Source organism: Caulobacter sp. LjRoot300 (assembly GCF_964253875.1).
In the GTDB taxonomy this organism is placed as follows: domain Bacteria; phylum Pseudomonadota; class Alphaproteobacteria; order Caulobacterales; family Caulobacteraceae; genus Caulobacter.
Genome location: NZ_CAXUSA020000003.1, coordinates 739,762 through 795,975 on the forward strand (window position 1 = coordinate 739,762; position 56,214 = coordinate 795,975).

A 56,214-nucleotide genomic window follows, 5' to 3' on the forward strand; every position below is an offset into this window, starting at 1 on the left:
CAAGGCGGGTGTGGAAGCTGCAGTCCCACAACTCGTCCAGCAGATGGATTGACAGGCGATGGCACCACCACTGGGGCACTAGATTAAATTCCCCGGCGCCCTCAAGGCCCACCCTCAACTGGTCTAGCGCGGAGTCGAGCAAGGCCCGCTCGCCGCGCTCGAAGGCTAGCAGCGCCGTGGCCAGGGCCGACAGATAGGCGTCGTCTAACGCCAAGACCAGGACCTCCAGCGCGGGGTCCTGGTCGCCAATGTCGTCCGTCTCCGGATCGGTGCTCGCCTGCAGCGCCGTTGCCCCGCGTAGCCGCTCGACCAGCGCCGCGTCGCGGGCGTGGCCTTCGGCCTTTTTGCCGGCCACCAGGTCCTGCAACTGATCCAAGTTGCGCAACATCAAGTGCGCCAGACACTGCTCGGGTGTCGATAGATTGGCCGCCTCGGCGCTGGCGTGCAGCAACGAGTAGGCCCGCGCCGAATATCGGCCCAGATGATAGGCGGCCGCGGCCACCAGGGTGTGGAAGTCCCGCGCGGCTCCCGCGCGGCCATTGGTCAGCACCGCCTCGATGGCACTGGCGGCGTGTTCGAAGGCCGTGCGCGCCAGTCCGCGATCGCCGTCCAACTCCAGCAGCCGCAAGCCGTGGCTGAGCAGCGAATATCCATAGGACAGCAGATCATAGCTCAGAAGCGGCGAGAACGGCGGCGGCCCGACCGGCAGAACCCCCTCGCGCCACATCATCGCGCGCGCCTGTCCGCGCGCCAACAGTCGCCCACGAAATCCCGCCTCGGTCGCCGCCTCGATATTGGCGGCAATGGCCTCAACCGTCGATGCCATCGGCGACCACCTTGTCAAAAACGCTGGCGATGAAGGTCTGGTGGTCCTTGATGCGCAGGGCCACGCTGTGCTGACCGATCGGACCGGAGCAAGTTGTCAAGTCGGTGCGCAGGAAACCGCGCGCGTCATTGCCGGTCATCACGAACAGCATGTTGGTGACCTTGGCGGCGGGCACGCCCTTTTTCAGCTGGGCGTCGTCGATTAGGTCGGCCAGTGCCGTCTGGCCCGTTTCCATCAGGCGGTCGGCCAGGAACGACAGGGCGTGGGCCGAGGGCCGCCCGTTGTTGGACTTCAGCGCCTTACGGGCCTCCACGACAGTGGCGGTCTTCAGCGAAACGCTGCTCTTGACCTCCCCCTTGAGGAAGGCAGTTGCACCGTCGGCGTCTTGCCGCACGCCGATGACATCATCGCCGCGCATGGCCATGGCCCGGTGATCCTTCCAGCGCAGGCGGCACACGGTGGAGTATCCGGCATAATCGTTCACGTAGCTGGCGGCGATGATCTCTCCCAGGTCGCCCGATCGCATCTGGCGGGTCTGTGGCAGCTTTTCACGCACGAAGTCCGAGGCCGCCGGCTTGCCCAACCGCTTCAAAAGCCCCGCGATGCGCTCACGCGAGGCGTAGTGTTCAGGGATCGCCTTGGCGATCGACGCCACCGCCGCAGGGGTCTTGGTCGCATCGGCTTCGTAATAATGTAGGGCGTGAGCCCCGACCGTTTCCGACGACGCCACGCACCATGTCTTCAGCTTTGCCATACGATGAAACTACGCTGCAACCTCCACCATAGGTAGGAATTCTCTGATCTTCGCGAAAAGTTCTTGTCGAGACGCACCGCCGTCGCGAGGGGGCGGCAGCCTTTCGCTCGGCGGAACATCCTGCAAGCGGACCTTTCTAGTGTCTGACAAGAGTTCAGAACCGGCTCAAAATCAGTCGCGCAGTTTGGAGTCAGATCGTACGATTTTGGAGTCAGTCGCAGAATTTGGAGTCAGCTATCCCAGGTGTTTTCTAAGCGCGTCGGTCGCAACTTAAAGAGTCAGTGACACCATCGCCAGCGTTCTCGCCGATGGTCGCCCTAATGAATGATAGCTTTAGGCGCTTACTCTCATCTGAACTCAGACCTACAAACGCGGGCTGCTCGATGAATTCGAGTGCACGATCGGAGGCGAGTGTGCCAGCGAGGAAATCCGACAAACCTTGAGACGAGAAAAATCCGGCCTGCACTACAGTGTTCGCCCTTTGTGCCTCAAAGCGTGTTCTGGAGAACAAACCTTGAGGTGAGCCCTTAAAGAGTCAGTGACACCGGCTGGCCGCTGCCCTGATCGTCCTGGCCTTCGCCGCCCTGGCTTCGGGCTGGGCGACTGACCTGACGATCTGGCGCCAGACCGGGCTGGCGCCCCAGCTCGGCGCCCAGGGCGCCATCGTCTACGCCCTGCTCTCCTGGCACAGCGTCTTCATCGCTGTCGCCGCGCTCATGGCGTTCTATCTGAATCCCAACATTGGTCATCGCCAGCGGCGCTCGGCTCGCAGGCGCGCGAAATATTCTCCGAAGGCGTGGAAATCCCAGCCTTCTCAACCGTTATCGCCTCGATCGCCAACGATTGGCATGTCGAACAGACAGGAGGGCGCTCATTCTGGCGATCCTGCAGTTTCTCGCGATCCTTCTGACGGCGCTGGCGCTCGTGCCCGGCGGCGCCCACGCCATGGCCGCGCCCAACAAGATGAGGCTGCCGCAGGAGCGCTATCTGGCCGTGCAGCAGATCTACCGAGGCTGGGCCTTGGCCGGGATCGCCCCGGTCGCGGCGATGGTGGCCGATTTCAGCCTGGCCTTCAGTCTGCGCGGCGCGCCAGCGGCGTTTTGGCCGATCCTGGTCGGCGGCCTGTGCGTGGCCGCCACCCTGGTGTTGTTCTTCATCCGGATCTGGCCGGCCAACCAGGCGACCGACAACTGGATCAGCACGCCGCCCGACTGGGCGGCGCTGCGCACGCGCTGGGAGTACGGCCACATCGCCAACGCGGCCTTGACCTTGATCGGTCTTGGCCTCGTCGTCGCCGGCGTCCTGGCCGTCTGACGAACGAGGGCGTCGAGACGGAACGACGCCAAGGCGCAGGGGTTGAATCGTACGGACAAAGGAGACCCATCATGAAGGCTCTCAATCTCGCCACCCTCATCCTGACCATCGTCGCCGGTCTCGACGCCGGATTGGTCGGCTTGGTCCAGACGGACTTCGTCGCCTATCTGTTCGGAGAAGGCTCGGCCGTGGCGCGTGGCGTCTACATCATCTTCGGCCTGTCGGCCCTCTACCAGATCTACCCGCTGGTGAAGGCTTGGTCGGTCGGCGAAATCCACGCCGAAGCCGCGCACACCTAAGGCGTGACGCCCGAAGGCGCCGGCGTACAACATTATCGCCGGCGCCGAAGCCAAGCTGACGACCGCGGGCTTGGCGCTGGCGGCTGCCTGCCCGGCGATGGTGGAACGGCGCGCCTGGCGGCTGATCGGCCGGCCCGGCCATCGATCAAGACCGCCTGACGATCCTTCGTGGCCAACACCTTCTCGAGCTTGGCGGGTTTTGGCCCGGCCAGCGGCGCTCGCGCAGGGGGGCAAGCCAACCCGCGGTTGCCCCGCGCTCTCTCAATGGCGGGTTTGCGAATGCTCCCCGCCCGGCCGCGCGATGTGGCCCAGGGCCTGGCCGGCCGTCGCACTGGCGCCGTTCATCGCCAGGTCGCTGAGCGAGACGATGCCGACCAGTCGCTTGTCCCGGCTCAGCACCGGCAGCCTGCGCACCTGCAGGTCGCCCATGTTGCGCAACACCTCGTTGACGTCGTCATCCTCGTAGCAATATCGGACCTCGGCGCTCATCACCTCGCTTACCTTCGCGTTCGGCCCCTTGCCTTCGGCCACGGCGCGGATCGCGATATCGCGATCCGTGATCACCCCAACCAGCCGATCATTCTCGCCCACCGGCAAGGCGCCAGCGTCGCAATCGGCCATCATCTTGGCCGCGTCGCAGATTGTCTCCTGGGGACTGGTGATCTCGACGCTGCGCGTCATGCAGTCGCTCACTCGCATTGGAACCTCCGTCTTTGGAAGAAGCGCGGCCCAGGGACACCGTCCGCCGCATCAAAAAAACGGCCGGCGCCAACGGCTGTTCCCTCGTCCATGCGGGAACGAACTGGTGCGGCGGCCGCTGTCCAAGCGGAAAGGAGAAGGTCGATGAAAACGCATCTTCTGATCCTGTCGCTCGCCGGCGTGATCGCCGGCCCGGCCTGCGGCCAGAACGCGCCGGCGCCCGCTCCACCGATCCGTCAACCCGCCGACACGCCCGCCCTTCCCGCCTTCAAGACGGGCATGACGGTGATTGATCGCGCCGGCGCGGCCGTCGGCAAGATCGCGGGCCTGGCCGAAGACCAGCGCGAGCCGATCGTGATCGTCGAGATCGACGGCAAGATGGTGGGCCTGCTTCAACGCACCCTGGCCCTGGAGAACGACCACGCCCGCAGCACTCAGACCAAGGCGCAGATGCTGACCACAGCGCAAGCCCCACGCTGATCGTGGATCAAAGGGTTCAGGGCGTCGGTTGAACCGCCGCCGGCAAACGCTCCCGCGCTCGGAACGACCTCGCGCCGAGGCCGGCGTGGTTGAACACGGGCGTGTCGGCGACTCGATTGCCCCATGATCAGATCGTGGGAGAAACAGCGTCCGTGGGGACTTCCACTACCGGTTGGACGTCAATCGGTCGCCGCGGGATAGACATCGCGACAGGCCTGGGCGCAGGCTTGGCAACTCCTGGCGCAGGCCAGGCAGTGGACGTGGCGCGTGGCGTGTGGCGTGTTGCTGGCACTCGTCGGCGCAGAGGTGGCAAGCTTCGGCGCAAGCGATCAGCAGCGGCGGCAAGGCGGTCGCGCCCATCTTCGTGAATCGGGAGACGACGCAGCCGGTGGCGAAGCAGATGTCGGCGCAGTCCTGGTTGAGACGGATGCACCGGCGCAACAGCTCGACCATGTCTTCGCCCAGACAGGCGTCGGCTCAGGCCGCGCAGGCCTGGGCGCAATCGAAACAGGCCTGGGCGCAGCGGCCCATCAGGTCCCCGACCAGATCCGGCTTGCGAGGATGATCCTCCAGGATCGGGTTCAACATCGGCGCCTCCGTCCTCAACGGGTGAAAACCACTTGAACGCGCCGAGGTTCACAGCTGGACCGACAAGGCCCGAGCTCGACCATGGCCGAGCATCAGATAAGAGGACAAAGGCTTGCCAGGTCCGCCCGCCTGCATTCCGCGTCGACTGATAGATAGAAACCCCGCGTCTCGCTACCAAAGGATCAATTGGAGGCTTCCCGCACATGGAGCGCGTTCCGTTCAGCCGGGAGCGCTTCCACGAGTTTATCATCGTCGGTTCATGACGGGCTCGCGCGTGCATCCGGTGCTAGCGGATGCGCCGGCTGCGACATCGGCATGGCCGCCGATCAAGCGCTGGCGCCCATACTGAGGGTCGCGATTATCCGGGCCGCCGGATCAAAACGACGGTCGTCGACGACGGCTTTCATGAAACCACTTTCGGTGTCGGCCGCCCGAAGCGCCAAGGCCGCCTCGCTTGACCGGGCGGGCCTGGCGCAAACGGCCACCAGAATGGCGCACCGGGTCATCTCCGCAGGAGCGCCTTCGGCGTAAGCTGAGCGTCAAGCCCGCCTCGAGACGGGCGACCGGGAGAAAGACCGTGACGCCTAGCAACCACGTCGCCCCGCCGTTGAGCGACGCTCCCGAATCCAGTCCGCCGACACCTCCTGTCGGCATGGGTAGCCGCCTACTGATGGCGTTGCTCCACGGCATGCCATCGATTTTCGGAATCGGCTTCGTCGCACCGCTGATCGCGCAACTTCTCGCGCGCGTCGTTCCGGGAGCGGCGCAGGCCCAATGGCCTCTGGTCGCGGGCCTGGCCATCGGCGGATCGTGGGGTGCGATCGCCAACTTGAGGGGGCGATGGCTGTGAGCGTCTCCGCGACGATGCCTGAGCGCGATCACGGCGAACTCTCGTCCCAAGAGTTGCTGCGCCTGGAGCGTTCGATCGCCGAGCGCTTCATGGGTGGTCTTCCGTGGGGCTCCATCGCCTGGGCGTTCGCGAACCTGGCGGCCTGGCTGGCGCTTTGGCCCCTGACGATGTCGGGCGTTTTGCCTCTGTGGGCGGCGGCTCCGGTCGCGACCGTGACCGTGATCCTTTCCTACCTGCCCTCTCACGAGGCCCAGCACAGGATCATCGCTCGCGAAGGCGAGCGATTGTTCTGGCTGAACGAACTGGTGGGCCACCTCTCGCCCGTCCCGTTGGGCCTGCCCTACCAAGCGGCTCGTCTCACGCACTATGAGCACCACAGCCACACCAACGATCTGGACCTCGACCCGGACATCAACACCAGGTCCGACAGCGGCTGGCACATGGTCGTCAAGGACATCGGCAGCCAACTTCAGACGGTTCCGAAGATCAATATCGCCTACGCCAAGGCCCTGGAGCGGATTGGATCGGACGACGCCCGGCGGGCCGGCGCCGTGCTCCTGGCCTATGGGCTCGCCACCAACGCCCTGCTCTTCGGGTTCGCCTGGGCGGGTTACGCGCTGGAGGTGGCCACGATCGTGTGGCTGCCGCGCATCGTCGGCGGGGCCTACATCCGGTTTTTCCTGAGCTGGGCCCCTCACCATCCGGGCGTGGACCAGGGTCGCTACCGCAACACCCGCGGGTTTCGAAGCCGCCTTGGCAACATCCTGACGATGGGGATGCAGTATCACATCATCCACCATCTCTATCCCCGCATGCCTCTCTTGCGTCATCCGGCGGCCTTCCGCGCGCTCAGACCCATCCTGGTAGCGCGCGGGTGCCGGCTGGACGGGATCTAACGGTCGGACGGCGGTGGATTCGGGGGCGCCAAACAGCTCCGCTTCAGCATGAAAACCAAGCCTGTCACGCCTGCCTAAAGGGGCTGGCGTGACGGGCCTCCTTCTGGGCATTTTGCGCGTAGATGGTCGAGGCTCCACAACAGCTGCCGATGTCCCTCGGCTATTTCCGCCTGATCTTGCGCTGCTTTGGCGACAGCCCGGAGCGTCGAGCCGCCATCCTGGCCGGCACGGGCGTCACCGACGACATGCTGCGCGACCCCTCCGCCGACATCAGCCTCTTTCAGCAGGCCCGTCAGGTGGAGAACCTCGTCGCCCTATTCGGAGAGGGTTGGGCGTTACGTACGCCCGAGCTCTGGAATCTCTCTTCCCATGGACCGCTGGGCGTCGCGGGGGTCGCGGCGCCGGACCTCGCAGCGATGATGGATGTGATCACCCGGTTCGGCTTTGTTCGAGCACCGTTCTACAGGACCTCGCTGCGGCGCGGCCGGCAGTGGAGCCAAATGGACTACGACCTGACGGTCGATCTCGCCGAGACCCTATGGCGCCCGATGATGGAAGTGTCTTTCATCGGGTTCCGGGCGGGCGTTGCGTCGATGCTGGCCGCGCCGCCGACCGAAGCCCTCTTCTTCTTCGCTTGCGCCGAACCCGAGCATGCGCCTCAGGTTCGCGCCATACTTGGCGGGAACGTCGTCTACGGCGCGGCGCGCAACGCGATCCGTTTCCCCTCCGCATGGCTCGCGCTGCAGTCCCCCATGGCCGACGCCACCTTGTATGGCGTCGCGCTGCAGGAGCTGCAGGCCGCGAGGGCGCGGCTCGTCGCGCCGGACGGATTGCGGGATAGGGTTGAGCGGCTGTTGAGATCCCTGCCCGCCGGCCGCCCGACCGCCGACGAGGTCGCGCGCCTGACTGGCGTCTCGCGAAGAACCCTGGTTCGCCGGCTCTCGGAGGCCGGGACTGGCTATCGCGAACTTGTGGACGCCGAACTGCGCATCCGCGCCGAGCGACTCCTGCGAGCCGGCCACCTTTCCCACGCCCAGATCGCCGAGGCGCTAGGCTATACGGATGCGTCGAGCTTCAGCCGTGCCTGCCGCCGATGGTTCCGCGACCCACTGGCGCCGAGTCGCCGGCTAGGCCGAGATCGAAGGGGCGCCAATGGGCAGTGACGAGCGCCTGTCTTGAGCCGGATCGTCACACCGCCGACTTCGGGAGGCGCGGGTCGCTTTTCCAGTAATCCAGAAATCCTTCTCGGAAGAGGAAGGGACTCGACGCGGTGCGATTGAGTTCAGCGATCCGGCCTTCGACTTCCCTGGGGTCTGATCGAAACCAGATCCACAAGCTCGCGGCGACATTATAGATCGAAGAACGGTAGCCCCAGTCCTTGAACAACCGCTCCATCGCGCTGTTCGTGAAGAAGGCGCAGTGCGGGGGCTGTAGATAGAACCAGCCAGGGTCCTTCGGCACGGTCTCGGCCACCAACGTATGAAGCCCAAAGGCTCCGCCAGGCGATACGAGCGCTTCGACGCCATCCCACTGTTCGCGCCGGGTCAGGTGTTCGAAGACCGAGGTCGAAATGACAAAGTCAAATGCGCCTTCGACCATGTCCTCGGCCGCGAGATAGTCATTCCCCGCGGCCATATGTTCATCGTATTTCAGAAGCTTCAAGCCGTGTTCGCGAGCGCACGTGTTCGACAGCACGCCGTCGCCGCATCCGAAGTCGACCCATCGCCCTCCGGGATCAAGCAAACCTGCCGCCGCCAGTTCGGACAAGGCCAGGGCCTGGGCGGCGATGCGCGCCTTCCAGCGGGGATCCAGAACGTTCTCGTCGCCCCCCTGATAGGTTTCATGGCAGAGCAAGTTCAGTTCATTCCAGGCCTCCTGTGACATCTCCAGATGCGTTCGTGAGAACACGAAGCCGCACGTATCACATCGCCAATATTCCACCTCGCCCAGGTTGAAGGCGTCGAATGTCTTGGAAAAATAGTAGGATGTCGCGCCCTCGCAAATTTCACAGCGCATCTCGGGATCCCAACGGAAAAATCACCGGCCTAACCTATGGCACCAACGGTATCCTACAATGCAAGCCAGAGCTTCAACGCGCCTCGCCCGCGCCAAGCCGCGGCCAGTCGGTGCGATCACTGTCGGCGCGTCGGCGTGGCGGCGATCATGATCGTCAAGGTCGAGTTCGCGTCGTTTTCTTAGTGGCGCATTAACCGTAATGCCGGCGTTATCGGGCGCGATTTTCAGACCATGCGAGCTCTCCATGTCCGGCCTGCCGACCCCTCTGAACGCCAGCCAGGACCTGACCGCGGCCAAGGCCCTGCTGATGGCCGGCGACGCCGCCGGAGCGCTGGCGCTGATGCGAGCGCTGGTCGCGGCCGAGCCGTCCAAGCACGAGCTGCGCTACTGGCTGGCCTCGGCCGCCCTCGGCGCCGGCCAGGCCGACGAGGCCGACGGAGCGCTGAACGACGCGCGACTGCTGCACGCCTTTGCTCTGATCCGCGGCTTCGGGGGCGACGTCCAGCGCCTGACCAAGGATCCGCAATACGCCGTCGCCGTGGCGGACATGCTCTATGACGCCAACGCGATCGCCACCGCCGGCGTGGCGCTGAGCCTGGCCATCAGCGCCGGCCACCCGGACATGCAGGCGTTGTTCACCTACGGCCTGTGCCTGCATCACCAGGGCCGAGCCGAGGAAGCCGCGCTGGTCTTCCGCGCGGTGACCGAGAGCGACCGCACCACCGCCCAGGCCCACGAATTCCTGCTGTTTTCGCTCTTCTTCGTGAAGGACGGAGTCCGGCGTCACGCCGCCGAGGCGCGCGAATGGGCCCGGCTTTACGAAGACAAGAGCCCGGCGCCGGCGTTGAAGAACAGCCGCGAGCCGGGGCGCAAGCTGCGGATCGGCTATGTCGCGCCCAGTTTCGTCCGACAGCAGGCGCGCCAATTCGTCGTGCCGCTGATCGAGCGCCACGACCGCGAGCAGATCGAGGTCTTCCTCTACCCGACCGAGGCGGCGGGCGAGACCGACTGGGTCCAGCCGGTGACCGTGCGCGCCATCGGAGCGCTGTCGGACCAGGACGCCGCCGCCCTGATCCGCAAGGATCGCATCGACGTACTGATCGACGTCTGGGGACACAACCCGGGCAATCGCCTGCCGGTGTTCGGCCGCCGCGCCGCGCCGGTCCAGGTCACCTGGCTGAACTACCAACAGACCACCGGCCTGACCAACATGGACTATGCGCTGCACGCCGATTCCGTGCCGACGCCCGGGATGGCCGAGCTGTTCACCGAGACGGTCTGGACTGTCCCGCGGATCTCCGCGCCGTTCCGACCGGATCCGCAGGCCCGCGTCTCGCCCGCCCCGTCCCTGGCCAGCGGCCAGGTCACGTTTGGCAGCTTCACCAATCCGGCCAAGGTCAGCGACGAGACCGTGGCCGCCTGGGCGCGGATCCTGCAGGGCCGGCCCGGATCGCGGCTGCTGCTCAAGTACAGCTATTATGAGGATCACATCCTGGCCCGGGTCACGGCCGCGCGCTTCGCCGCCCATGGCGTCGAAGCGGACCGGCTGGTCTTCGACGGCCACAGCAAGGGCGAAGCCTATGAGAACGCCTTCGGCCTGGTCGACCTGGCGCTCGACACCTCGCCCTGCCCCGGCGGCACCACCTCGCTGGAGGCCCTGTCGCGCGGCGTGCCCGTGCTGGCCCTTCGCGGCGAGACCTTCTACAGCCGCGCGGGCCTGGCGATTGTCAATGAGGCGGGCCTGCCCGACTTGGTGACCGACAGCTGGGACGACTATGTCGCCAAGGCGATCGAGGTCTCGGCGTCGCCGGCCAGGCTGCAGGCCCTGCGCGACCGCGCCGCCGCCGGCTTCGCCGCCGCGCCGTACCGCGACGAGGCGGGCGTCGCACGGATGATGGAAAAAGCCTATCGCGAGATGTTCGAGCTCTGGCGGGTGAAAGCCTAACCGTTCAGCGCCGTCAGGATGGCGTGCAGCCGCCTGACCCGTTCCTCGGACCGCGCGAACACCCGGCCGGGCCGCATCATGTCGTAAGCGGGGCTGACCCGCGCGCAGATCGCGTGGTCCTCCTCGAAGATGCGGCGGTTGACCTGGGCGCTGGACTCGAAGAACCCCTCGACGGCCGTCTCGGCCCCCGGCTTGACGCGGGAGGTCAGCAGCCGGCTGCAGAAATGCGCCTGGTTGGGGAGCGCCGACGGGAAATAGGTCTGCAGGGCGTAGGAATAGCCGAAGGTCGAGGAGACCATGGCGAACGGGAAGACGTACAGCGACCAATAGCCTTCGTAGGCGTCGTCGACCTCGAAGAACCGCTTCATCACCGACAGGCCCTTGGCGGTGCGGGCCTGACCGATACGGGCCAGGTAGCCGATGTTGCGGCCCTGGTAGTCGATGCGGTCGTCGATCAGGCCCAGCGGGGCCAGGGTCTGCGGATGGATCGGATTGACGTGGTAGCCCTCCAACGCGTTCTCGACCCCAACCCGCCAGTTGGCCTGGAAGGTAAAGGCGTTGAAGTCGCGGCGACCGGTGACGCGCCGCGAGGCGCGCTCCAGGTCGGCGAAGGCGTCGCCCAGCTGGGCGTCGAGGGTTTCCACCGGGGCCAGGCCGACGAACAGGAAGTCGCCGCACCAGGCGGACCGGAACGTGCGCAGCCCGATCCCGGCCAGCTCGGCTTCGTCGAAATTGGCGCGCTGGGCCACCCGCAGCTGGCCGGCCCGATACGCCCAGCCATGATAGGGGCAGACCACGCGGCCGACGCCGTGATCGCCCGTGAAATAGCGGGCGCCGCGGTGCGGGCAGACATTGTCGAAGGCCAGGATCTCGCCCTCGTCGTTGAACAGGGCCAGGTCGCCACCGGGCCAGTCCAGGCGCAGCCAGGCGCCAGGCTCGGCCAGTTCGGCGCGATGGGCGACCAGATGCCAGAAGTCGGTCAGCAGCCGGTCGTCCAGGCGGGGCGGTGCGAGTGTCACAGCCGGCGGGCCGGGGCGGCGTAGAGCGTGGCGCCGTCGGGGGCCTTGCGCACCACCACCGCGCCAGCGCCGATCATGCAGCCGTCGCCGACCGACACGCCCGGCAGGACGCGCGCGCCCGAGCCGAGGAAGGCGGCCCGGCCGACCTTGACCCCGCCCATCAGGTCGACATAGCCGCTGAGCGTCGAGAAGTCGCCGACCTGGGCGTCGTGGCCGATGCTGGCATAGGCGTTGAGGGTGACGTAGTCGCCGCCGCGGGCGTCGGCCGAGACGTCGGCGAACGGCCCCACCACCACGCCCTGGCCGAGCCGGGCCGAGGCCGAGATCCAGGCGCGCGGATGCAGCAGGGTGGCGAAGCGTCCGCCCTGGGCGGTCAAGCGCTGGGCCAGGGCCTGTTTGCCGGCCGGGTCGCCGACCGCCATCACCAGCAGGGTTTCGGGACCGGGCTTGAAGGCGTGGGTGTCGCCCAGCTGGGGCAGGTCGCGGCCGAAGGCCCTGAACGGCTGGTCGCCGTCGTCGAGATAGCCGCTGAAGCGGTCGCCGGCTTCGAGGCCCGGGGCGAACCAGTCGAAGATCTCGCGGGCGAAGGCCCCGCCGCCCACCAGCACATAGTCGGTCATGATGTCCCCCTTCAGCTGGCCAGATAGCCGCCGTCCACCGTCCAGACCGCGCCGGTCACCCACCGACTGGCGGGCGACAATAGGAACGCCGCGACGTTGGCCACGTCGGCCGGCGCGCCGAAGCCCAGCAGGTGCTGGCGTTCATAGTCCGCCATGCCGGCTTCCGACAGCCCCCGGGCCAGGCGGCCGTGCATCTCGGTCTCGACCCCGCCGGCGGCGATGGCGTTGACGCGGACCGACTTGGGGGCCAGCTCGCAGGCCAGGGACCGGGTCAGGCCCTCGACCGCCGCCTTGGCCGCGGAATAGGCCACCATCCCCGGACGGCCGCGCGACGCGGCGGCCGAGGACATGAAGACGATGGAGGCCCCGGCCTTCAGGGTGCCGGTCTTGCCGGCGGCGCGGGCCAGGCCCATGGCGCCGTTGACCGCCGCGCCGAACACCTCGTCGAGATTGCGCGTCTTGGTCAGGCGGACCGGCAGGATCAGCTCGACCCCGGCCGCGTGGAAGGCGCCGTCCAGGCCGCCGGCCTCGGCGGCGGCGGTCGAGATCCGGTCGGCGGTCTCGTCGGCGTCGGACAGCACTGCCGCGAAGGCCCGGTGGCCGTCGCCGGCCAGGTCGGCGATCGTCGCCTCCAGGCGAGCGGCGTCCCGTCCGGTGGCGATGACCCGGCCGCCGCAGCGCGCCACGAGCTGGGCCGTGGCGCGGCCCAGGCCCGACGAGGCGCCGGTGACGAGGATGGTCCGCCCGGCCAGGGCGTCGGGGGCGAAGGTCATGCGACGATGGTCTCCGCGCAGACCAGCGGTTCCAGCGCCATCAGGGCCGAGCCCCAGGACAGGCCGACCCCGAAGCCGACCAGCATCATCCGGCTGGGCGCGCTGGTGACGCGCGGGGCCAGGTCCGTGGTCAGCAGCAGGGGCAAGGTGGCCGAACTGGTGTTGCCGTAGCGGTCGATATTGATCGGGGTCTGGGCCTCGCTGGCGCCGATCTTCTTGGCGATGTGGCGCAGCATGAAGCGGTTGGCCTGGTGCAGCAGATAGGCGTCGACGCTGTCGCCCTCGACGCCGGCGTCGGCAAGGGTGTCCTTGATCAGCTTAGGCACGGCCCGCAGCGTGAAGGTGAACACCTCGCCGCCGTCCATGTGGAGGCGCGTGGGGTCGAGCCCTTCGGCCCGGTCGGGATCGGGGACGGGCGCGCGGAAGCCGCCCTCGGGCACGATCAGGGCGCCCGCCCCCGAGCCGTCGGTGCCCAACCGAAAATGGATCGGCGGCGCGCCAGGCACGGCTTCCAGGCCCGAGGCCGTGCCGGCGTCGCCGAACAGGATGGCGGTGCCGCGGTCGGACGGGTCGACCAGCCGGCTGCTGGTCTCGCCGGCCAGCAGCAGCACGCGCCGGCAGCCGGCGTTGATCATCGCCGCGGCCAGCCACAGGCCGTAGGTGTAGCCCGAGCAGCCCAGGCTCACGTCGAAGGCCTGGCAGCCCGGCGCCAGTCCCAGGCGGCCATGCAGGATGCAGGCGGTGGCGGGCAGGCGGTGGTCGGGGGTCTGAGAGACGAAGACCAGCGCGTCGACGCTGTCGGCCGTCCAGTCCAGCCGCTCCAGCAGCACGCGAGCCGCGTCCAGGCACAGGTCGGCGGTCGTCTGGTCGGGACGGGCCCAATGCCGCGCCTCGACGCCGATCATCTTGACGACGTCGTTCACCGCCTGCTCGCCGAAGCGCTCGACGAAGCGCGCATTGTCGATGGGCTGGCCGGGAACGGCCGAGACCACGCCGCGCAGGGCCACGCCGCCGACGGCGAAGGCCCCCTGCCCGACCGCTGAACCGACCGCCGCGCTCATCACGCCGCCTGAGCGGCGGGGATGAGGGCCTGGATGTCGCTGACCACCACGCATTTGCCCAGGGCCGCGCCGTCGACCAGCTCGCCATAGACCTCGTCGATCAGGGCGATGGTCGAGACGACGGCCAGCGAATCCCAGTTGTAGGCCGCCAGTTCGAGGTTGGGGGTGATCTCGGCCGTGTCGATCTCGAAGATCTCGGCCAGGCCGGCATAGAAGGCGCTCATTGATGGTTCTCCGTCAGAGGACGACGCTGGTCGCCGCCCAGGAATAGCCGACCCCGAAACCGACCAGCAGAGCGCGGCGCGGCGGGGTGGCCGCGTTCAGCAGGGGCTCCAGGGCGATGGGAATGGTGGAGGAAACGGTGTTGCCGCAGGCCTCCATGTGGATCACGAACCGGTCGGCCGGGATCGCCAGTTTCTGGCGCAGGCGTTCCAGCATGAAGGCGTTGGCCTGGTGGAAGACGAAGAGGTCGTGGTCCTCCATCGTCCGCCCGCTGCGCTCCAGGACCTGGGCGATGGCGGCCGGCACCGTCTTCAGCGTGAAGGTCATGATCGCCGGGCCGTTCATGTAGAGGTGCTCGGCCGAGCGGACATTGCCGGAGGCGTCGACCGTCTCGGCCGCGCTGGCCGTGTCGCGCGGGCGGCGGAACCCCCCGGCCGGCACGATCAGGTTCTCGGCCCCTGCCCCGTCGGTGCCGAACACCACCGGGTCGATGGCCGGCGCGTCGGCCTCGACCGCCTCGACCAAGGTGGCCGCGGCGCCGTCGCCGAACAGGGTGCGGACGCTCTTGTCCATCGGATGGATGAGCTTCGAATAGGTGTCGGCGGTCAGCAGCAGCACGCGCCGGGCCTGGCCGCTCTCGATCAGGGCCTTGGCCAGGGACAGGCCGTAGACGAAGCCCGAGCAGCCGAGATTGAAGTCCAGCGCTCCGGCGGTGGTCGGCAGGCCCAGCCTTTGCTGGAGCAAGCAGGCGGTGGTTGGCAGCACATAGTCGGGGGTCTGGGTGCAGAGCAGCAGGAAGTCGAGGCTGGCCGGGTCGACCCCATGGCGGTCGAACAGCGCGCGGGCGGCGGCGAAGGCCAGGTCGCCGGCCGTCTCGCCGGGCGCGGCGATCCGTCGCTCCCTGATGCCGGTCTTTTCGAGGATCTTGCTCGCCGGCCAGTCGGGGTATAGGCGCGCCAGGTCGTCGTTGGAGAGCCGCCCCTCCGGCAGATGACTGGCTATCGCCCTGATTTTGGCCGTCCGCACCCGGTTTCGCCCCGATCCGACCCGTCGAACCAGGTCTGTCGGCGATGGTGGCCAATGATGCTTAAAACCGGATTAACCATGATGCCGACGCCGGGGCGGCATGTTCGAAAACTATCGGCGCACGCCACTTGATGAGGGCGCGACGCAGGACCGGCCGGTCGGCTGCGGTCAGGCCCGATCGATCGGGTCCAGCGGGACACCGCCCTGATCCGCCGTGGCGAAACAGGGCTTCGCGGCCGCCCACGCGACGAAGGTCGGTCACCGCGGAATAGTTCAGACGGCTCGCGTTGCGGGGCGCGGGACAATAGGTCGCAATTTGGCTCAGCACCCTTGTGAGTCAAGGATTCCGCCCCGTCCGGGTCCGGAACGTTAAGGGTTCTGTTAACCGTATTGACGACAGGCTCAACCTTCGTTGGAGGGGGAAGTCCGTTGACTCGCACAAGCGCCATTCGCACGCCCTTGGCGGAAACGCCTGCTTGTCAGAAGGTGGCCGTGGCTCGTCCGCGCCTGCCGGCGGCTGAGGACATCCTGCCCTACCTGCAGCGCATCGACACGGCGCGCTGGTATTCGAACTTCGGCCCGCTGCTGATGGAATTGGAGACCCGTCTGGCGCACCGCTTCGGCGACGGCGCCCAGGTGGTCACCGCCGTCAACGCCACTCAGGCCCTGACCCTCACCCTGAAGGCGATGGAGCTACCCGCCGGTTCGCTGTGCGCGACGCCGTCCTGGACTTTCGTGGCCACCGCCCACGCGGTCCGCCAGGCGGGGCTGACGCCATGGTTCGTCGACGTCGACGCCGAGACCTGGATGCTCGACCCCGCCGTCGTCCGCGAGCGGCTGGCTCACGCGCCGGGACCGGTTTCGGCGGTGATTCCCGTCGCGGCGTTCGGCCATATGCCCGACCTCGCCGCCTGGCGCGCTTTCCAGGACGAGACAGCCGTGCGGGTGCTGATCGACGCAGCCGCCGCCTTCGACGGCGCGGTCGACGCCAGCCTGCCGATGGTGGTCAGTCTGCACGCCACCAAGGTTTTAGGTCTCGGCGAGGGTGGATTCCTGGCTACTGGAGACCCTGAGTTGGCCCGCCGGGTCCGGCGACTCACCAGCTTCGGCTTCGACGGCTCCCGCGAGGCGCTATGCGTGGCCACCAACGCCAAGCTCAGCGAATATGCGGCCGCGGTCGGCCTGGCCGCCCTGGACGGCTGGCCCGCCGATCGCCTGCGCTGGTTCATGGCCGCCCAGGCCCTGCGACGGGCCCTGGCCGCCGTTCCACAGGTGCGATTCCAGTCCGGTTGGGGCTCGCGATGGACGACCAGCGTCTGCGTCGTCGGCCTGCCTGACGGGACGGCCGACATGGTCGAGGCGGTCCTGCAAGCCGAAGGCGTCGACACCCGCCGCTGGTGGGGCGAAGGTTGCCACATCGGTCCGGCGTTCGCCGAATGCCCGCGCGACCGCCTGGTCAACACCGAGAGCCTGGCGCGCTCGACGATCGGCCTGCCCTTCGCGATCGATCTCACGGCCGCCCAGATCGAGCGTATCGCCACGGCGCTGGCGCAAGCCTTGCCACGTTAAACCCCAGACGCCGATTTTCCGCGCGATTGCCCTTAGGGACGCGAGAGCGCCCGGGCGAGCATTGTGCGGAGACTGCGCGCCTGGTCGGGACCGATCGGACCAAGCACCCCCCGGCTCTTGGGCGGCAGATGCTCGCCCGGGTCGCCCTGGGCCTGGAAGACGTAGTGGGAGAACACCGCCTGCCACGCCTGGCGATGGGCGGGCGGAAGCGCCTTGATCGCCAGGATCGCGTGCATCATCGCGTCGCGCGGCGCGCCATAGACGGCCGAGGGCGGCGTCCACCAGTAATTGACCAGCACATTGATCGCCTCAAGCGAGCGGACGTGATGCCACCAGAGATAGGGGATGTAGATCGCATCCCCCGGTTCGAGTTCGGCGGTCATGGACGCGGCCCGGGCGGCGGCGAACCGGGGATGGACCTCGGGGTCGGCCTCGTCGAGCGCCACAAGGCTGATGGTCGCCCCGGCCGGCGTCAGCTCCATGGGGCCGACATAGAGGTTGCTGATCTGGTCGGGCGGGAACAGCGTGAACTCCCGTCGGCCCGCCACCACGCAGGCGATGTTCTCGGCGGGATCGTAGTGAGTCGCGACCGTGACGGCGTTGCCGATCCATAGCCGCGGATCGACGGTGTCGGCCACCAGCCCCAGGCGATTCTCGGCCGAGAATCCCGGCAGGTTGTCGCGCGAGGTGATCGACTGGGCGGCCAAGGCCGGCGGGCGCTCATCGCCGGCGTGCTCGAGCAGGAAATCCAGCACGGTCGACACCCGCGCCGGCTGCTGCTGGAAATTGAAGCCGCTCAAGTCGTCGTTGTAGAAGAACCGCCCGTCGATCCGGGGCGAGCCCGAGAAGGTCTTGACCTGCTGGCCTTGGTCAAACCGCCGCAGATAGTCGCAGACCGCCACGGGCGAAGTCCGACCGGCGGCCACGACCGGCCAATCGCCGACCAGCCCGCGCATCACGACCGGCCGCGCGGCCGGCACGATCTCGTCCCGGAATCGCTCGGGTGTGACGTTGTCCAATTCGGGGATCTGCGCGGCGACGGTCATCAAGGCTTCGGTCTCTGCGGTGAGAGGTCGACGATAGCGCGGCCAAGGGAGGCAGGCCACAGGGGCTGGTCTGGCCCGTTCGGCGCCTGGCAATGCTTTCTGTAATTTGTTTTATTTAATTTCGTTGCGCTTCCATTACGATGTCGTAACGTAGCCGTTGGGATAGCGTCGGTCGGCGAGCGCGTCGAGACAGCGCTGTCCCAGCGAACGGGCTTTGAGGGGCAGTTGAAGTCGCGCAGGGCAAGCGCGTGATTTCGGGGACCAACGGACCTGTCCGACGTCGTCGGCAGCCGCCCAGGCCAGCCCCTTCAAGTCGAGAAGCGACCACCAAAGGTCGCGATGAAGAACAGCCGCGGTCTTGGCCGTCGTAAAAAATAGTCTCTTAGGGAGGAGAGAGGGAATGAAGAAAACAAGTTCCAGACGCGTGTCCGCGCGACAGGCGATGCGCTATGGCGCATCCGCCCTGGCGTTGGGAGCGGTGGCGATCGGGTTGACGCCGACGCTCGCCTTCGCCCAGGCCGCCGCGCCGGGCCAGCAAGCCCAGGCCACGACCGCGGACGATACCGCGGTCACCGAAGTGGTCGTCACCGGCGTCCGCCAGGCGCTGAAATCGGCGCAACAGCTCAAGCGCGACGCCGACACCGTGGTCGACTCGATCACCGCCAGCGACATCGGCGCCTTTCCGGACAAGTCGGTCGCCGAGGCCCTGCAGCGCGTGGCCGGCATCACAGTCAACCGCTTCGCCGCCACCTCCGACACCGCCCACTTCTCGGCCGAGCCCTCGGGCGTTATCGTCCGCGGCCTGCCGCAGGTGCGGTCGGAGTTCAACGGCCGCGACAGCTTCACCGCCAACTCGTCGCGCGGTCTAGGCTGGGGCGACATCTCGCCGGAACTGATGGCCGGCGTCGACGCCTACAAGAACCAGACCGCCGAACTGATCGAGGGCGGCATCGCCGGCACGATCAACCTGCGCACCCGTACGCCGTTCGACTCCAAGGGAAGGCTGTTCGCCCTGTCGGTCGACGCCACCTACGGCGACCTGGCCGACCGCGTCACGCCCAGCGTCTCGGGTATCTGGAGCGACCGCTGGGACACCAAGATCGGCGAGTTCGGCCTGATGGCCAACTACGCCTATTCCAAGGTGGTCACCAATTCGGAAGGCATCCAGTACGGCCGGACCGCGATCTTCGACGAGGGCATCTATCCGGGCAAGGGCTTGAAATACATCCCGTCCAGCGTGTCCTACCGCGACAATACCTATGATCGCACCCGCAACGGCGCGGCCTTCGCGGCGCAGTGGCAGGACAACGACCACAAGTTCCTGGCCACGCTCCAGTACAACCGCTCCAAGTACAAGAACGAGTGGGAAGAGTATGTGATCGGGGCCAGCCCGTTCAGCCTGTTCGCCCTGCCCACCTCGTTCCATGTGACTCCGGGCAGCTTGCTGATCCCGCAACCCGCCCCTGGCACCCCGGACTTCACGTTCGACGACCAGGGCAACTTCCAGACCGGGGTGATGACCTCGGACATCGGCTGGTGGGGCGCGAACGACGCCGAGTCGGCGCAAGTCGCGCACAACAGCTCGGGCCAGCAGATGGTCAACGCCTGCTATGGCTGGAACGGCTGTACGCCGGCCCGTCGCGGCGGCGACTTCACGACCGACACCCGCTACAACGTCGGCACCAACGTCACCGAGGATCTCGGCTTCAATCTGAAATGGAATCCGACCGATCAGTGGCGCTTCAACTTCGACGTCCAGAAGGTCGAGGCCACGGTCGACAACTACGACATCGGTGTGGGCCAGCAGTCGTTCGCCAATATCGGCCTGGACGCCACTGGCGACCACCCGAAGCTGACCCTGCTGCCCGGCACCAACATCAACCTGGCGCCCGGCGGGCTGCTGAACCCGAACGCCTATCGCTACAACTACGTCCAGGACCACATCGAAAAGTCCGAGGGCGATGAGTTCGCGACGCGGCTCGACGCCCAGTACCTGTTCGAGTCGGACTGGCTGGATTCGATCAAGGTGGGCGTGCGCTACGCCGACCGCGACCAGACCGTGCGCTGGGGCAGCTACAACTGGGGTAATATCGCCAACACCTGGAGCAACAACGCCGCCTGGTACAACATCGACAGCTACGCCCCAGCGACCGTGGGCGGAACCACCTTCACCGGCTATCAGCGCGGTCTGAGCGACACGCGCCGGTTCAGCAACGACTTCTTCGGCGGGGGCCTGCTGACGCCCCAGGAGTTCGTGTTCTTCAACATGGACAAGCTGAAGGACCACGCCGGCATGCAGCAAGCGCTGGGTTCGGCCTCGACCGGCGTGGGCGACTGGAACGCGCTATGCTCGGGAAAGGGACGCCGCTCGGCGGAGACCAACTGCTTCCTGCCGTCCGAAATCCTCAACGTTTCCGAGGAAAGCAAGGCCGCCTACGCCATGCTCAAGTTCGGCGGCCGGAACGGCGCGCTGTTCGGCCACACCTATTCGGGCAATATCGGCGTCCGCTATGTCGAGACGACCGTGGAGAGCAAAGGGTCGACGGCCTTCCCCGTGACCCTGAACGCCAGCCAGTTGGTCTGCGAACCGCGGGGCGCGCCCCTTCCCGGACAGCCGACTCCCGAGATCACCCAGACCATCGGCTGCTACATCTCGGCCGAAGATCGGGCGTTCAACTCGGGGGCCACGACCCCAAGCACGATCTCGACCAAGCACGAGAACTGGCTGCCGAGCTTCAACTTCAAGTTCGACATCAACGACAAATGGCTGCTGCGCTTCGCCGCATCGCGTTCGATGGCGCGCCCCGACATGGGCAACCTGAAGAACTACCGATCGATCAGCATCAACTTGCCCAGCGTCGACAATCCCGGCGACCCGCGTTGGGTGCGCAATTCGGCCGGGGTCATCACCGGGCTGGCGCCGCGCTATACGGCCAGCTCTCAGAACCCGCGTCTGAAACCGATCACGGCCGATCAGTTCGACCTGTCGCTGGAGCATTACTTCGCCGACGTCGGATCGTTGTCGGTCGCGGTCTTCCACAAGCAGTTCCACGACTACATTCAGTTCGGAACCTTCAACGAGACCTTCACCAGCAATGGCGTGACCCGCACCGTCGAGGTCAATGAGCCGATCAACGCCAAGGGCGCCAAGATCCAGGGCGTCGAACTGGCCTACCAGCGCTATTTCGACTTCCTGCCCGCGCCGTTCAACGGCCTGGGGATCCAGGCCAACTACACCTACGTCAAGAACAAGGGCATCGTGAACACCAACGTCACCCCCACCTCCAACGATGGCGGTGGCGGCACCAGCGGCGGAGGCCTGCAGGCGGTCGCCGACAGCGTCAAGGTCGACTCTCTGGAGGGCCTGTCGGAGCACGCCTACAACGTGGTCCTGATGTACGAGAAGGGTCCGTGGGCGGCGCGCGCCGCCTACAACTGGCGCTCCAAGTACCTGGTGACGGCGGTGGACTGCTGCGTGGCCTTCCCGGTCTGGCAGGACGCCGCCGGCTTCCTGGACGCCTCGATCCGCTACAAGGTGAACGACAACACCGAGATCAGCCTGCAGGGCAGCAACCTGCTGGCCACCGAGACGGTGCTGCGTCAACAGGTCACCGACTTCGACAAAGGCGGCAAGCTCACGCCCAACGGCTGGTTCAAGAACGACCGCCGCATACAGATGGGCGTGCGCCTGAAGTACTAGCCCCGCCACTGGGTGCGCCGCGAGCGATCGCGGCGCGTTCCCTCCCCTCGGGGCGCCGGTCCAGGCGCCCCGATTTTTTGACATCGCCGACGGCGCGCTCGATCATTCGTCTCGTGCTGGTCGGCGGGCTCTCGAATTAGAGTCCTCCGGCGTCTGGGCAGCGACGCCAAAGGATTGGAGTTTTCTCGATGCCAGCACCTCTGAGGGTGGTGATCGTCGGCGGCGGTACGGCGGGCTGGATGTGCGCGGCGGCCCTGGTCGGCGCGGTCCGCCCCGGCGTCTGCGAGGTCCGGCTGGTGGAGTCCGACGAGATCGGCATCGTCGGCGTGGGCGAAGCCACCCTGCCCCAGATCAAGGAATTCAACGAGTATATCGGCGTCATCGAAGCCGACTTCATGCGCAAGACCAACGCCACGTTCAAACTCGGCATCGAGTTCGTGGATTGGGGCTTCAAGGGCTCGTCCTACATCCATCCCTTCGGGGTGCACGGCAAGCCGATGGGGGGCGTGCCGTTCTACCAGTATTGGACCAAGGGCCTGCAAAACGGCCGCGCTGACGACATCGAGGACTTCTGCCTGCCGATCGTCGCCAGCCGCCTCAACCGGTTCGACTTTCCCACCACCGACGAAGGCGGGATCAACTCGACCTTCGCCTACGCCTATCATTTCGACGCCAACCTCTACGCCGGCTTCCTGCGCGAGTTCTCCGAAGCCCGGGGGCTGCGCCGCACCGAAGGCAAGCTCGTGGACGTGACCCTGCGCGCCCAGGACGGCCACATCGCCGCGATCACCCTGAGCTCCGGCGAGGTGATCGACGGCGACCTGTTCATCGACTGTTCGGGCTTCCGGTCGCTGCTGATGGGCAAGGCGCTGGAGGTCGGCTACGAGGACTGGACGCCGTGGTTGCCCTGTGACCGCGCCTTGGCGGTCCCCTGCGAGCGCGCCGGGCCGCTGACGCCCTATACCCGCTCGACCGCGCGCGAGGCCGGCTGGCAATGGCGAATTCCGCTGCAGCACCGCACCGGCAACGGCTATGTCTATTCCAGTCGGTTCATCAGCGACGACGAGGCGGCCGCGACCTTGCTCGCCAACCTGGACGGGGCGGCGCTGGACGATCCGCGGCCGCTGCGCTTCCAGGCTGGCCGGCGGGAGAAGTCCTGGCATCGCAACTGCATCGCCGTGGGCCTGGCCAGCGGCTTCCTGGAGCCGCTGGAGAGCACCAGCATCTACCTGATCCAGATCGCGATCACCAACCTGCTCAAGCTGATGCCCGCCAAGGCCATCGATCCGGCGCTGGTCGAGGAATTCAACCGGCTGATCGACGTGGAATACGAGCGGGTGCGCGACTTCTTGATCCTGCACTACCACGCCAATACCCGCGACGACGCGCCCCTCTGGACCTATTGCCGCGAGATGGACGTGCCGGAATCGCTGCGTCGCCGGATGGCATTATTTCAGCACCGGGGCCACATCCACAAGTACGGCCAGGGCCTGTTCGCGCCGCCCAGCTGGCTGTCGGCGTTCGTCGGCCAGGGCCTGCGCCCGGCCCACTACGACCCGCTGGTCGACAACCTGCCCTACGAGCGGATCGTCGCCGAGATGGACGCGCTGCGCGACAGCGTCGCCCTCGCCGCCCGGGGCATGAGCGACCACGCCGCCTTCGTCGACGACTACTGCCCCTCCCCCGCCGCGGTCCACCTGCGAGAAGGGGTCGCGTCGTGAGTCGGCCGATCCGCAGCGTCGCCGTGGTCGGCCGCGACGTCGCCGCCTGGATGACCGCCCTGGCCCTGCAGCGCGCCTTCGGCCGCCAGGGCGTCAGCGTCACGGTTGTCGAACTACCCTCCGCGCTGCGGACCGTCGACACGGTGATCGCCCTGCCAGCCCTGGAGGGGTTGCACCGGCTGCTGGGCCTGGACGAGTCCGAGGTGCTGACCGCCTGTGCGGGCGTCTACGCCCTGGGTCAGCAATTCGCCAACTGGTCGCGTTCGCGTCCGCCGTTCGTCCACGCCTACGACAGCCAGGGCGCGGCCCTGCGCCAGGTTCCTTTCCTGCACCACTGGCTGAAAGCCCGCGCCGAGGGGCTGAACGTGGCGCTGGAGGATTTCTCGCTGGGCGCGGCGGCCGCCAAGCATGGCCGGTTCATTGTCCACAACGACGCCACCGACAGCTTCTCCAAGGCGCGCAACGGCTATCACCTGGACGCCCAGTCCTATGTCCGGCTGTTGCGCCACAAGGCGATGACGGCTGGGGCGCAGCGCGTGACCGGGACGCTGGACCGGGTGGCGCGCACGCCGGCCGGCGTCGCTTCGGTCACCCTGCATGGTGGGGCGAGCATCGCCGCCGATCTGTTCGTCGACGCCTCGGGCCCCGACGCGGTCCTAGCCGGCCGGGCGCTGGAGGTTCCGCTCGAGTCCTGGTCGTCGTGGTTTCCCTGCGATCGGATCCTGGCCGCCTCGGGCCCGCGTCTGAACCCCCTGCCGGCGATGAGCCGGATCTCGGCCTTCGGGGCCGGCTGGACCGGGATGTTCCCGCTGCAGGACCGCACGCCGGTCGTCGCGGCCTACGACTCGCGGCGTATCTCCGACGAGGAGATGGCGCGAACGGCCTCAGTGCTGGCCGGCATGGCGCTGGGCGACGTGGTGGTCAGCGCCTTCGCCGCCGGAGGCCGCGCCGCGCCCTGGACGGGCAACTGCGTCGCCATCGGCGAGGCCGCCGCCTGTCTGGAGCCTCTGGACGCCGCGCCGCTGCACTTGATCCACCTGGGGCTCTCGCACCTGATCACCCTGTTCCCGGTGGACGCCGACAATCTGCTGGAGGCCCAGCCCTACAACGAGGCCATGCTGTCCCATGTCCGGAACCTGCGCGACTTCCAGATCGCCCACTACCGGCTCAACGAGCGCCATGACGAGTCGTTCTGGGACGGAGCCCGCGCCGCCGAGCCGCCGCCCGAGCTGGCCTACAAGCTGGACCTTTTCGGCGCGCGGGGCGCGGTGGCGCTCTATGAGGACGAGACGTTCCAGGAGGAGAACTGGATCTCGATCCTGATCGGTCACGGCCTGATCCCCCGGAACCACAATCCGCAGGCCGACGCCATGCCGCGAGAGGAACAGATCCAGAGCTTCAAGCGCATGCTGGGCTTCATCGCCGCCGAGGTGCGCGAGATGCCGTCCATCGAGGCTCAGCTGGAACTGTTCGCGCCCTCGCCCTCGTCCGCCTCGTTCTGAAGGTCGCCTCATGCCCGCTCCCCCGACGCCTTCCAGACGTATTCGCGACATCGTCGTCGTCGGCGGCGGCACGGCGGGCTGGATGGCCGCGGCCGCCCTGTCCAAGGTCATGGGAACCCAGGCCTACACGATCACCCTGGTCGAATCCGAGCTGATCGGGACGGTGGGAGTCGGCGAAGCCACGATCCCGATGATCACGATGTTCAACAACGTGCTGGGCATCGACGAGAACGAATTCGTCCGCGAGACCAACGCCACGTTCAAGCTGGGCATCGAGTTCGCCGGCTGGCGTCGCGAGGGCCACAGCTACTTCCACCCGTTCGGCCAGTTCGGTGTCGACATGGACGGGATCAACTTCAACCACTACTGGCTGCGCTGGATGCAGACCGGCGGCGGAACCGACCATGGCCGTTTCAACGCCGAGACCGAGGCCGCCCGCCAGGGAAAGTTCGGGCGCACCGGCGACGGCCGCCCGACCAGCCTGCCCAACATCAATTACGCCTTCCAGTTCGACGCCAGCCTCTATGCCGCCTATCTGCGCCGCTACGCCGAGAAGCGCGGGGCCCGCCGGGTCGAAGGGCAGATCGTCAAGGTCGAGCGGAACGGTCAGGACGGCTTGATCGAGAGCCTGCTCCTGAAGGACGGCCAGACGATCCGCGGCGACCTGTTCATCGACTGTTCGGGCTTCCGGGGCCTGCTGATCGAGGAAACGCTGAAGGCGGGTTACGAGGACTGGAGTCACTGGCTGCCGGTCAACCGCGCCGCCGCCGTGCCCTGCGCCAAGGTCGAGGATCCCGTCCCCTACACCCGCGCCACCGCACGCGAGGCTGGCTGGCAGTGGCGCATCCCGCTGCAGCACCGCACGGGCAACGGCTACGTGTTCTGCGATCAGTTCATCAGCGAGGATGAGGCCGCCCGGCTGCTGCTGACCCGACTGGACGGCGCGCCCCTGGCCGAGCCGCGCATCCTGCGTTTCGTCACGGGCCGCCGCCGCAAATCGTGGATCGGCAACTGCGTCGCCCTGGGTCTGGCCAGCGGCTTCATGGAACCCCTGGAGAGCACCAGCATCCATCTGGTGCAGGCGGGCATTTCCAAGCTGCTGGCGATGTTCCCCAAGGGCGGCTTCAACCCGTTGATCATCGACCGCTACAACGCGGAGATGGAAGCCGACTACGTCAATATCCGCGACTTCCTGATCGCCCACTACAAGATCACCGAGCGCGAGGACACGCCGTTCTGGCGCTACTGCAAATCGATGAGCATCCCCGACAGCCTGGCCACGCGACTGGAGATCTTCCGCGCGCGCGGCGAGGCGATGGTCGTGCACCATGAGCTGTTCAAGGAGCAGAGCTGGTTCGCGGTGCTGATGGGCCAGGGTCTGACGCCCGCCGATCACCACCCGGTGGCTGACCTGCTGTCCGAGGACGAGCTGAAGCTGAGATTGGCCAAGGTTCGCACCAGCATCCAGGACCGGGTGAACGGCATGCCCGGACATCAGCAGTTCATCGACAAGCACTGCCGCTCGGCGGCGGGCTGATGTTTGCGTCCGCCTCGGCGTAGCGCCCCAGGCGCTATTGATGCGCCGCGCGGGCGGCCAGGGCATGGTCGATCACCGCGCGCACCTTGGGCGACATCTGCCGGCCCGCCGGATAGAGGGCATAGAGCTCGCGGTCGGCGACGCGCCAGCCGGACAGCGTCAGCTCGATCAGGTCCGGAAAGCGGCCGGCCAGTCCCTTGGGCAGGTAGCCGACGCCCAGGCCCCGCCGCACAGCCAGCGCGCCCAGCGACAGGTCGTCGACCGTGCCGCCCAGGGTGCGCGGCGCGAAGGTGAAGATCTCGCCGCCCGCATCGACGAACCGCCAGCCATTGATCGGCGGCGTGACTATGGCCGGCAGGCGGGCCAGGCGGCGCGGATGGTCCAGGTCGGCGGCCTCCGGATGGCGGTCGAGGAACGCCTGGCTGGCGAAAACCCCATAGGGCGCGGCCCACAGCTTGCGGGCCACATGGCGGCCGTCCGGAAGCGGGGCCAGCTGAAAGGCGACATCGACGCCCTGCTCGATCAGGTCGGGCGCGCCGTTCGTCAGCCGCAGGTCCATGACCAGGTCCGGATGGGCGGCGGCGAAGTCCAGCAGGTGGGGCGCGAAATCCTCGTTGCAGACGTGGTAAGGGGCGGTGACGGTCAGGCGGCCCGACAGGCGCGCATTGCACAGATCAAGACCCCGGGTGGCGGCCTCGATCTCGTCCATGGCCGCGGCGCAGCGGTCGGCGAAGGCGCGACCGTCATCGGTTAGGCCGACCGCACGGGTGGTGCGGCGCAGCAGCTGGGTCTTCAGCCGCGCCTCGAGCGCCGCGACGCGGCGGCTGACCGAGCTGGTCGGCAGACCCAGGTCGCGGGCGGCCGCCACGAAGCTGCCCGCGCGCGCCACGCGCAGGAAGATCGCCACGTCGTCATAGCCCAGCATGCGATGGTCTCCTGGTCGTGCGCGCTGGAGATCGGGCCGGCCGGGTCTGCGCGCAAGGCCAAGATTATCCCAAATCTGGAAAACAGCGCTCCGCAGGCGCCGATTGTCCCATCGCGAGCGCGACGACATCTCCATCGCGCCTCACAACTTCCGTCGAGGATCACGGAGTTCACATCGATGAAAGCGCTTGTTCAGGACCGGATCGGTTCGCCCCTCGACGTCGTGGAGCTGCGGGATATTCCCGAGCCCCGGCCCGGTCCGGGCCAGACGCTGGTGCGGATGGTCGCCGCCGGGATCCACCCGGGCGACTTCTTCTTCACCCAGGGGCTCTATCCCAAGGCCAAGCGGCCCCAGCTACCGGGCCAGGTAGTCGGCAACCACGGCGTCGGGCGGGTGGTCTCGGGCGGAAATCTGGCGGCTGGGACCCTGGTGGCCTTCAGCGCCGGCCGGGTCTGGGCCGAATATGCGGCGATCGACACCAGGGCCCTGATCCCCCTGCCGGACGACTACCCCATCGACCGCGCCGCCCAGCTGATGCCGGCCATCACCGCGCGCGACCTGCTCACGGCCAGCGAGGTCCAAGCCGGGCAATGGCTGGCGGTGACGGCTGGCCATTCGCTGGTCTCAGGCCTGTTGATCCAGATGGCTCGCCGACGCGGCGTGCGCGTTCTGGCGGTGGTGCGCCGGCGTATCGCCGGCCGCGACCTGGAGGCCCTGGGCGCCGACGCGGTGATCGCGCTAGCCGACCTGGACATGTCATTGGCCGACGCCGCGCGCGCCGTCACCGGCGGGGCGGGGCTGAACGGCGTGGCCGACGCGGTCGGCGGCGAGGTCCTGACCCAGTTGCTGGACGCCCTGACCTTCCGCGGTCGGGCGGTGATCGTCGGCGCCTACGATCCAGAACCGTTCAAGACCACGGCCCTGCGGGTGCTGATGGAGCTGCAGGAGATCCGCGCCTATGTCTATCGCTACTTCTTCGCGCCGCCGCCTCCCGAGGACGCCGACTACCTGAAGAGCGTGCTGGACGAGTTGGCCGACCCCGCGGTCGTCGTGCCGATCGCTGGCCGCCACCGGCTGAAGGATTTCCGCACGGCCCTGGAGGAGACCGCCGCCCGCCCCGAGGCGGGCAAGCGAGTGCTGGTGTTTGACTAACCGGATCAGCCCGACGACGCCCAGGGCGGCGTCGGGCGCTTCGAGGCCAGGCTCAAACGCGTGCTGGAGGTGATACAGTCGCCAAGCGCCGTCTGATCCGTCGCCTCTCCACTTGCGGCCTTCCGTGGGGCATTATCCGGGCATGACCAAGTACCTCATCTCCTTTCCGAGCGAAGCCATGGTGCTCACGGAGGAAGATTTCCCGATCGTCTCCGCTGACGCCCATGCGGTGATCGAAGAGGCCAAGGCCGCCGGCGTCTATGTGTTCGGGGGAGGAATCGAGGAGCAGGTCGATCCCGTGCTGGTTTCCCGCGACGGCGAGGTTTCCAAGGCGATCTATCCAGGCAGTCGCATCAACGGCGGATTCACCGTGCTGGAATTGCCCACGCGGGAAGACGCTGTCGCATGGGCCAGGAAGATCGCGGTCGCCTGCCGTTGCTCGCAGGAACTTCGTGAATTCATGTACGATCCCGCAAGCTAGGCTGAGCGCGCCTTGGCGAGGCCCCTACCCTCCCGGCCTGCTCCAGCGGCGAATGGCTAGAACCGCGCGGACGACGGACGCCTGGCCGTAGGCACCTCGGCCGAAGACGCTTCCAGAAAGCCGAACATGTGGGCGTGGCGGATGATGCGCGTGCCCGCCTCGGCCTGGGCGGCCAGGCTTTGTCGGCGCAGGGCTTCCATGCGCGACCAGTGCCACTTGGGTTGATGGTGGTGTTCGGCGTGGTAGCCGTTGTTGAGGAAGATCAGGTTGTAGAGCGGCGCATAGGTCGACACGCCCATGGCTGGCGGCGCCTTGGGATCGGCGCCCAGGTGCTCGTGATAGGCGATCAGCATCGAGAAGCACTGGCCCAGATAGTAGAAAGGCGCCAGCAGCAGCACGAACTGCCAGTGGATCGCCGCCATCGCGACGTAGAGCGCGACCATCGCCCAGAACTCCTGGAGCGCGCGGCGAGCCTCGTCGGGCCGCTTGGCGCGGATCCGCCGGGCGACCTCGAACGGACCGTCGTCGCGCCAGAACTGCAGGAAGACGTAGGACAGCATCGGCTCGGCCTTGCCCTCGACGCCGTATCTGTAGATCGAGATCGGATCAACGGTTTCGCCGTCTGGCCCCGGGCGATCGGAATTGCCCGCGTGGTGCCGCATGTGGACGAAGCGGTACATGGTCTGCGGCGTGCCCAGCTCGAACGTCAGGGCGAACTCGGTGATCCGGTTCAGGAAGGGCGATCGGAAGAAGGGGTTGTGGATGAAGTTGTGCGACACCGAATCCAGGTTCCAGCCGATGGCCAGACCGTAGAGGCAAGCGCCGGCGATCCGTTCGGGCCACGACAAGGCCGGCCAGGCCAGGAAGAACGCCAGGATCAGGCCCAGGTGGACATAGACCAGCAGCGCCGGGATCAGGTCCCAGCCGGTGTAGCGAAAGACCGAGCGGCCCTTCCGCTTGATCGTGGCGTCAGATGCGTCGGACGGAGAGCCCGTCGAAATCCTGCCCATGGCCTAGTCTCCCAATGCTGGTTCGGCGCGACCGAACCGATAGGTGACGCCGACGCCCGCGGTGAGCACGTCGCGGGTCCGTAGCAGCGGGCTCTCCCACGCCTCGCCGACGATGCGATCCCCGCTGAGCGTGGCGACGAAGGCGGTGCGCTGGCCTAGCCGTCGCTGGGCGTCCAGTTCGAGGCCGAGGCTGACGAAGTCGTTCTTGCCGAACGTCGGCAGGTTCAGGGTCTCGCGCTGGCGACGGCGCAGGCCGAAATATTCTCGCGAGAAGTCGTCGTCGGCCCACGACAGCCGGGCCTCGCCGCCGACCGTCCAACGGGGCGTGATCTGGCCGCCGGTGTCGAACGACAGATCGCCTGACCAGCCGTCGTAACCGTCGGTCGCCTTGCGCAGGCGCAGCTCGACGTCGCCGAGCGCGGTTCGGGTTTTGGCGAAGCCGCCGACCTCGATCGCGTCGGGCATGCGATAGGCGCCGCGCGTCAGGCGGTCGTTGTAAGACTGGCGATATTCCACGACCGGTCCGAACGACCAGGCGCCGCGGGTCAGGGCCGTCAACTTGAGGCCGTCGTCGAGGCTGGCGGTCAGGCGATCGCCCCACCCCGCCGACACGATCGGCAGGAGGTCGAAGGTGTAGCGGTCCGATCCCAGGTGGTCGGGTCGAACGCGCGTGAAGACACCGACATCGACGGTCCAGTCCGGCTCGGTCGCGCCCCCCGTCTCGGCGTTGGCCATCGTCGCCAAGGCGCTGGCCAGCAGCAGGGCGCCAAAGGCCAGTCCGCGGGACGAGCCGCTCATTCCTCGGTTTCCGGCGAGCGCCCGACGAGCCAGACCCCCGCCAGGATCGCCGCGCCGCCCAGCACTTGCAAGACGCTGCCGGACTCGTGAAACAGGGTCCAGCCGGCCACCACGACGAGCACGTAGCTCAGCGCCGACAGCGGGAACGCCTCGCTCAGCTTGACCTCCGACAGCACGACCATCCAGACGCCGAAGCCGACGATCTCCAGGGCGATCATCGCCTGGGTCCAGTGCAGCGTCAGGGCGGTCAGGACCCATTGCGCCCCGAACGGCGTGCCGCCCATGGCGTCGGCCGTCTCCTTGGCGGTCAGTTGATAGGCCAGGCCCAGCAGCGGCAAGGCGAGGAACAGCAAACGACGCGCCCAGCGGCCGCGGAAGCTCGAGGCGGGAAGGGTCATGCCGCCGCCTCGCGAAAGGCCGCGGACGGTTGGGTCGGCGCCAGCAGCGGCGCGATCCAACGCAGCAAGTAGTTGGCCACCGGGTTGCGATGTCGAAAATACAAGCGGGTCGGCAGCAGCCGGCTGCCCAAACGCAGCTTGTTGTCATAGGCCGCCTGGCCGCTCTGATAACGGCCCAGACCGCGCTCCAGGCAAAGTCCCAGATTGGTGAACCAGCTGAGAAAATAGAGGTTGTGGCGCCGCCCTTCGGCGCTCATGCAGAAGAACTTGTCCAGCAGAACGCCGCCGCCGATCAGCAACAGGTTGGCCGCCAGCAATTCGTCGCCGACGAAGTACAGCACGCACAGCGCGCGCTCACTCATCCGGCGCAGGACGCCGGTGAAGTAGGCCGCGGTCAGGGTCTCGAACTGAAGGTCGCCGCGCGCCCGGGTCCCGGCGTACAGCGCCATCACCTGGTCTTCCAGGTCGAAAAGATCGCGGCGCACCTCGACCCGCACATGGTCCAAAGCCCGCAGCTTGCGGCGCATGTCCTTGCGCGTGCCGGGCGACAAACGGCCCAGATAGGTCTCGACGCTGTCGAAATCGATGACCAGCTCGGCCGTCGGCAGGCCGGGAACGGCGTGGTAGCTGGCGGGTTCCAGGGCCGTCGCCCAGGCGACCGCGGTCGTCGCGGGGACATCCTTGACGGCGACCAGCCCGCACCGCTCCACGCGCGCCGTCTCGTCGAGCGCGGCCACCATCCGCCGGGTCAGGACCTCGCGTTGATCCGGGGACAGCCCGGCCGCCCAGCCGATCTGGACGGTCTCGGTGCAGGGCGAGCCCAGGCAGGCCAGGCGGAGGGTGGTCAGTCCGGGCAGGACGCGACCCACGAGCCTGACGGCGGCCCGGCCCGCGCCTTTTTCCAGGGTCGTTTCGAGCGCGTACCGGGTGATGAAGACCGGCGCTGCCGCCAACAGCCGAGCGTCCAGCTCGGCGACGACATAGCGCCAGCCGAACCCCTCCAGCCCTGCCGCCTCGACGGCCGCCAGGTAGTCGTGGTCCTCGGGCTCCCCGGGGAACAGCGCGTTCCAGGCGTCGCGATCGATCTGGCCGATGGTGTCGACCACCCGAATGCTGGGAGCGAACGCGTCAAGCATGGACGGGCGCGACCCGGGCGGGCGCCTCGACCTCGGCGCCGAAGAAGGCGGCGGTCATGTCGGCCACAAGGGCCCTCTCCTGGTCGACATGGATCATGTGGTAGCTGTCCTCGAGCAGCCGCACGTCGGCCCGCCCGCCCAGCGCCTTGCGCAGGCGCCAAGCGTTGCGCGGGTGGCTCATGTCATCCTCGCGCGCATGCAGGATCAGGCAGGGCGCATGGACGTCGCGCCCGATCCGCTCGACATGCCGACCCAGCCGATACATCTGGAACAGCGCCCCGAAAGGCAGACGATCCAGGGCGCCTTCGATGAAGGACTCCGGCGCCTTGGCGACGCGCTCGCGCAGCCGCTCGTCCTTCAGGCCAAAGGGATAGGGTTCGGCGAAGCTGATCCGGCGCACGCCGGGCAGGTTGGCCACGGCCTGGATGAGCCAGGCCCCCTTCATCCAGCCCTTCATGTTCCAGCCGTCGTGTTCGAAGGTCATGGAATAGACGGCGGCGGTCTTGATCCTGGGCCGCAGGGCGCAGAGCGCCAACCCCAAGGCGCCGCCGACGCAGACGCCGGCCACGTGAATCTCGTCGATTTCCTGCGCATAGGCGTCGTAGGCCGCGACGACGGACGCCAGCCAGTTGCGCCAGGTGCTGGCCAGCAAGGCGGCCTGGTCGGCGCCGTGCCCGGCCAACTGCGGGACCAGGACATCGAAGCCGCGGCGGTGCAGCTTCTTGGCTAGAAACTTCATTTCTCCGGGCGCCCCCGTGAGGCCGTGTATCAGCAACACGCCGGGCCGACCGGGCGAGGCCAGGCGAAAGCCGTGGTCGGTGAAGGTCACAGGCCGGACGCTCCCACGCAGACGACGCCGACGGCGATCAGGGCCGCGCCCGCCATCTGGCTGCGGCTCAAGCGTTCGCGAAACAGCAAGGCGCCGGCGATCGGAATGCCGGCATAGGGCAGGTTGGTGATCGGATAGATCACCGACAGGGGCGCCCGCTCCAGCGCCAGGACCAGGGCGACCGCCTCGCTGGTCCACAGGGCCAGGCCCAGCCACAGCAGCGGACGCTGCGCCAGGCCCACTGCGTAGTGCGTCGCGCTCTGGGCGCCGTCGGCGGCCGACTTGAAGCACAGTTCGCGGCCGATCTCGGCGGCGACGCAGTAGGCCAGCAGGCCGACGGTGGTCGGATCGAGGGTCATGCGGCGACCTGCACGAACAGGCGCAAGAGACGTCGATTGACCGCTTGGTTCAGCCGCAGGGCCGCCTCGCGATCGGGGCCGCGCCAGGGCTGGTCCAGCATGGCCTCGCCTCGTTTCAACAAGGACGCGACCACGCCGCCGCCGTAACGTGGCCTGGACCAGTCGCCGACGATGTCGGCGCCGATCAGCCGGTGGTTCTGGGCCAGGCGCTGGATCAGGGTTTCCAGAAGCGCCAGGCTGGTGCGACCCTGGTCCCAGTTGGTGACCGCGTCCTCGGCCCTGAGCACGTCCTTGTCGATGGTGATGTAGACGGCGTCCGTCTCGATGCGCGACGCCAGCAGGTCGACGAAAGCCCCCTCGCCTACCGCCTCGATCGTCGGCCAGTCGCGGCCGCACAGGTTGACGTTCGCCGCGCCCCGCGGCTCGCGATAGGCGTAGAGTTCCAGGCGGCCGTCCTTGATCAGGTCCAGATCCGCGCCCTGAGGCGAGGGCCGATCGATGTCGTGGCTGCAGACGCCCACCGTGAGCAGGCGTGACACGCCGGGCAGACGCGCCGCCTGGCCGACCCAGGATCCGCAGTGCAGGCCGTTGTCGAACAACACCCAGTCGGGGTGGTTGTCGAAGTGCACGACCGTCACCGGTCCGGCGTCCGAGGCGGCGATCGCGCGCTCGATCAAGAGCGGCGAGACGTGGTGGAAGTCGCCCGACCCGGTGAACACCAAGTCGGGACCCGCACGGGCGCTCGCCTCCCCCAGCCGCCGACGCAAGGCCGTCAGCGCCGGCGGCCGGCTCCAGAGGCGCAGCGCCGGACCCAGGTCCCGCGCCGTCACCTGGGCGCCGTCGGCTCCCAGAACCTCCGCGACCAGGTCGCCCTGGCCCTCGAACGCGCCGTCGAGGTCCAGGATGACGGGGCGCATCCTGTCGCTCAGTCGACGCAACGCCGCAGCACCGCGTCCAGGAGCTTCAGGGCCAGGTCGATCTCGTCCTTGCTGATCTCCAGCGAGGGAGCCAGTGTGATGACGTTCTTGTAGTAGCCGCCGACGTCGAGGATCAGGCCGTAGCGCTTGCCGTCGATGTCGATGTCGCCCTTCATCCCCTCGGCCTCCATGCGGTTGAGCAGGGCCTTGTTGGGGGTGAAGCCGTCGGCCTCGCAGATCTCGGCGCGCAGGGCCAGGCCCAGGCCGTCGACGTCGCCGATCTGCGGCCAGCGCTTCTGCAGGTCCTTCAGACCCTCGAGGAAGTAGGCGCCCTTCTCCATGACCTGGGCGCCGTAGTCAACCTCGGCGGTCATCCGCAGGGTCTCCAGCGCCACGGCCGTGCCCATCGGGTTGGAATTGAAGGTCGAGTGGGTCGAGCCGGGCGGGAAGATCTCCGGGTTGATCAGCTCCTCGCGGGCCCAGACACCGGACAGCGGGTTGAGGCCGTTGGTCAGGGCCTTGCCGAACACCAGCACATCAGGTTGCACGCCGAAGTGCTCGATCGACCACAGTTTTCCGGTCCGGAACATGCCCATCTGGATCTCGTCGACCACCAGCAGGATCCCGTGCTGGTCGAGGACCTTCTTCAGCTCGATGAAGAAGTTGGGCGGCGGGATCACATAGCCGCCGGTGCCCTGGATGGGTTCGACATAGAAGGCGGCGTATTCGGCCTGGCCGGTCTTGGTGTCGAGCACGCCGTTGTATTCGGTCTCGAACAGGCGGGCGAACTTGGCCACGCAGGCCGCGCCGTACTCCTCCTTGCTCATGCCCTTGGGGCCACGGAAATGGTACGGAAATTCAATGAACTGCGCGCGATCGCTAAAGTGACCGAAGCGCCGGCGATAGCGGTACGACGAGGTGATCGCCGAAGCGCCCAGGGTGCGGCCGTGATAGCCGCCCTCGAAGGCGAACATCAGCTGCTTGCCGCCCGAGGCGTTGCGCACCAGCTTCAGCGAGTCCTCGACCGCCTGGGCGCCGCCGACGTTGAAGTGCACCCGGCCCTTGCGGCCGAACTTCTTCTCGGCGTCCTGGGCGATCAGCGCCGCCAACTCGACCTTCTCGCGGTGCAGGTACTGGCTGGCCACCTGCGGCAGGGTGTCGAGCTGGCGATGGGCGACGGCGTTCAGGCGCGGGTTGCGGTAGCCGAAGTTGACGGCTGAGTACCACATTTGAAGGTCGAGAAACTGACTGCCCTGACTGTCGTACATGAACGAGCCCTCGCAGCCGTCGAAGAACTTGGGATCAGGCAGGTAGTGGACGGTGTCGCCGTAGGAGCAGTACTGGGCCTCCAGGTCGCGCAGGGCGGCCTCGTCGAGGGCGATGTGTTCGGCGTCATACATTCTGGTGAACTCCAGTCAGATGGCGGCGCGGCGGGCCAGGCGCTCATGGGCGGCTGCGAGCGTCGCGGTGATGCTGTGAAAGTCGGAGAATTCGTGGTGGGGCATGGCCCGTGAGCGGGCGTAGGCGGCCAGCTTGTCGCGGGCGAACAGCAGGTCGGCCCGGCCCGAGACGCAGAAGTCCGAGCGCCCGTCGCCGATGAAGACCATCAGGTCGCGAGGGTCGTTAGCCCGCGCGTCGGACCGTGCCGCGACCTGGCACTTGCAGACGCCCGAGCCCGCGGCGCACCCGGCGCGCGACCAGGGCTGCTCCAGCCGCCGTCCAAGCTCGCCATTGCCGACCAGGTGATTGGCGATCACCGGCAGACGGCCCAGGCCGTGACGTTCCAGGATCCGGACGATGAAATGGTCGACGCCGTCGCTGACCACGGTCAACGGCACGTGATGGGCCTGGCACCAGGCGACGAAGGCGGCGAAACCCTCGGTCAGTTCCACCGTGTCGAGCACGGCGTCCAGGGCCGTGTCGTCGCCGCCGATCAGCGCCACCTGACCGCGCATGCACTCGGCGGCGGTGACCTCGCCGCGCGTCCAGCGCTCTTCGAGACCTTCCCAGGCCGGATCCGCCAGACGGGTCAGGACCAGGTCGGTGGTGTCGACCTTGGCGATCGTGCCGTCGAAATCACAGAATACCCGCATGCGCCTCTCCCGTTCGAGAGCGGCGGTCTAGGCGTCCAAACTGATGCGAAGCTGAAGCAATGGAGGCAAAGCCAAGGTCATTGTGGACAACGGTCGTCCTGGAGCGGTTCTAGGACCGGCGCGGCAAGCCGAGGCTGGCTTCCAGCCCCGTCTCGCCGTCGGAACGCTCCTCAAGCGCGAGGCGTCCGCCCAGCACGCGAACGGCCTCCTCGACGATCGCCAAGCCCAAGCCGGATCCCCGACCTCGCGCGTGCACGCCGCGGAAGAAGCGCTGAAACACACGTTGGCGTTCGTCGGACGGGATTCCTGGGCCGTGATCGCTGATCGTCACCCAGGCGAATTTGTCGTCCGCCGACAGGGTCACCTGGACCTCGGACCCGCCAGGCGCGTAGTTGACGGCGTTCTGGACGAGGTTGGCGACCGCCAACCGCACCAAGGCCGGGTCGCCCATAACCGTTGGCGCCTGCCCCTCCACGGCCAGGGCCACGCCCCGGTCGGCGGCGACCACCGCAATCTCGGCTAGAGCGACGGCGACCTCGGCGCGGGGATCGGCGACGAGGTCGGGGCCGACCTGAGGTCCCAGTCGCGCCAGGGTCAGCAGCTGTTCCGTCAGTTCGGTGGCCCGGGCCACGCCCTCGCGAAGTTGGCCTACCTGCATGGCCCGCTCCTGAGGGTCGTCTTCCTGGGCGATCAGCTGGGCCTGGAGGCTCAAGGCCGCCAGGGGCGTGCGAAGCTGGTGCGCGGCGCTGTCGATGAACTGGCGTTCGTGCTCGTAGCTGCGCTCCAGACGCTGCAGCAGATCGTTGACCGAACGGGCCAGTGGCTGGAGATCCTGGGGCCAGCTTTCGACCTCAAGGGGGCTGAGATCGCGCGAACCGCGCTTGCCGATCGCCGCCACCAAGCCTCGCAGCGCCTGTAGGCCATCGGTCAGGGCCAGCCAGATCAGCGCCAGGCTGGCCGGAATCAGCAGCAGCAGCGGAATGGCCAGTTCGACCAGAATGCGGTTGACGAAGACGGAACGGATGCTGGTGCGCTCACCGACCTGGACGGTCACCCCGGCGTCCCGGATGGGCAGGCTGAAGATGCGCCAGGCGTGGCGACCCGACCGCAAGGTCTGGAAGCCTTTCTGCCCGGGCGCGGGCGGCGTGAGGACCGGGCCGGTGTCCGACCCCAACACCAGACGTCCGGCCTTCCAGATCCGGAACATTCGCCAGTTGGCGTAGGCGTCGAAGGCCTTGCGATCCTCCTGGCTCAACCATTCGTCGCCGATTTCCATGGGCGGGGCGACGGCCGTCACATCCTTCCGTTCCTGGATCTCGTCGCTCATCAGGGCGCGCAGCACGTTGGCGCCGGTGATCAACTGGCCGTCATAGACCTTGTTGATCTCGTCCTGCGCGGTCCAGAACATCATCGCGCAGATGACCACGATGATGGAAGCCAGCAGCAGGATCACCCGCCGGAACAGCTGGCTGGCGAGGGAGGTCCGAGGCGGCGGCGGCGACAGGGGCCTCATTTGCCCACCATGTAGCCAAGCCCCCGAGCTGTGACGATGAAGGTCGCGCCCAGCTTCTTGCGCAAGGCGTAGATCGTCACCTCGATGGTGTTGCTCTCGACCCCGCCGCCCGCGTCGTAGAGGCCGTTTTCCAGATCGTCCTTGCTGACGAAGCGCCCGGCCCGACGCATCAGGATGTCGAGCACCCGCAGCTCCTTGGCCGTCAACTGCACCGGTTCTCCGGCGCGCCGAACCTGCCGCGAGCCGATGTCGAGCGTCACGTCCTGGGCTTGCAGCACATCGTTGACGCGGCCTTCGCTGCGCCGGATCTGGGCGCGGATCCGAGCCAGAAGTTCATCCAGGTCGAAGGGCTTGACCAGGTAATCGTCGGCCCCGGCGTCCAGGCCGTCGATCTTCTGATCGCCCCGTCCGTTGGCGGAGACGATGATGACGGGCGTCGCGCCCTGCCGCGCCCGCAAGCGGCGCAGGACTTCCAGGCCGCCGATGACCGGAAGCGACAAGTCCAGCAAGATGACGGCGTAGGTCTGGATCGCGAGCGCCGCCATCGCCTCATCGCCGTCGCGCGCCCAATCCACGCCGTGCCCGGCCTTCTCCAGACCGCGCCGCATCGCCGCGCCCAGCATGCCGTCATCCTCGACCAGCAGCAGCCTCATGACCGGCGCGCCTTTCTTCAGTCTCGTGAAAGGCGATACGCCGTCGCCGCGATTTGGTCGAGCACCGCGAGCGCCGATCGCCAGCCTGGCCACGGCGGGAGGGCGCGCAACAGGCGTGCGCCGACCGCCGAGAAGCCGTATCCTAGCCGGGCTCGTCATCGCTAAGGTAAGGCCGTCCTATTCGGGAAAATTGATTCTGAACCATCGGCGCCATGGGTGCGGGAGAGACATGTGAAGCGGACCGTTCGATTGATGCTTTGCGCGGCGTTTTCGGCGTCGGCGCTGTCGTCCTTGCCCGTCAAGGCGCAGCCCCGCGCCCCGGCGCACAGCTTCACGGTCGACGGCGCCGGGTTCCTGAAGGACGGCAAGCCCTACCAGGTCATTTCGGCCGAGATGCACTATGTCCGCATCCCACGGGCCTATTGGCGCGACCGCCTGCGCAAGGCCAAGGCGATGGGCCTGAACACCATCACCACCTACGCGTTCTGGAACGCGCACGAACCGCGCCCCGGGGTCTACGACTTCACCGGCCAGAACGACCTGGCCGCGTTCATCCGCGCCGCGCAGGCCGAAGGGCTGGACGTGATCCTGCGGCCTGGCCCCTATGTGTGCGCCGAGTGGGAGCTCGGCGGCTATCCGTCGTGGCTGCTGAAGGACCGCAGCCTCGTCCTGCGCTCGACCGACCCGAAATACACCGCCGCCGTCGAGCGGTGGATGGTGCGGCTGGGCCAGGAGGTCAAGCCACTGCTGCTGCGCAACGGCGGCCCCATCATCGCGGTGCAGCTGGAGAACGAATACGGCGCGTTCGGCGACGACCAGGCCTATCTCAAGGGGCTGGAAGCGACCTACCGCCGGGCCGGGCTGGCCGATGGCGTACTGTTCACCTCCAACCAGGCGTCCGACCTCGCCAAGGGGTCCCTGCCGCAGCTGCCTTCCGTGGTGAACTTCGGCTCGGGCGGGGCCGAGAACGCGGTCGCCAAGCTTGAGGCGTTCCGGCCCGACGGGGCGCGGATGGTCGGCGAATATTGGGCGGGATGGTTCGACAAGTGGGGCGAAGACCATCATGAAACCGACGGCCGCAAGGAGGCCGAAGAGCTGGGCTTCATGCTGAAGCGCGGCTACTCGGTGTCGCTGTACATGTTTCACGGCGGCACCACGTTCGGCTGGATGAACGGCGCGGATTCGCACACCGGAACCGATTACCACCCGGACACCACCAGCTACGATTACGACGCGCCGCTCGATGAGGCCGGCAACCCGCGCTATAAATACGGGCTGCTGGCCTCGGCCATCGCCGATGTCACCGGCAAGCCGGCCGCGCCCACGCCCGCGCCGACCGTCGCCGCCACCTTCCCGGTTTCTCCGGTCCGGCGCAGCGCCTCGCTGTGGCGCAATCTTCCCCAGCCTGTCCGCGCCAAGCAACCGCTGACATTCGAGGAGCTTGGTCAGAACTATGGCTACGTCCTCTACCGGGTCCCCCTGGCCAAGGGTAAGGCCGGAGCCCTGGTCCTCAAGGGCATGCACAGCTACGCCCAGGTCTATGTCGACCAGAAGCTGGTCGGAACGCTGGATCGTCGTCTCGGCCAGGAAACGGTGGAGCTGCCCCAGCGGGCCGGCCCCGCCACGCTCGATATCCTGGTCGAGAACACCGGCCGCATCAACTATTCGCACGCCATCCGGACCGAGCAGACGGGACTGACCGGCGCCGTCACCCTGAACGGCGCGCCGCTGGACGACTGGAGCATGTTCCGCTTGCCGATGGACGACCACCTGTCCAAGCTGCGGATGTCGCCCGAGCCCTGCGTCGGCCCCTGCTTCTACGAAGCCGAGATGACGGTGGACCAGCCCGCGGACACCTATCTGGACCTGCGCGGTCTCCACAAAGGGCAGCTCTGGCTCGGCGCGCGCAATCTGGGCCGGTTCTGGTCGGTCGGACCCGTGCACACCCTGTACGCGCCCGCTCCGTGGATGCGGCGCGGCGCTAATCGGATCGTCTTCTTCGATCTGACGGGTGACGCTACCGACCGCCTGACGACCGTGAAGGCTCCGGTCTTCGGGAAAGTCACGACCAAGCGCGAGGCGCAGTAGCCGTCGAAAAGGCGGCCACCAGCCTGCGCCAACCTCCATCGAACGCTGGCGAACGCGCGCCAGCCGTTCGGCGTCGCAAAGCAGCTTGACAAGCAGGCCGGCGAGGATCATTCCGCCGCCAAGCTTCCTGCTGCAACGCAGCACAAGCCCCTAACGGAAACCCCAGACCCATGCCCAGCGACAGTCACAGTCGATCCAACACGCCGCGAAAGGCGTCCCGGTAGGGTCTGGCAGCAGGCTTCCTCCGTGACGGCCCTTCGCGGCCAATCACGAGGTGAAGCCCCATGGTTTTCCTGTCCGGAGACCCCAAGGCCGCGCGCCCGCTCGCGCGCTTTCTACGCGTCGGAACCGTCCCGTCCTGGGCGGATCTGATCGCTTTCCTGTTGCTGGCCGCCGCCGCGATCCTGATCGTGCGCGGGACCGAGGACATGAGCCAGTCCCTGGCCGTGCTGCACGCCACGCCGGTGACTCTGGACCCGGCTCGCCTGCCCGAATACGCCCTGCGTACCACGCTGCGGATGTTCCTGGCGCTGGGCGCCTCGCTGGTCTTCACCTTCACTGTGGCGACGCTGGCCGCCAAGAGCTGCAAGGCCGAGCTGATCATCGTGCCGGCGCTGGACATCCTGCAGTCCGTGCCGGTGCTGGGTTTCCTGACCTTCACCGTCACCTTCTTCATGGGCCTGTTCCCCGGCCGCCAGCTGGGCGTCGAGTGCGCGGCGATCTTCGCCATCTTCACCAGCCAGGCCTGGAACATGGCCTTCAGCTTCTACCAGTCGCTGCGCTCGATCCCGTCGGACCTGGACGAGGTCAGCCGCCAGTTCGCCTTCTCGCCCTGGCGGCGGTTCGTGCGGCTGGAACTGCCGTTCGCCACGCCCGGCCTGGTGTGGAACGTGATGATGTCGATGTCGGGCGGCTGGTTCTTCGTCGTGGCATCGGAGGCGATCACGGTCGGGAACACCACCGTCACCCTGCCGGGCATCGGCTCGTGGCTGTCGCTGGCCATCGCCCGCCAGGACATCAAGGCGGTCGCCATCGGCGTCGGGGCCATGGCCGTGGTCATCGTGCTCTACGACCAGCTGGTGTTCCGGCCGATCGTCGCCTGGGCCGACAAGTTCCGCTTCGAGCAGACCGCCTCGGGCGAGCGGCCCGGGTCGTGGCTCTATGACCTGGTGCGCCGCACGCGCTGGCTGCGCGCCCTGTCGGCCCCGCTGACCTGGCCCGCCACGGCCATGGCCGCCATCGACTGGCCGGCGCCGTCCAAAGTCCGGCTCCAGCGGCTGGCCCTGCCGGCCGGGACCGGGCGGGTGCTCGACGGCCTGTGGGTCGCCCTGGTCGTCGGCCTGGGTCTGGGCGGCGCCTGGGTGCTGTGGGAATTCCTCAGCGCTCATCTGGCGTTCGCCGACCTGCTGACCGCGTTCGGCCTAGGACTGGCGACGCTGGTCCGGGTGGTGATGCTGATCGCCCTGGCGACGGTTGTCTGGGTTCCTGTCGGCATGTGGATCGGCCTGCGTCCGGCCTGGGCCGAGCGCCTGCAGCCGCTCGCCCAGTTCCTGGCGGCCTTCCCGGCCAACGTGATGTTCCCGTTCGCGGTGGCGGCCATCGTCGCCTTTCACCTGAACCCCAACATCTGGCTGTCGCCGCTGATGGTGCTGGGGACCCAGTGGTACATCCTGTTCAACGTCATCGCCGGGGCCAGCGCCATTCCCGGTGACCTCAAGGAGGCGGCCGGCATCTTCGGGATGCGTGGCTGGCAGTGGTGGCGGCAGATCGGGATCCCGGGGATCTTCCCCTACTATGTCACGGGCGCCCTAACGGCTTCCGGCGGGTCCTGGAACGCCAGCATCGTCGCCGAGGCCGTCACCTGGGGCGACAAGCATCTGGAGGCCGCCGGCCTGGGCGCCTTCATCGCCAAGGCCACGGCCGCCGGCGACTACGCTCGCGTCGCCCTCGGCGTCGCCGTGATGTCGATCTTCGTCATCGCCTTCAACCGCGCCCTGTGGCGGCCGATGTACCGGTTCGCCGAGCGCCGTCTCCGTCTGGCTTAGGGAGGACATCCCCATGACCCATTTCACCCCCATCCAAACTGCCGCCCGGGACAACGTCCTCGTCGAGGTCCGCGACGTGCGTCACCTCTACGGCAAGGCCGGTGCGGCAAACCTGCTGGTGCTCGACGACGTCGATCTAACCCTGCGCGACAATGAGATCGTCGGCCTGCTGGGCCGGTCGGGCTCCGGCAAGTCGACCCTGCTGCGGTCGATCGCCGGCCTGATCACCCCGACCTCGGGTCAGATCGAATTTCCCACCCGGGCCGGGGAAGCGCCGACGACTGTCAGCATGGTGTTCCAGAGCTTCGCCCTATTCCCCTGGCTAACCGTTCTGCAGAACGTCGAGGTCGGGCTCGAGGCCAAGCGGGTCAAGCCGGACGAGCGCCGGCGACGGGCCTTGGCGGCCATCGACCTGATCGGCCTGGACGGCTTCGAGAACGCCTATCCCAAGGAGCTGTCGGGCGGCATGCGCCAGCGCGTCGGCCTGGCCCGCGCGCTGGTGGTCGATCCCTCGATCCTGCTGATGGACGAGCCGTTCTCGGCCCTGGACGTGCTGACCGCCGAAACCTTGCGCACCGACCTGCTGGACCTGTGGTGCGAGGGCCGGATGCCGATCAAGGCGATCCTGATGGTGACGCACAACATCGAGGAGGCGGTGCTGATGTGCGACCGCATCCTGGTGTTCTCGTCCAATCCCGGACGCGTGGTCTCGACGGTCAAGGTCGACCTTCCCCAGCCGCGCAATCGTCTGGACCCCGCCTTTCGGGCCCTGGTCGAGGGCATCTACGTGCAGATGACCCAGCCAGGACAGGCGCAGGGCGGGCGCCAGAACGAGGGACTGTTCCCGGGCACCGGCGTCAGCATGGTGCTGCCCCGCGTCTCGACCAACATCCTGGCCGGCCTGATCGAGGCGGTGCATGGCGCACCTTTCAACGGCAAGGCCCACATGCCGGACCTGGCCAAGGCGCTGCAATACGAGGCCGACGCGCTGTTCCCCATCGCCGAGACGCTGCAGTTGCTGCGGTTCGCCGAGCTGGAAGGCGGCGACCTGCGCCTGACATCCGCGGCCCTGCGCTATGCGGAGGCCGAAGTCGATGCGCGCAAGTCGCTGTTCGCCCAGCATCTTCTGACCCATGTGCCGCTGGCCGGCCATATCCGCCGCGTGCTGGACGAACGAACCTCACATCAAGCCCCGGCCCGCCGGTTCCGCGACGAACTGGAGGACTCGATGTCGCCCGACTACGCCGAGCAGACCCTCAAGGCGGTTACCAGTTGGGCCCGTTACGCCGAGGCCTTCGCTTACGACGAGGGCGCGGACATCTTCACCCTTGACGATCCCAACTAGAGCCGCCGAGGCGAGCATGACCTTCAAGACTCTGGTGCTGGGCACGGAGCAAGCCGATGGTTCGCCAACCACGGCCGCCGTGCAAGATCGAGACCCACCGAAGTAGGAATATTTTCCCAACCCATCGACATCCACGCCCGTCATTGAGGTCATTGGCTCGGATCACCGCCTGAGGGCGCTTCATCGCTCGCCAACCTCTTGCGGCGCCCAGACGCTTCCGCTGTCATCCTTTGTCACAAACGCGATGCAGAGCCGAAAGGCTGCCTCGCCACTCTCGAACCATGGCAAGCGGCTCCCGATGGAGCGGCCTGTTCGGGAGAACAAGGATGAGCAAGACCCGTACCGCTTTGTTGGCTCTCACCGCTCTGGCCGGCCTGGCCGCTAGCGGCCAGGCGAGCGCCGAGACGACGCTGCTGCCGACCAAGCAGACCGCCCTGGGCGCCGACCACTTTCACGCCCGCGCCCTGGTCATCGACGATCCACTGGATGTCGAGACGGTGATCAGCTCCGAACGCGGCTTCCAGACTGGCAAGGGCCTGTTTCGCACGTCAACCAACGACAACCACCTGCGCGCCGTGATCGACAAGCGCTCGGGCGCCACCCGCTTCGAGGTCCGTCAGGTCCTCACCTACATGGGCCCGGTCCGGGGGTACGGCGAGGTGGCCTATGAAACCGCCCAATGGCCCGTCCATGCGCCGGTGACCAGGATCAAGGACAACGCCGGCCACTGCTTCGTGTTCGAGGCGCCCGAACTTTGCCGCGAGGAGATCGCCTTCGACATCTCCGAGAACGATCTGCGCCGCGCCGCCGCCGCGCCGGGCGCCTGGAGCTTCAAGTTCAAGTCCGACGGCGGCGACGAGCATCGCACCGCCATCACCCACGCGGAGATCGAGGGCCTGCTGAAGGCCGTCGACGCCTATCGCCGAGCCCTGCCCGCCGCCCAGGCGAAGGCCGAGACCTCGGCGGGCGGCTGAACCCCCTATTTTGGTTTCCTGGAGTTTGTTTCCACATGAAAGTTTTCGCGTCCCTCAGTTTCGCCGCCGTCTGCCTGATGGCCTCTCCCGCTCTCGCCGGTCCCGCGGGCACAGGCCTGACCTTCACCCAGGAGGTCGCCAAGAAGGCCCTCCAGAAGCGTGCGGCCGATGCCGCGGTCTCGCCCGGTCAGTCCTCTCCGAAGGCCAACGAGCCATCAAGGCCGGAAGGCGCCAAGCAGGAAGATGTCGCCTCCGATACTCGTCGCGCCAGCTAGTCCCCGTCTTCGAAGGGCCGCTGAACACTTGACGGTCCAAGCGGCCCGCCCCTCCCCCGGCCGGCTCTAATCCGCACGTGTGCAAGGCCCAGCCTCGTCCAGGACGCTTCTCGTGCATCCTGGATTTTCGGTTCGAGGTTGGACGGAAAATCGTCGACTCCGGCCTTGTTCGCGCGGCTGCCGCGCCTAAGTACCCGGGCATATGGATTCTTCAGGCTACGGATCGATCGCCCTCCCGCGCGAGATGGCGACAGCGCCGCTGGCGCCGACCATCCTGATCGTCGAGGACGATCCGGCCCTGCGCACACTCTTGATGCGGCTGTTGCGCGAAGAGGGTTTCCAGTCCCTCAGCGCGGGCCACGGGGCCGAAATGACCCGCGTGCTCGAGACCAACACCGTCGACCTCATCCTGCTGGACATCATGCTGCCCGGCAGCAACGGCTTTGATCTGTGTCGCAGCATCCGGCGCGAGAGCGACGTGCCGATCGTCATGCTCAGCGCCCGGGACGACGAGACCGACCGCCTGATCGGCCTGGAGCTCGGCGCCGACGACTATATCGGCAAGCCCTTCAGCAAGAAGGAGTTGATCGCCCGCATTCGCGCCATCCTGCGCCGCGCTCAGGGCGGGTCGCAGTCCAGCCAGCCGCGCGGCCACCAGCAGATGACCTTCGCCGGCTGGAGCCTGGATCCAGGCCGTCGCGAGCTGCTGTCGCCGGACGGGACCTTCGTCGAGCTGTCAGGGGCCGAGTTCGACCTGCTGCTGGCTTTCGTCAGTTCCCCCCAGCGCGTCATCGGCCGCGAGCGCCTGCTGGAAATGTCTCGCGCGCGCTTCTCCGACGCCTCGGACCGCAGCATCGACGTCCTGGTCAGCAGGCTCCGCCGTAAACTGGCCATGAGCGGCCAAGCCGAGGCGCTGCTGCGGACAGTGCGCGGTGTGGGCTACCTGTTCACGGCGGCGGTGGAGCGTCGATGAAGCCGTTGCGGCTTTGGCCGCAGCGCCTGGTCGGTCAAGTCACCCTGGTCCTCATGCTGGCCGTGGCCCTGGAGTTCATCGGCAGCTCCATCCTGTTCGAGAACAGCCGCCTCTATCCCAATCGCGATAACCAGATCCGGCGCGCCGCCGAGCAGATGGTCGCCGCGGCGGCGATCCTGGAAAACGTCCCGCGCACCGAACGCATCGCCGAAGCGGCGGCCCTGTCCAGTCGCGCAACCCAGTTGATCTGGTCGCCCCGGTCCAGCCTGGTCGACCGCGAGCGCTCGGTCGAGCATGAATTCAAGGACCAGTTCCGGGAGGCCGCGCCCCGGCTGCGTGGCCGCGACCTGCGTTTCAACGCCGCGCAGGACCACGCCCTGCCGAGGGACACCCACCTCAAGGCGGCGCTGAAGCTGCGCGACGGCACCTGGCTGACCCTGAAGACCAAGATCCGGGCCGCGCCCCGGGCCGTGCTGCTGAGCAGCGTCGGCTCGGCCTTCATCCTGGGCCTGGGCGTCATCGCCGCCGCCGCCCTGGTGCTGCGCAATCTCAATCGTCCGCTGCGGGCTCTGGCCGAGGCCGCCGACAAGGTCGGTCAGGACGCCCACGTGCGCATCGGCGAGACCGGGGCCGGCGACCTGAAGCTGGTGGCCAAGGCCTTCAACGCCATGCAGGATCGTATCGCCGGCCTGCTGCGGGCCCGCACCGAGGCCTTGGCCGCGGTCGGCCATGATCTGCGCACGCCCCTGGCCCGCCTGCGCCTGCGAGCGGGCTTCGTCGGCGACCCAGACGCGCGCGAGGCGCTGGAGGCCGATGTCGACGAGATGACCGCCATGCTCGACTCCTTGCTGGCCTATCTGGGCGGCCAGGAAGACCCCGAGCCGCCGCGTCGCACCGACCTGGCGGCCATCGCCATGACGGTGGTGGACAACGCCGTGGACATGGGTCGACCCGCCACCTACGCCGGCCTCGATCATGCGGCTGTCCAGGCGCGACCGGTGTCGTTGAAGCGGGCGATCAGCAACATCGTCGAGAACGCGCTGCACTATGGCGGCCAGGCGACCCTGACCCTGGCCTACCAAGGCTCCACGGCGGTGCTGGCGGTCGAGGACGCCGGCTCGGGCATCCCAGAGGCCGAGCTGGCCGAGGTGCTGCAGCCGTTCCATCGCCTGGACAGCGCGCGGGCTCGTAACACCGCTGGCCTGGGACTAGGCCTGACCATTGTCCAGCAGATCCTGCAGCGCGAGGGCGGGACTCTCGTCTTGAAGAACCGCCCCCAAGGCGGGCTCCGCGTCGAACTGCGGTTGCCGGCGCTCTGACGCACCCCTGACATCCTTTGTCACAAAGCCGCTGCACCGCAGCAAAGCCCCCGAACGACCTTCGGCGGTGCGTCAGGCGAATTCTCGCCGCGACGCCCGCGGCGCTTGCATCCCCTTTCCTCGCGTCGCGGCGGCCATTCGACGGAGGTCCCTTGGAACAGTTTCTCGAACGCGCCGCCTTGTTTCGCGGCCAGGTCTTCCCCGCCCAGAGCGCCCTCTACGAGCGTCTGGCCAGTCACGGCCAGAGTCCCAAGGCCCTGATGATCTCGTGCGCCGACTCCCGTGTCGTGCCCGAGCTGATCACCCAGGCCGTGCCCGGCGACCTGTTCGTCTGCCGCAACGCCGGCAACATCGTACCGCCCTTCTCGCAGGCCAATGGCGGGGTCTCGTCGGCGGTGGAGTACGCCGTCGTCGCCCTGGGCGTGCGCGACATCGTCGTCTGCGGCCACTCCGACTGCGGGGCCATGAAGGCCTTCTCGCATCCCGAGGCGCTGGAGAAGATGCCCAATGTCGCCGCCTGGCTGCGCCATGCCCATGCGGCCCACAGCGTCGTCTGCTCCTGCTACGGACACCTCGACGAGCACGGCCGGACCCGCGCCCTGTCGCTTGAGAACGTCGTCGTCCAGATCAACCACCTGCGCACCCATCCGTCGGTAGCCTCGGCCATCGCCAAGGGCGAGCTGACCCTGCACGGCTGGTTCTTCGAGATCGAGACCGGGCAGATCCAGGCCTATAACGGCGACACCGGCCAGTTCGAGCAGGTCTACGAGGGCGCGCCCCTTCCCGTCGCCCAGCGCCCAGCCCGCCGCATGGTCGCCGCCGATCATCTGGGCATCGCCGCCGAATGACCCAGGCAGCTGTTTCCTCCCCCAAGACGACGCCGGGCGGCAAGCTCGAGCTCTCCACGATCCTGTCGCGCGACTTCACCGCCTCGATCGTCGTCTTCCTCGTGGCGATGCCGCTCTGCATGGGCATCGCCGTCGCCTCCGGCGTTCCGGCCGAGCGCGGCCTGCTGACCGGGATCATCGGCGGGATCATCGTCGGGTCTCTGGCCGGTTCCCCCCTGCAGGTCAGCGGTCCCGCCGCCGGCCTCGCCGTCATCGTCTTCGAGATCGTCTCCAAGCACGGACTGTCGATGCTGGGACCGATCCTGCTGCTGGCCGGACTGGTCCAGTTGGTCGCCGGCGCCCTGAAGCTGGGTCAATGGTTCCGGGCCATCTCGCCGGCTGTCGTCCATGGCATGCTGGCCGGCATCGGGGTGCTGATCGTCGCCGGTCAGGTCCACGTGCTGTTCGCCGACAAGCCCAAGGCCCATGGCCTGGAAAACCTGGCCGCCATTCCCGCCGCCCTGGGCGGCGTCTCCTTCTCCAGTCTCGGCGCGGTCGAGGCGGCCCTGATGGTCGGCCTGGTGACCATCGGCTCCATCGTGGCCTGGGAGAAGTTCCACCCCGCCAAACTGAAGCTGGTCCCGGGCGCCCTGCTCGGCGTGCTGGCCGGCGCCCTGGTCGCCGCGGGCTTCGGCCTGGACGTCCAGAAGATCGCCGTGCCGGAATCGATCGCCGCCGCGATCGCCGTCCCCGGCGCGGGCGACTTCGCCAAGCTGGTCGATCCGATGCTGATGCTCACCGCCCTCGCGGTCGCCTTCATCGCCTCGGCCGAGACCTTGCTGTCGGCCGCCGCCGTCGACCGCATGCACGACGGTCCGCGTACGAAGTACAACAAGGAGCTGTTCGCCCAGGGCGTCGGCAACATGCTGTGCGGCGCGGTCGGCGGTCTGCCGATGACCGGCGTGATCGTGCGCAGTTCCGCCAACGTCCAGGCCGGCGCCGTCTCGCGCCTGTCGACCATCCTGCACGGCGCCTGGATCCTGGCGTTCGTCGCCCTGCTTCCCTGGCTGCTGCGCCAGGTTCCCAGCGCGGCCCTGGCCGGCGTGCTGGTCGTCACCGGCTGGAAACTGGTCAGCCTGGACCACGTCCGTCACCTGTTCGCCCGCTATGGCCTGTTGCCGGCGATGATCTGGGCGGCCACCTTCGTGGCCGTGGTGGCCACCGACCTGCTGACCGGCGTGCTGGTCGGCATGGCGTTGACGCTGCTCGAGCTGATCCCCAACCTGCGGAAGATGCGCCTGCGCATCGCCCAACGCACGCTGGGCGAACATGAGAGCGAGATCCGCCTGGAGGGCGCGGCCACCTTCGTCCAGTTGCCCAAGATCGCCAAGGTCCTGGACGCCGCGCCCAACGGCGGACTGGTTCACCTCGACACCCGGGCCCTGACCTGCCTGGACCATACCTGCGCCGAAGCCCTCGGCGATTGGCTGAAGAGCAAGGCCCGGGCCGGAGTGAAGGTCGAGATGCCCAGCCCTTGCGCCTTTGGCGACAGGCTTCGCGCGGCCGTTGCGCACTGATCCCCACGCCGCACAGGGCCCAGGGAGCTTCTGCTCCCGGGCCCTGCTTCTTCGAGAGATCCCGATGACCAAGGCCCAGGAGCGCGCCGCCAAGATCACGGCTCAAGTCCTCTGCGCTTATTTCAGAAACAACATCGTTTCGCCCGATGACCTGCCGGGCCTCTGCGCCCGCACCTACGCCGCGATCGAGACGGCGCTCGCGCCTTCGCGAAGCCTGGAGCCGAGCAAGCCCCCGACGCCCGAGGAAATCGCCGCCAGCATCACCCGGGACGCGATCATCAGCTTCGAGAATGGTCGACGGTATCGCTCGCTGCGCCGCCACTTGAGACAATTGGGGCTGACCGACGAGCAGTATCGCCGCAAATGGGGACTGCCTGGAGACTACCCGCTCGTGGCCCAAAGCTTCTCGGACCTGCGCGCCAACGCCGCGCGCGGCCGGCGGTTAGGCGATGTAGCGGCTTAGCGGACGCCCCGTCTAGCGCAACCCCAGGTAGGACGCGCGGCGTTGTCGAGCGCCCGACCATGGCTCCCGCCATCGTCCTTGATGATCATCTGGCAGGATCGCGCTGTCATTCGAAGCCGGAGAGGAAGCGGCTGATCACATCCGTCACGCGCCGCCGTGCGAGTAGGTTAGGCGCTCGCCTAACGAGGCGGATCATGAGCAAGAATAAGTAACGATACTATACTAGTAAATCTTGATCTATAATGTAGTTTCTATTGCCTATTAATTTGCAAATTGTCACTTAAACATAGCTATCAACACTATTGACACAGATCGCGTCCGGGAAGATCGCTAATGCCTGTTTCGCTTCGCGTTGGCAAACGTGACGTTCCGTGGGCGGCGATGGTGGTGGATACATGTAGGGAGTCCTCCCTACTCCCCTCCAACGTTCAGGAGATGGCGCGCGCGCCTCCGGTATCGACGCCGGAGCCCTTCCCAGCAAGCTCCGACGTCGACGCCGTGACGGAAGCCTCCCCTTGGATCGCGCCACGAGCGGGACCTGCACGCGCGCGCGGAATGTTCAGGAGCCAGTCATGGCCGACATCGACCTTACTACACCCGGCAGTACCACGACGATCGACGGCGTCATCGTAACCTATGGCGACCCGATCGGATCGGGCACCGGCATCTATTCCCCCTTCCTCGGCATCGACGACAACGATGGCGATGAAATGGGCTTCAACACCGACGCCACGGGCGTTCTCGATACCGACCAGAGCAAGACCAGCAGCCTGACGTTCAACGACATCCCGGTCAAAATCATCAATGGCGTCGAATACTTCGAGTTCCGGCTCGACCTCAACCAGACCAACGCCAACACCCTGATCTCGCTGACCAGCCTGAAGCTCTATTATTCCTCGGATCCCGCGACGAGCGCGGACTACGTCTCAGCGACCCATGAACTGGATTCCGACTTCACCAAGGTCTTCGACCTGGACGGAAATGGCGACACACGCCTGCTGCTCGACGCCCACTCGTCCGGCAGCGGCAATGACGACTACGTCTTCTATGTGCCGGTGTCGTCGTTCGCCGGGGCCGACTTCAGCACCGACTACATCACCATGTACGCCGACTTCGGCACGCCCGGCACCATCTACGCGGCCAATGACGGCTTCGAAGAGTTCAACACCGAGAAGGTGTCGACCATCAACGGCGTCAAGTTCGGCGACACCGACGGCGACGGCGTCAAGGACGCGGGCGAGGTCGGCCTGGCCGGCTGGACCATCTTCATCGACAGCAATGAGAACGGCGTGCTCGACCTGGGCGAACGCTCGACGGTCACCGACGCCAACGGCGCCTTCCAGTTCGCTGGCGTCGGCACCTCGCTGGAGTCCGTGCGCATCGACGAGGTGCTGCAGGCCGGTTGGGTGCAGACCACCGGCGACTATGAGACGGTCGACGTCTCCAGCGCCGGCAACTACAGCGTCCAGATCGGCAACTTCCTGCCCAATCCGGCCCTGAACATCACCAAGGACGCCAGCGTCCCCGGCGGCACGGCCGACTGGGCCGGCGAGGTGGTCAGCTACACGATCAGCGTCGCCAACACCGGCAATGTCGCCCTGACCGGGGTGACGGTGACCGACCCGTTCGTGTCGAACCTGGCCCCGGTGCTGTCCAGCGGCTTCAACAGCGGCGACGTCGACCATGACAACGTCCTCGACCTGACCGAGACCTGGCACTACACGGCCACCCACACGGTCACCCAGGCCGAGATCGACGCCGGCGGCACGATCGACAACACCGCCACGGCCGACAGCGACCAGACCGGCGCCGACACCGATGACGCCTCGATCCCGGTCGCCCAGAACCCGGCCCTGAACATCACCAAGGACGCCAGCGTTCCGGGCGGCACGGCCGACTGGGCCGGCGAGATGATCAGCTACACGATCACCGTCGCCAACACCGGCAACATGACGCTCAACGGCGTGACGGTGACCGATCCGTTCGCGGATGTCGGTTCGATCGTCCGCGGGGCCGACGTGGTCGGCGACAACGACGCCCTGCTCGAAGTCGGCGAAACCTGGGGCTATACGGCGGCCCACACCGTCACCCAGGCCGAGATCGACTCCAACGGCGGCGGCGACGGCCTGCTGCAGAACGTCGCCACGGCGGACTCCAACGAGACCGGTCCCGACACCGACGACGCCAGCGTGCCGATTGATCAAAGGCCCAGCCTGAACATCACCAAGGACGCCTCGGTGCCTGGTGGTACGGCCGACGCGGCCGGCGAGCTGATCAGCTACACGATCACCGTCGCCAACACCGGCAACACCACCCTGACCGGCGTGACCGTCACCGATCCGTTCGCGGATGTCGGCTCGATCGTGCGCGGGGCCGACGTGTCGGGCGATAACGACGCCCTGCTCGAAGTCGGCGAAACCTGGGGTTATACGGCGGCTCACACCGTCACCCAGGCCGAGATCGACTCCAACGGCAGCGGCGACGGCCTGCTGCAGAACGTGGCCACGGCGGACTCCAATGAGACCGGCGAGGACACCGACGACGCCAGCGTGCCGGTCGAACAGCGCGCTTCGCTGAACATCACCAAGGACGCCTCGGTGCCTGGTGGTACGGCGGACGCGGCCGGCGAGCTGATCAGCTACACGATCAGCCTCGCCAACACCGGGAATACCAGCCTGACCGACGTGACGGTCACCGATCCGTTCGCGGATCTCGGCTCGATCGTCCGCGGGGCCGACACCGTCGGCAACAATGACGGCGTGCTGGATGTCGGCGAAACCTGGAGCTACACGGCGGCCCACACCGTCACCCAGGCCGAGCTCGACTCCAACGGCGGCGGCGACGGCCTGCTGCAGAACACCGCCACGGCCGACTCCAACGAAACGGGCCCCGACACCGACGACGCCAATGTGCCCGTCGAGCAACGTGCCGGCATCGACATCGAGAAATACGTGTCGATCGACGGCGGCCTGACCTGGGACGACGCTGACAGTCCGCAAGGACCGGTCGCCACCTCGGGCGCGGACATCCAGTTCAAGTTCGTGGTGAGCAACACCGGCAATGTCAGCCTGACGAACGCCACGGTCACCGACTCGGTGTTCGACCTGAACGGCGCGGCGGCGGGCACGGCGATGTCGCTGGGCACGCTCGACGTCGGCGAGACCGACACCTTCTACTACGACGCCTCGTGGGTCGCGGGCCAGCACGTCAACGACGCCACCGCCACCGGGACCTATTCCGGCGGGCCGGTGACCGATCATGACCTGGCCTACTATTTCGGCCTGATCGACTGCGTCGGGGTGCGGACGCCCGGCTTCTGGCTGTCGCCCAACGGCCTGACCTTCTGGGACGGCACGGTCGGCAATGAAACCAAGTCGGGTCCCGAGTTCCCGACCGGCGAGTTGCTGGCCTTCAACAACAGCATCAACGACGGGCCTGACGCCGGCAGCAGCAACAAGGAGGAACGCTACATCCTGCTCGGCGACGACAACGGCAACGGGGTCACCGACGCCGGCGAAGACACCCTGCAGATGTCGCTGGCCCTGGCCCTGAAGGTCATCGACGCCTCGCAGAAGACGCAGCAGGACGCCCGCTATGTGCTGGGACGCGACGCGATCGCCGCCTGGCTCAACTTCGAGGCCGGCAATCCGTCTGGTGATCCGACCGATCTCAACAGTCCGGCCCACAAGATGGACCTCGCGATCGACTGGCTGCAGCAATATGCCGACGCCAACCATGACGGGATCGCCGACTTCAACGGCGCGGCCGTCAAGCAGAGCAGCGCGGCGTGGCAGGGTTCCGGCGCGGCGCTTCACACCGCCCTGGACGAGTACAACAACTTCGGCACGGTCAATGGCGTGGCCTATTCCTGCGACGCCGACGACCACGTGTTCGTCGACGCCCTGGTCCGCTATCACGAAGACGTGCTGGCATGAGCGGGCGCAGCGCGGCTGGGGAACGAGCGGCTCGGACCCGGAAACAGATCCCTGAGCCGCTCGCCACCGCGCTGCGAACCTGCCGGCGGCATGTGTTGATCGCCGCCGGCTTCAGCGCCCTGGTCAATATCCTCTACCTGGCCCCGACGCTGTATATGCTCCAGATCTACGACAGGGTCCTGCCCACGGGCGGGATCCTGACCCTGGTCTTCCTGACGGTGGCCGTGGTCTTCGCCCTGGCCACCCTGGCCATGCTGGACAGCCTGCGCCAGCGGGTCCTGGTCCGGCTGGGCCTGCGGCTCGACCGCGAACTGGCCGCCGAGGTCCTGGCCCGCCTGACCGGCGGCCTGGACCGAGGGGCGGGGCCGCGACTGCGCCAGGCGATGCGCGAGTTCGACGCCTTCCGCGGCGTGGTCGCCGGCCCGGCCGCCCTGGCCCTGCTGGACGCGCCCTGGACCCCGATCTACCTGGCCCTGTGCTTCATCCTCCACCCGGTGCTGGGCGCGATCTCGGTCTGCGGAGCCCTGGCCCTGTTGGTCCTGGCCATCCTCAACGAACGGGCCACCCGCGCCAAACTGGGAGCCTTGCACGAGGCCTCGACCCAGGCCTACGCCGCCCAGGAGGCCATCGCCTCGCAGGGCGGCCTGGTCCGGGCCCTGGGCATGCGCCAGCCGCTGATCGTCCGCCAGCTGATCGAACGCCGCACCGCCGTCGGCCTGCAGGCCGGCGCCCAGTTCACCGGCGGGATCTATTCGGGCCTGATCCGCTTCCTGCGCCTGACCCTGCAGTCCCTGGCCCTGGGCACCGGCGCCTGGCTGGCCGTGAAGCACGAGATCTCGGCCGGCGGGGTGATCGCCGCCTCGATCCTGCTCAGCCGCAGCCTGGCGCCGATCGAGCAGATCGTCGGCGCCTGGAAGGGCGTGATCCAAGCCCGCGAGGGCTTCAACACCCTGGTCGAGCTGTTCCGCCAGGCCCCGACCCCGATCCCGCGCACCCGGCTGCCCGATCCCCAAGGGCGGCTGCGGGCCGAGCAGGCCAGCGTCCGCACCGCGGACGGGTCCGGCATGATCCTGCGCGGGGTCTCGTTCGACGTGAACCCCGGCGAGATCATCGGCGTCGTCGGTCCCAGCGGGGCCGGCAAGACCACCCTGGCCCGGCTGCTGGTCGGGGCCCTGGCCCCCGACCACGGCTGCATCCGGGTCGACGGCGCCGACCTGGCCGACTGGCAGCAGGAACGGCTGGCCGCCCATATCGGCTACCTGCCCCAAAACTGCGGCCTGTTCGCCGGCACGGTGAAGGAGAACATCGCCCGCTTCGCCAGCATCCTCGAGAGCGACCCGGCCGAGATCGACGCCCGGGCCGTGGCCGCGGCCGTGGCCGCCGGGGCGCACGAGATGATCCTGCGGCTGCCCGACGCCTACGAGACCCAACTGGGGCCCAACGGCGGCGGCCTCTCGGCCGGCCAGGCCCAGCGCCTGGCCCTGGCCCGGGCCCTGTACGGCGAGCCGCGGATCTTCGTGCTCGACGAGCCCAACTCCAACCTCGACTCCGAGGGCGAGACCGCGCTCGAGCACGCCGTCGCCGCCCAGAAGGCCCGGGGGGCGGCCCTTGTGGTCATCGCCCACCGGCTCAACATCCTGGGCATAGCCGACAAGCTGCTGGTGCT

Annotated in this window: 50 protein-coding genes (2 of these 50 cut by a window edge); 26 read left to right on the forward strand and 24 right to left on the reverse strand. The window is 67.6% G+C overall.

Annotation, left to right across the window (positions count from 1 at the left end; genetic code table 11):
- Both ACSQ2G_RS13595 and ACSQ2G_RS13600 read right to left on the reverse strand, forming a co-directional pair.
- A protein-coding gene (locus tag ACSQ2G_RS13595; protein ID WP_436031639.1) for a DEAD/DEAH box helicase crosses the window boundary here: on the reverse strand, nt 1-826 show its 5' portion. The gene continues 512 nt to the left of window position 1, outside the view; the window shows 826 of its 1,338 coding nt (coding positions 1-826); it begins with the start codon at nt 824-826; its stop codon lies beyond the left edge, outside the window.
- The gene (locus ACSQ2G_RS13600) at nt 810-1,580 is read right to left on the reverse strand and encodes a Hachiman antiphage defense system protein HamA (RefSeq protein WP_436031641.1); all 771 of its coding nucleotides are present in this window, start codon (nt 1,578-1,580) and stop codon (nt 810-812) included. The genes ACSQ2G_RS13595 and ACSQ2G_RS13600 overlap by 17 nt, the downstream gene beginning before the upstream one ends.
- Nucleotides 1,581-2,504: 924 nt before the next feature.
- On the opposite strand from ACSQ2G_RS13600, the gene ACSQ2G_RS13605 reads away from it, so the two are divergent.
- Both ACSQ2G_RS13605 and ACSQ2G_RS13610 read left to right on the forward strand, forming a co-directional pair.
- Complete coding sequence (locus ACSQ2G_RS13605) at nt 2,505-2,894, forward strand: hypothetical protein (RefSeq protein ID WP_436031643.1); 390 nt, start codon at nt 2,505-2,507, stop codon at nt 2,892-2,894.
- Nucleotides 2,895-2,965: 71 nt separating this feature from the next.
- Nucleotides 2,966-3,193: a DUF378 domain-containing protein gene (locus ACSQ2G_RS13610; protein WP_310078643.1), complete on the forward strand. Its 228-nt coding sequence runs from the start codon at nt 2,966-2,968 to the stop codon at nt 3,191-3,193.
- Nucleotides 3,194-3,454: 261 nt separating this feature from the next.
- Here the strand turns inward: ACSQ2G_RS13610 and ACSQ2G_RS13615 are convergent, their stop codons facing one another.
- Complete coding sequence (locus ACSQ2G_RS13615) at nt 3,455-3,874, reverse strand: CBS domain-containing protein (RefSeq protein WP_436031645.1); 420 nt, start codon at nt 3,872-3,874, stop codon at nt 3,455-3,457.
- Between the two features lie 162 nt (nt 3,875-4,036).
- Between ACSQ2G_RS13615 and ACSQ2G_RS13620 the strand changes: the two genes are divergently transcribed.
- The gene (locus ACSQ2G_RS13620; RefSeq protein ID WP_436031647.1) at nt 4,037-4,372 is read left to right on the forward strand and encodes a hypothetical protein; all 336 of its coding nucleotides are present in this window, start codon (nt 4,037-4,039) and stop codon (nt 4,370-4,372) included.
- A 477-nt stretch (nt 4,373-4,849) separates the two neighbouring features.
- Here the strand turns inward: ACSQ2G_RS13620 and ACSQ2G_RS13625 are convergent, their stop codons facing one another.
- Nucleotides 4,850-4,960, reverse strand: a complete 111-nt coding sequence (locus tag ACSQ2G_RS13625) for a four-helix bundle copper-binding protein (RefSeq protein WP_436031649.1) — start codon at nt 4,958-4,960, stop codon at nt 4,850-4,852.
- 670 nt (nt 4,961-5,630) lie between these two features.
- On the opposite strand from ACSQ2G_RS13625, the gene ACSQ2G_RS13630 reads away from it, so the two are divergent.
- From ACSQ2G_RS13630 to ACSQ2G_RS13640, 3 genes are all read left to right on the forward strand, one after another.
- Nucleotides 5,631-5,810 (forward strand): hypothetical protein, encoded by a 180-nt coding sequence (locus ACSQ2G_RS13630; protein ID WP_436031651.1) that lies wholly within the window; start codon nt 5,631-5,633, stop codon nt 5,808-5,810.
- The gene (locus ACSQ2G_RS13635) at nt 5,801-6,706 is read left to right on the forward strand and encodes a fatty acid desaturase (protein ID WP_436031653.1); all 906 of its coding nucleotides are present in this window, start codon (nt 5,801-5,803) and stop codon (nt 6,704-6,706) included. The genes ACSQ2G_RS13630 and ACSQ2G_RS13635 overlap by 10 nt, the downstream gene beginning before the upstream one ends.
- A gap of 149 nt (nt 6,707-6,855) precedes the next feature.
- The gene (locus ACSQ2G_RS13640) at nt 6,856-7,869 is read left to right on the forward strand and encodes an AraC family transcriptional regulator ligand-binding domain-containing protein (protein ID WP_436031655.1); all 1,014 of its coding nucleotides are present in this window, start codon (nt 6,856-6,858) and stop codon (nt 7,867-7,869) included.
- Nucleotides 7,870-7,894: 25 nt separating this feature from the next.
- Here ACSQ2G_RS13640 and ACSQ2G_RS13645 read toward each other — a convergent pair whose 3' ends face one another.
- On the reverse strand, nt 7,895-8,722 hold the full coding sequence (locus ACSQ2G_RS13645) for a methyltransferase domain-containing protein (protein ID WP_436031657.1): 828 nt from the start codon (nt 8,720-8,722) through the stop codon (nt 7,895-7,897).
- Between the two features lie 244 nt (nt 8,723-8,966).
- On the opposite strand from ACSQ2G_RS13645, the gene ACSQ2G_RS13650 reads away from it, so the two are divergent.
- Entirely contained in the window at nt 8,967-10,667 is a 1,701-nt protein-coding gene (locus ACSQ2G_RS13650) for an O-linked N-acetylglucosamine transferase family protein (RefSeq protein ID WP_436031659.1), read from the forward strand.
- Here ACSQ2G_RS13650 and ACSQ2G_RS13655 read toward each other — a convergent pair.
- The 6 genes from ACSQ2G_RS13655 to ACSQ2G_RS13680 are packed head-to-tail and all read right to left on the reverse strand — an operon-like array spanning nt 10,664 to nt 15,388.
- Nucleotides 10,664-11,686, reverse strand: coding sequence for an aromatic ring-hydroxylating oxygenase subunit alpha (locus ACSQ2G_RS13655; protein WP_436031661.1), 1,023 nt, complete (start codon nt 11,684-11,686; stop codon nt 10,664-10,666). The two genes, ACSQ2G_RS13650 and ACSQ2G_RS13655, sit on opposite strands and share 4 nt — an antisense overlap.
- On the reverse strand, nt 11,683-12,306 hold the full coding sequence (locus ACSQ2G_RS13660; protein ID WP_436031663.1) for an acetyltransferase: 624 nt from the start codon (nt 12,304-12,306) through the stop codon (nt 11,683-11,685). The genes ACSQ2G_RS13655 and ACSQ2G_RS13660 overlap by 4 nt, the downstream gene beginning before the upstream one ends.
- 11 nt (nt 12,307-12,317) lie before the next feature.
- Complete coding sequence (locus tag ACSQ2G_RS13665) at nt 12,318-13,079, reverse strand: SDR family NAD(P)-dependent oxidoreductase (protein WP_436031665.1); 762 nt, start codon at nt 13,077-13,079, stop codon at nt 12,318-12,320.
- Nucleotides 13,076-14,140: a 3-oxoacyl-ACP synthase III family protein gene (locus ACSQ2G_RS13670; RefSeq protein ID WP_436031667.1), complete on the reverse strand. Its 1,065-nt coding sequence runs from the start codon at nt 14,138-14,140 to the stop codon at nt 13,076-13,078. The genes ACSQ2G_RS13665 and ACSQ2G_RS13670 overlap by 4 nt, the downstream gene beginning before the upstream one ends.
- A complete protein-coding gene (locus ACSQ2G_RS13675) occupies nt 14,140-14,364 on the reverse strand; it encodes a hypothetical protein (protein WP_436031669.1) in 225 nt (74 codons plus the stop codon). Before ACSQ2G_RS13675 ends, ACSQ2G_RS13670 begins: the two co-directional genes overlap by 1 nt.
- A gap of 13 nt (nt 14,365-14,377) precedes the next feature.
- Nucleotides 14,378-15,388: a ketoacyl-ACP synthase III gene (locus ACSQ2G_RS13680; protein WP_436031671.1), complete on the reverse strand. Its 1,011-nt coding sequence runs from the start codon at nt 15,386-15,388 to the stop codon at nt 14,378-14,380.
- A 492-nt stretch (nt 15,389-15,880) separates the two neighbouring features.
- On the opposite strand from ACSQ2G_RS13680, the gene ACSQ2G_RS13685 reads away from it, so the two are divergent.
- Complete coding sequence (locus ACSQ2G_RS13685; RefSeq protein ID WP_436031672.1) at nt 15,881-16,957, forward strand: DegT/DnrJ/EryC1/StrS family aminotransferase; 1,077 nt, start codon at nt 15,881-15,883, stop codon at nt 16,955-16,957.
- 32 nt (nt 16,958-16,989) lie between these two features.
- On the opposite strand, the gene ACSQ2G_RS13690 is transcribed toward ACSQ2G_RS13685, so the two are convergent.
- On the reverse strand, nt 16,990-18,003 hold the full coding sequence (locus tag ACSQ2G_RS13690) for a cupin-like domain-containing protein (RefSeq protein ID WP_436031674.1): 1,014 nt from the start codon (nt 18,001-18,003) through the stop codon (nt 16,990-16,992).
- Nucleotides 18,004-18,493: 490 nt separating this feature from the next.
- Here ACSQ2G_RS13690 and ACSQ2G_RS13695 point away from each other — a divergent pair, with 490 nt between their 5' ends.
- The 4 genes from ACSQ2G_RS13695 to ACSQ2G_RS13710 all read left to right on the forward strand — a co-directional run bounded on the left by ACSQ2G_RS13695 (nt 18,494) and on the right by ACSQ2G_RS13710 (nt 26,463).
- Nucleotides 18,494-21,703 carry a TonB-dependent receptor gene (locus ACSQ2G_RS13695; protein WP_436031675.1) on the forward strand — a complete coding sequence of 1,070 codons (3,210 nt, stop codon included), beginning with the start codon at nt 18,494-18,496 and terminating at the stop codon, nt 21,701-21,703.
- Between the two features lie 188 nt (nt 21,704-21,891).
- Nucleotides 21,892-23,424 (forward strand): tryptophan halogenase family protein, encoded by a 1,533-nt coding sequence (locus tag ACSQ2G_RS13700; protein ID WP_436031676.1) that lies wholly within the window; start codon nt 21,892-21,894, stop codon nt 23,422-23,424.
- Nucleotides 23,421-24,926 carry a tryptophan halogenase family protein gene (locus ACSQ2G_RS13705; RefSeq protein ID WP_436031678.1) on the forward strand — a complete coding sequence of 502 codons (1,506 nt, stop codon included), beginning with the start codon at nt 23,421-23,423 and terminating at the stop codon, nt 24,924-24,926. Before ACSQ2G_RS13700 ends, ACSQ2G_RS13705 begins: the two co-directional genes overlap by 4 nt.
- 10 nt (nt 24,927-24,936) lie before the next feature.
- The gene (locus tag ACSQ2G_RS13710) at nt 24,937-26,463 is read left to right on the forward strand and encodes a tryptophan halogenase family protein (RefSeq protein WP_436031680.1); all 1,527 of its coding nucleotides are present in this window, start codon (nt 24,937-24,939) and stop codon (nt 26,461-26,463) included.
- A gap of 34 nt (nt 26,464-26,497) precedes the next feature.
- Here ACSQ2G_RS13710 and ACSQ2G_RS13715 read toward each other — a convergent pair whose 3' ends face one another.
- Nucleotides 26,498-27,388: a LysR family transcriptional regulator gene (locus ACSQ2G_RS13715; RefSeq protein ID WP_436031682.1), complete on the reverse strand. Its 891-nt coding sequence runs from the start codon at nt 27,386-27,388 to the stop codon at nt 26,498-26,500.
- 177 nt (nt 27,389-27,565) lie between these two features.
- Between ACSQ2G_RS13715 and ACSQ2G_RS13720 the strand changes: the two genes are divergently transcribed.
- The gene (locus ACSQ2G_RS13720; RefSeq protein ID WP_436031684.1) at nt 27,566-28,540 is read left to right on the forward strand and encodes a quinone oxidoreductase family protein; all 975 of its coding nucleotides are present in this window, start codon (nt 27,566-27,568) and stop codon (nt 28,538-28,540) included.
- Between the two features lie 142 nt (nt 28,541-28,682).
- The gene (locus tag ACSQ2G_RS13725; protein WP_436031686.1) at nt 28,683-29,021 is read left to right on the forward strand and encodes a YciI family protein; all 339 of its coding nucleotides are present in this window, start codon (nt 28,683-28,685) and stop codon (nt 29,019-29,021) included.
- 56 nt (nt 29,022-29,077) lie between these two features.
- On the opposite strand, the gene ACSQ2G_RS13730 is transcribed toward ACSQ2G_RS13725, so the two are convergent.
- From ACSQ2G_RS13730 to ACSQ2G_RS13780, 11 genes are all read right to left on the reverse strand, one after another.
- Nucleotides 29,078-30,031, reverse strand: coding sequence for a fatty acid desaturase family protein (locus tag ACSQ2G_RS13730; protein WP_436031688.1), 954 nt, complete (start codon nt 30,029-30,031; stop codon nt 29,078-29,080).
- Between the two features lie 3 nt (nt 30,032-30,034).
- Entirely contained in the window at nt 30,035-30,829 is a 795-nt protein-coding gene (locus tag ACSQ2G_RS13735; RefSeq protein ID WP_436031689.1) for a MipA/OmpV family protein, read from the reverse strand.
- Nucleotides 30,826-31,227 (reverse strand): hypothetical protein, encoded by a 402-nt coding sequence (locus ACSQ2G_RS13740; protein ID WP_436031691.1) that lies wholly within the window; start codon nt 31,225-31,227, stop codon nt 30,826-30,828. Before ACSQ2G_RS13740 ends, ACSQ2G_RS13735 begins: the two co-directional genes overlap by 4 nt.
- Entirely contained in the window at nt 31,224-32,363 is a 1,140-nt protein-coding gene (locus tag ACSQ2G_RS13745; RefSeq protein ID WP_436031693.1) for a GNAT family N-acetyltransferase, read from the reverse strand. Before ACSQ2G_RS13745 ends, ACSQ2G_RS13740 begins: the two co-directional genes overlap by 4 nt.
- Nucleotides 32,356-33,192, reverse strand: a complete 837-nt coding sequence (locus ACSQ2G_RS13750) for an alpha/beta hydrolase (RefSeq protein ID WP_436031695.1) — start codon at nt 33,190-33,192, stop codon at nt 32,356-32,358. The genes ACSQ2G_RS13745 and ACSQ2G_RS13750 overlap by 8 nt, the downstream gene beginning before the upstream one ends.
- On the reverse strand, nt 33,189-33,551 hold the full coding sequence (locus tag ACSQ2G_RS13755) for a permease (RefSeq protein WP_436031697.1): 363 nt from the start codon (nt 33,549-33,551) through the stop codon (nt 33,189-33,191). The genes ACSQ2G_RS13750 and ACSQ2G_RS13755 overlap by 4 nt, the downstream gene beginning before the upstream one ends.
- Nucleotides 33,548-34,468, reverse strand: a complete 921-nt coding sequence (locus tag ACSQ2G_RS13760; protein WP_436031699.1) for an arginase family protein — start codon at nt 34,466-34,468, stop codon at nt 33,548-33,550. Before ACSQ2G_RS13760 ends, ACSQ2G_RS13755 begins: the two co-directional genes overlap by 4 nt.
- An 8-nt stretch (nt 34,469-34,476) precedes the next feature.
- The gene (locus ACSQ2G_RS13765; RefSeq protein ID WP_436031701.1) at nt 34,477-35,868 is read right to left on the reverse strand and encodes an aspartate aminotransferase family protein; all 1,392 of its coding nucleotides are present in this window, start codon (nt 35,866-35,868) and stop codon (nt 34,477-34,479) included.
- 15 nt (nt 35,869-35,883) lie between these two features.
- Nucleotides 35,884-36,561: an MtnX-like HAD-IB family phosphatase gene (locus ACSQ2G_RS13770; RefSeq protein ID WP_436031702.1), complete on the reverse strand. Its 678-nt coding sequence runs from the start codon at nt 36,559-36,561 to the stop codon at nt 35,884-35,886.
- A 109-nt stretch (nt 36,562-36,670) separates the two neighbouring features.
- Nucleotides 36,671-38,074 (reverse strand): ATP-binding protein, encoded by a 1,404-nt coding sequence (locus ACSQ2G_RS13775; protein ID WP_436031704.1) that lies wholly within the window; start codon nt 38,072-38,074, stop codon nt 36,671-36,673.
- Nucleotides 38,071-38,727, reverse strand: a complete 657-nt coding sequence (locus ACSQ2G_RS13780) for a response regulator transcription factor (RefSeq protein WP_436031706.1) — start codon at nt 38,725-38,727, stop codon at nt 38,071-38,073. Before ACSQ2G_RS13780 ends, ACSQ2G_RS13775 begins: the two co-directional genes overlap by 4 nt.
- A 231-nt stretch (nt 38,728-38,958) precedes the next feature.
- Between ACSQ2G_RS13780 and ACSQ2G_RS13785 the strand changes: the two genes are divergently transcribed.
- The 12 genes from ACSQ2G_RS13785 to ACSQ2G_RS13840 all read left to right on the forward strand — a co-directional run.
- The gene (locus ACSQ2G_RS13785) at nt 38,959-40,815 is read left to right on the forward strand and encodes a glycoside hydrolase family 35 protein (protein ID WP_436031708.1); all 1,857 of its coding nucleotides are present in this window, start codon (nt 38,959-38,961) and stop codon (nt 40,813-40,815) included.
- A 284-nt stretch (nt 40,816-41,099) separates the two neighbouring features.
- On the forward strand, nt 41,100-42,860 hold the full coding sequence (locus ACSQ2G_RS13790; RefSeq protein ID WP_436031710.1) for an ABC transporter permease: 1,761 nt from the start codon (nt 41,100-41,102) through the stop codon (nt 42,858-42,860).
- Nucleotides 42,861-42,873: 13 nt separating this feature from the next.
- Nucleotides 42,874-44,205: an ABC transporter ATP-binding protein gene (locus tag ACSQ2G_RS13795; RefSeq protein ID WP_436031712.1), complete on the forward strand. Its 1,332-nt coding sequence runs from the start codon at nt 42,874-42,876 to the stop codon at nt 44,203-44,205.
- Nucleotides 44,206-44,531: 326 nt separating this feature from the next.
- On the forward strand, nt 44,532-45,179 hold the full coding sequence (locus tag ACSQ2G_RS13800; RefSeq protein WP_436031713.1) for a hypothetical protein: 648 nt from the start codon (nt 44,532-44,534) through the stop codon (nt 45,177-45,179).
- A gap of 35 nt (nt 45,180-45,214) precedes the next feature.
- Entirely contained in the window at nt 45,215-45,454 is a 240-nt protein-coding gene (locus ACSQ2G_RS13805) for a hypothetical protein (protein WP_436031715.1), read from the forward strand.
- A gap of 202 nt (nt 45,455-45,656) precedes the next feature.
- Nucleotides 45,657-46,427: a response regulator gene (locus tag ACSQ2G_RS13810; RefSeq protein ID WP_436031717.1), complete on the forward strand. Its 771-nt coding sequence runs from the start codon at nt 45,657-45,659 to the stop codon at nt 46,425-46,427.
- Entirely contained in the window at nt 46,424-47,746 is a 1,323-nt protein-coding gene (locus ACSQ2G_RS13815) for an ATP-binding protein (RefSeq protein WP_436031719.1), read from the forward strand. Before ACSQ2G_RS13810 ends, ACSQ2G_RS13815 begins: the two co-directional genes overlap by 4 nt.
- A 152-nt stretch (nt 47,747-47,898) precedes the next feature.
- Nucleotides 47,899-48,594 carry a carbonic anhydrase gene (locus ACSQ2G_RS13820; protein WP_436031721.1) on the forward strand — a complete coding sequence of 232 codons (696 nt, stop codon included), beginning with the start codon at nt 47,899-47,901 and terminating at the stop codon, nt 48,592-48,594.
- The gene (locus ACSQ2G_RS13825; RefSeq protein WP_436031723.1) at nt 48,591-50,150 is read left to right on the forward strand and encodes a SulP family inorganic anion transporter; all 1,560 of its coding nucleotides are present in this window, start codon (nt 48,591-48,593) and stop codon (nt 50,148-50,150) included. The genes ACSQ2G_RS13820 and ACSQ2G_RS13825 overlap by 4 nt, the downstream gene beginning before the upstream one ends.
- Nucleotides 50,151-50,214: 64 nt before the next feature.
- Nucleotides 50,215-50,613 carry a MucR family transcriptional regulator gene (locus tag ACSQ2G_RS13830; protein ID WP_436031725.1) on the forward strand — a complete coding sequence of 133 codons (399 nt, stop codon included), beginning with the start codon at nt 50,215-50,217 and terminating at the stop codon, nt 50,611-50,613.
- A 572-nt stretch (nt 50,614-51,185) separates the two neighbouring features.
- Nucleotides 51,186-54,548: a DUF7507 domain-containing protein gene (locus ACSQ2G_RS13835; protein WP_436031727.1), complete on the forward strand. Its 3,363-nt coding sequence runs from the start codon at nt 51,186-51,188 to the stop codon at nt 54,546-54,548.
- Nucleotides 54,545-56,214 carry the 5' portion of a type I secretion system permease/ATPase gene (locus ACSQ2G_RS13840; protein ID WP_436031729.1) on the forward strand. It continues 127 nt past the right edge of the window, so only the first 1,670 of its 1,797 coding nucleotides appear in the window; its start codon is at nt 54,545-54,547; the stop codon falls past the right edge of the window. Before ACSQ2G_RS13835 ends, ACSQ2G_RS13840 begins: the two co-directional genes overlap by 4 nt.

Excerpts from the sequence above, each read along its gene's own strand:
- ACSQ2G_RS13760 (WP_436031699.1), bottom strand. The coding sequence starts at position 34,468 with ATGCGCCCCGTCATCCTGGACCTCGACGGCGCGTTCGAGGGCCAGGGC.
- ACSQ2G_RS13710 (WP_436031680.1), top strand. The coding sequence starts at position 24,937 with ATGCCCGCTCCCCCGACGCCTTCCAGACGTATTCGCGACATCGTCGTC.
- ACSQ2G_RS13725 (WP_436031686.1), top strand. The coding sequence starts at position 28,683 with ATGACCAAGTACCTCATCTCCTTTCCGAGCGAAGCCATGGTGCTCACG.
- ACSQ2G_RS13650 (WP_436031659.1), top strand. The coding sequence starts at position 8,967 with ATGTCCGGCCTGCCGACCCCTCTGAACGCCAGCCAGGACCTGACCGCG.
- ACSQ2G_RS13610 (WP_310078643.1), top strand. The coding sequence starts at position 2,966 with ATGAAGGCTCTCAATCTCGCCACCCTCATCCTGACCATCGTCGCCGGT.
- ACSQ2G_RS13830 (WP_436031725.1), top strand. The coding sequence starts at position 50,215 with ATGACCAAGGCCCAGGAGCGCGCCGCCAAGATCACGGCTCAAGTCCTC.
- ACSQ2G_RS13675 (WP_436031669.1), bottom strand. The coding sequence starts at position 14,364 with ATGAGCGCCTTCTATGCCGGCCTGGCCGAGATCTTCGAGATCGACACG.
- ACSQ2G_RS13745 (WP_436031693.1), bottom strand. The coding sequence starts at position 32,363 with ATGCTTGACGCGTTCGCTCCCAGCATTCGGGTGGTCGACACCATCGGC.
- ACSQ2G_RS13780 (WP_436031706.1), bottom strand. The coding sequence starts at position 38,727 with ATGAGGCTGCTGCTGGTCGAGGATGACGGCATGCTGGGCGCGGCGATG.
- ACSQ2G_RS13805 (WP_436031715.1), top strand. The coding sequence starts at position 45,215 with ATGAAAGTTTTCGCGTCCCTCAGTTTCGCCGCCGTCTGCCTGATGGCC.
- ACSQ2G_RS13660 (WP_436031663.1), bottom strand. The coding sequence starts at position 12,306 with ATGACCGACTATGTGCTGGTGGGCGGCGGGGCCTTCGCCCGCGAGATC.
- ACSQ2G_RS13755 (WP_436031697.1), bottom strand. The coding sequence starts at position 33,551 with ATGACCCTCGATCCGACCACCGTCGGCCTGCTGGCCTACTGCGTCGCC.
- ACSQ2G_RS13740 (WP_436031691.1), bottom strand. The coding sequence starts at position 31,227 with ATGACCCTTCCCGCCTCGAGCTTCCGCGGCCGCTGGGCGCGTCGTTTG.
- ACSQ2G_RS13835 (WP_436031727.1), top strand. The coding sequence starts at position 51,186 with ATGGCCGACATCGACCTTACTACACCCGGCAGTACCACGACGATCGAC.
- ACSQ2G_RS13645 (WP_436031657.1), bottom strand. The coding sequence starts at position 8,722 with ATGCGCTGTGAAATTTGCGAGGGCGCGACATCCTACTATTTTTCCAAG.
- ACSQ2G_RS13615 (WP_436031645.1), bottom strand. The coding sequence starts at position 3,874 with ATGACGCGCAGCGTCGAGATCACCAGTCCCCAGGAGACAATCTGCGAC.
- ACSQ2G_RS13630 (WP_436031651.1), top strand. The coding sequence starts at position 5,631 with ATGGCGTTGCTCCACGGCATGCCATCGATTTTCGGAATCGGCTTCGTC.
- ACSQ2G_RS13825 (WP_436031723.1), top strand. The coding sequence starts at position 48,591 with ATGACCCAGGCAGCTGTTTCCTCCCCCAAGACGACGCCGGGCGGCAAG.
- ACSQ2G_RS13690 (WP_436031674.1), bottom strand. The coding sequence starts at position 18,003 with ATGACCGTCGCCGCGCAGATCCCCGAATTGGACAACGTCACACCCGAG.
- ACSQ2G_RS13625 (WP_436031649.1), bottom strand. The coding sequence starts at position 4,960 with ATGTTGAACCCGATCCTGGAGGATCATCCTCGCAAGCCGGATCTGGTC.
- ACSQ2G_RS13795 (WP_436031712.1), top strand. The coding sequence starts at position 42,874 with ATGACCCATTTCACCCCCATCCAAACTGCCGCCCGGGACAACGTCCTC.
- ACSQ2G_RS13790 (WP_436031710.1), top strand. The coding sequence starts at position 41,100 with ATGGTTTTCCTGTCCGGAGACCCCAAGGCCGCGCGCCCGCTCGCGCGC.
- ACSQ2G_RS13730 (WP_436031688.1), bottom strand. The coding sequence starts at position 30,031 with ATGGGCAGGATTTCGACGGGCTCTCCGTCCGACGCATCTGACGCCACG.
- ACSQ2G_RS13775 (WP_436031704.1), bottom strand. The coding sequence starts at position 38,074 with ATGAGGCCCCTGTCGCCGCCGCCGCCTCGGACCTCCCTCGCCAGCCAG.
- ACSQ2G_RS13720 (WP_436031684.1), top strand. The coding sequence starts at position 27,566 with ATGAAAGCGCTTGTTCAGGACCGGATCGGTTCGCCCCTCGACGTCGTG.
- ACSQ2G_RS13665 (WP_436031665.1), bottom strand. The coding sequence starts at position 13,079 with ATGACCTTCGCCCCCGACGCCCTGGCCGGGCGGACCATCCTCGTCACC.
- ACSQ2G_RS13810 (WP_436031717.1), top strand. The coding sequence starts at position 45,657 with ATGGATTCTTCAGGCTACGGATCGATCGCCCTCCCGCGCGAGATGGCG.
- ACSQ2G_RS13735 (WP_436031689.1), bottom strand. The coding sequence starts at position 30,829 with ATGAGCGGCTCGTCCCGCGGACTGGCCTTTGGCGCCCTGCTGCTGGCC.
- ACSQ2G_RS13800 (WP_436031713.1), top strand. The coding sequence starts at position 44,532 with ATGAGCAAGACCCGTACCGCTTTGTTGGCTCTCACCGCTCTGGCCGGC.
- ACSQ2G_RS13635 (WP_436031653.1), top strand. The coding sequence starts at position 5,801 with ATGGCTGTGAGCGTCTCCGCGACGATGCCTGAGCGCGATCACGGCGAA.
- ACSQ2G_RS13640 (WP_436031655.1), top strand. The coding sequence starts at position 6,856 with ATGTCCCTCGGCTATTTCCGCCTGATCTTGCGCTGCTTTGGCGACAGC.
- ACSQ2G_RS13700 (WP_436031676.1), top strand. The coding sequence starts at position 21,892 with ATGCCAGCACCTCTGAGGGTGGTGATCGTCGGCGGCGGTACGGCGGGC.
- ACSQ2G_RS13770 (WP_436031702.1), bottom strand. The coding sequence starts at position 36,561 with ATGCGGGTATTCTGTGATTTCGACGGCACGATCGCCAAGGTCGACACC.
- ACSQ2G_RS13715 (WP_436031682.1), bottom strand. The coding sequence starts at position 27,388 with ATGCTGGGCTATGACGACGTGGCGATCTTCCTGCGCGTGGCGCGCGCG.
- ACSQ2G_RS13815 (WP_436031719.1), top strand. The coding sequence starts at position 46,424 with ATGAAGCCGTTGCGGCTTTGGCCGCAGCGCCTGGTCGGTCAAGTCACC.
- ACSQ2G_RS13600 (WP_436031641.1), bottom strand. The coding sequence starts at position 1,580 with ATGGCAAAGCTGAAGACATGGTGCGTGGCGTCGTCGGAAACGGTCGGG.
- ACSQ2G_RS13620 (WP_436031647.1), top strand. The coding sequence starts at position 4,037 with ATGAAAACGCATCTTCTGATCCTGTCGCTCGCCGGCGTGATCGCCGGC.
- ACSQ2G_RS13670 (WP_436031667.1), bottom strand. The coding sequence starts at position 14,140 with ATGAGCGCGGCGGTCGGTTCAGCGGTCGGGCAGGGGGCCTTCGCCGTC.
- ACSQ2G_RS13765 (WP_436031701.1), bottom strand. The coding sequence starts at position 35,868 with ATGTATGACGCCGAACACATCGCCCTCGACGAGGCCGCCCTGCGCGAC.